This window comes from Roseateles sp. (genome assembly GCF_052436255.1).
Classification (GTDB): domain Bacteria; phylum Pseudomonadota; class Gammaproteobacteria; order Burkholderiales; family Burkholderiaceae_C; genus Pelomonas.
The window spans coordinates 1-47177 of sequence record NZ_JBQVNP010000027.1 but is presented as its reverse complement, the minus strand read 5'-3'; the positions used below and the strand labels follow the sequence as shown (position 1 = coordinate 47177).

Below are 47177 nucleotides of genomic sequence, written 5' to 3'. Positions count from 1 at the left end.
GCTGCGCGCCTTCCTCGCCACCACCAGCGGCTACACGCCCGGCGCCGCCTGGACGAGCCTGAAGAACAGCATCGAATCGGCCGTGCCCACGGTGGACTTCGACCCCATGATCGACACCGCGACCTTTGACGACGACGCCCTCGCCGCCGCACTCGACCAGGTGATCCTGAAGACCCGCGACGGCGCCGCCCAGGCCGCGCGCTCGCTGGCCTCGGCAATCGGCCGCGCGGAGGACTTCGTCTATGTCGAGACGCCGGCTCTCGACCCGCTGACCGCCGGCAGCGGCGATGGGCTCATCGACATCGTCTCGGCCCTGACGGCGCGCCTGGTCGAGCGCCCGGCACTGGCCGTCGTGCTGTGCGTGCCGCAGAAGTTCCTGCCCCACCCGCCACGCAAGCTGGAAGCCGTGCGCACCGCCGGCGTGCGTGCGGCGCTGAAGACCTTGCTCGACGCGGCACCCGCCAACGTCGTGCTGTTCACGCCCACGGGCGGCCCGTCACGGCCGTTGCACATGGCGGCGACGACCGTGGTGGTCGACGACGTGTGGCTGCTGACCGGCAGCACCCACCTGTGGCGCCGCGGCCTGAGCTTCGACAGCTCGCTGGCCGTCGCGCTGTTCGATGAGGCGACCACGCGTGGCCGGCCCGCCGCGCTGCGCCAGGCGCGCCGCCAGCTGATCGCCGACCGGCTCGGCGTGGACGTCTCGCTGATCGGCGACGACATGGCGCAGCTGCGCGCGACCATCAGCCGTCTCAACCTAGCCGGCGGGCTGCAGCGCGTGCAGCCCGATGCCTATCCGGCGGCGGCCGACGCCACCTCAGCGACCGACCTGCAGATCTGGAACCCCGACGGCCGGCCCGGCGGCACCAGTGACTGGCTGTTGCTGCTGGGCGGGCTGACGGGCACCGCGGCCGATGAGGTCAACAACGCCATCCGCTGAGGGCGGTCTTTCTCGCGGCTTAGGATGGCCGCCATGCCCCATCCTTCGCTGCAAAGCCGTCGGCAGGCGCTGTGCGCACTGGCCGCCATCGCCACCCTGCCACCGCTCGCGCGGGCGGCAGCGCCGCTGCTGACCCGGCCTGTGCCCGGCGGCGGCGAGGCGCTGCCGCTGGTGGGCCTGGGCAGCTGGATCACCTTCAATGTCGGGGCCGACCCGCAGGCGCTGGCCGCCTGTACCGAGGTGATGCGCGCCTTCTTCGCCGGCGGCGGCCGAATGATCGACTCGTCGCCGATGTACGGCTCGGCGCAGGCCACCATCGGCCATGGCCTGAAACAGTTGCGCGATGCGCCGGTGTTCTCGGCAGACAAGGTCTGGGTGTCGCCCGGCGCACGCGGGCCGGCGCAGGTCGAAGCCTCGCGCCGGCTGTGGGGCCTGCCGCGCTTTGACCTGCTGCAGGTGCACAACCTGCTGGCCTGGGAGGAGCACCTGCCCATGCTGCTGCAGATGAAGGCGGCTGGGGCGCTGCGCCATGTCGGCATCACTACGTCGGAGGGGCGGCGCCACGCGGACATCGAACGCATCATGCGCACGCAGCCCATCGACTTCGTGCAGCTCTCCTACAACCTGCTCGACCGCGAGGTGGAGCAGCGCCTGCTGCCGCTGGCGCAGGAGCGCCGCATCGGCGTCATCGTCAACCGGCCCTTCCGCCAGGGCGCGCTGCTGGATGCGCTGCAGCGCCACCGGCTGCCCGGCTGGGCGGCCGAGCTGGGCTGCGACGGCTGGGCCCAGGCGGCGCTGAAGTTCGTTGTCTCGCACCCGGCCGTCAGCTGCGCCATTCCGGCCACGACCCGCGTGGACCATGTGCTGCAGAACCTCGGCGCCGCGCGCGGCCCGCTGCCCGATGCGGCACTGCGCCAGCGCATGGCGGCCGATGTGAAGGCGCTCCTGCGATGAGCGAGTGGTGGACCTACCGCCCGTCTGACTTTTTGCTGTTCTCCGCGCGCACTTACTGGCGGCTGTTTGAGCTGCACAACGCGCAGTGGTGGCCGCTGCATGTGCTTGCGCTGGGGCTGGCGCTGGCGGCGCTGTGGTGGCGCTGGCGCAGTGGCTCGGCTCGGCCGCTGCTGCTGGTGACCGCGGCGGCCTGGGGCTTCGTGGCCTGGGCGTTTCACCTGCAGCGCTATGCCGGCATCAATTGGGCGGCCGGCTGGCTGGCTGCCGCCTTCGCGGCGCAGGCCCTGCTGTTGCTGGCACTGGCCGCCGCGCGGCCCCAGACCCACCGGCGCAACACCTCGCCACGCGCCGGCATTGCGTTGATGGCCGCGGCGCTGCTGATCTACCCTTTCGCCGGCCTGGCTTTTGGGCGCCCGCTCGCGCAGGCGGAGGTGTTCGGCCTCGCCCCCGACCCGACGGCGCTGGCGACGCTCGGCGCCCTGCTGCTCACACCCGCCGCGCCACGCCTGCCGTGGAGGCTGGCCTGGGTGGTGCCGATGCTTTGGCTGGCCCTCAGCGGCATGACGCTGTGGGTGATGCAGGCGCGCTGAGGTGAGACCCCTCGCCGAAGGAATACCATGGCCGGGTTATGCGGCAGGGCATGCTTGATGAACCAATAGTTGAACTAAACCGCTGACGCGGTGGTTTACTGGCTGGGAAGCCAGCAGAGTCGGAGCGGCGTACCTTGACCGATGCGGGCATGTGCCCGAGAGGATCAAGGAGAGCCGTCATGGCTGCCACCACCCCACCCAAGATCAGCCTCCTGCGCCAGCGCATGCTCGACGCGCTGCAACTGCGCGGCATGGCGCCGCGCACCCAAGAGACCTATGTCGACGCCGTCTCCCGCCTGGCGCGGCACTATGGGCGCAGCCCCGCGCTGCTCCGCGCCGAGGAGGTGCAGGCCTACTTGCTGTACCTCCTGCGCGAGCGCCACCTCGCCCGCGCCAGCCTCAACCTGTACGGCTGCGCGTTCCGCTTCTTCTACCGCACCGTGCTGGCGGTGGACGGCGAGGTCTTCCAGATCCCGCTGGGCCCGGCCCCGCAAGCCCTGCCCGAAGTGCTCGCCCGGGCCGAACTCACGCGGCTGTTCGAGTGCGCCTGTCACGCCAAGGCGCGCAGCTTCCTGCAACTAGCGTACGGCACGGGCCTGCGCGTCTCGGAGCTGTGCCACCTGCGCGTGGAACACATCGACAGCCATGCCGACCGCATGTGCATCCACGTCGTGCAGGGCAAGGGCGCCAAGGACCGCTTCGTGCCGCTGAGCCCCGACACCCTGGCCGTGGCGCGTGCCTGGTGGCAGGTGGCGCGGCCGCGCGGCTGGTTGTTCACCTCGCAACGCGACCCTGTGCTCGCGCTGGACATCTGCGTCGCCCAGCGCTGGTATCGCCGGGCCTGTGTGCACGCTGGCATCACCAAGCGCGGCGGCATCCACACCCTGCGCCACTGCTATGCCACCCACCTGTTGGAGGCCGGGGTGGACCTGCACAGCCTGCAGCAGTGGCTCGGCCACAGCCATATCAGCACCACGATGCGTTACCTGCACCTGGCGCGACCCGACGCGGCCGACCTCCATCGCCGCCAGCCCCTGCTGCTGCTGAGTTCGCTGCCCACGCTGCACTGATCGCAGCGCCCCTGACGAGCCGATCATGGCCACGACGCTGGCCGAGGTGCTGCACCACTTCGGGCCCGAGTACCTGAGTCACCACCTGCTGAGCAGCGCGCAAGCCCGCGCCTGGCGCGCCATCGTGGCCTGCCGCACGCCGGCCCTGGGCGGCGTGCGGCTGCGCTGCGAGGGCTGCCAACGTGAACACTGGCGCTGGCACAGCTGCCGCAACCGCCACTGCCCGCAGTGCCAGAGCCGCCAGCGCGACGCCTGGCGCGCCGCGCGCCTGGGCGAGCTGCTCACCGTGCCCTACTGCCACCTCGTCTTCACGCTGCCGCATGAACTCAACCCCCTGGCCGCAACGCATGCGCGCTGGGTCTACGACGCGCTCATGCACGAAGCCGCCGCGACGCTCACCGAGTTCGCCGCCAACCCGCGCTGGCTCGGTGGCGTGCCCGCCTTCACGCTGGTGCTGCACACCTGGACGCAGGACCTGCGATGCCATATTCATGTGCATGCGCTGATGGCCTGCGGGGCGCTCAAGCTCAGCACGACCCCTGACAGCAGTGCACCCAGCTGGGTGCGGCCCACCCGCAGCGAGCGCTTCCTGTTCCCGGTGCACGCACTCAGCCGCGTCTTCCGAGGCAAGTTCATGCAGGCGCTGCACAGGGCCGAAGCCGGTGGCGACCTGCCGCGCGACCCGGCCGACGCGAGCGCGCGCCGAGCCAGAACCCAGGCGCTGCGCCGGCACGACTGGGTGGTCTATGCCAAGACCCCGCTGGCCGGGCCGGCGGCGGTGCTGGACTACCTCAGCCGCTACACCCACCGCACGGCCATCGGCCACGAGCGGCTGGTCGGCATAGCGGGCGACGCGGTGCGGCTGCGCGTGCGCACCGATGAACACGGCGGCAAACGCACGATCTCGATGCCGGGCGAGCAGTTCATTGCCCGGTTGCTGCAGCACGTCCTGCCCGGCGGCTTCAAGCGCATCCGCCACTACGGGCTGCTGGCGCCGTGTGCCAAGACCGAGCGGCTGGCGCAAGCGCGGCAACTGCTGGCCATGCCGACGGCCAACCGGCAGGCGCAAGAGGACGCCCGGGCCTTCATGAAGCGGGTAGCCGGCATCGAGATCAACACCTGTGCCCACTGCAAAGGGACATGGCGTGTGGTGGAGCAGCGCGGGGCGGATGTGCTGAGGCTGCGAGGATTGCTGGCGCGACCGGACATCGCTTGCCGGGGGCCGCCATGACGGCACAGCGCAGCCACATCGGCGCGGGGCGGCGCGGGACAGGCCATGTCGCCGCGCTAGGCTGCGCGTGCCCAAACCGGCGCAGGCTGCGCGCCCTCGGCGGCGTCATGGCCGACTGCACGCGGCCTGCCCAAACGAGGTCACCGACCCGTAGCGGCACGCCCGGCGAGCCGACACCCCCAACAGGGTGAATCCGCACTGGTGCGGCAAGGGATTTGAAACTTACATTCCCCTTGTCGCCGCCGCTGCCGCCACCATCGGGCCGGCGGTTCAGTCCAACAGGTTTATCCGCCGCTGCTATGCCAAGACTTCTTCCAAGCTCGCCTGGGCGGCGGATAAACGCTATTCGTTAGCTTTCTCTCCCGATGATCGAGAAAACCGAAGCCATGCATTGCCTCGTTGAGGCGTGTCCGTCATTCGAGGATCAGTGGAAGGAGCACGTCGAAGCCTACGGGAACGACGTTTTGTACGCTGCTGCCGGTGCGTTCGCAGCGCACTTGCTTGAGCGCTTTCAAGCCGGAGAAGTCGAGACATTTAGTGCCGTTGGAACGGCCATCGAGAAACTGCACACCGAGGGAACGCCCTGGGTTCGAGAGTTCGCCACCATCGGCGTACTCGAAGGTATTCAGAATGTTTGGAGTCATTCGGCCACGAGCCCAGAAGCATTCTTCCCGTTCCTCGGCCCAGAGTCGCAGAGTTGGTGGAGAGGGCTCAATAAGTTCTGGTCAGCGGAGGCGCCTCATGTGGCGGCCGAAGGCTAACCCTTTGCTGCAGCGGACGGCTTCGCCGCCCGCTGAGCGCGAACGTTGATATGGCTTCTTCTTGTCAAGCGGCAAGACCCGGCCCTCTGCGGTGCAGATATTGAACTGAACCCGTTGCCGGACGGGGAACGCGACGGAGCCTGAGTTGCCACCCGATGTGGATGCGCGACGGTTGATCATGCTGATATGCGAGGGTTGGCTACCTCAAGACAAGTGTTCGTCGCAGGGCTGCCTTCGGTCTAGGGTCTGAGGTCGATCCGGCCGCTCGCGCGACGTTCACGCTCAATAACGTTGTCGAGGGTTCCCTTGATGGCCGCGACTGCGCCGCGTTCCCCGTCCGGCCTCTGGTGCAAATGCTGTTGCGTCACCTCCTCGATGCGGTGCTTTGACCAAGACGACCTGCGTTCATGCGGCCTGGGCCGCCGCCGGTGGCTGTGGCTTGAGCCCCGTCCAGCCCGAGAGCTGCACCTCGCGCCCAATCGCCCACACGAACCCGGCCAGCTCGCGCGCCACCGCCACCACGGCCTTGGTCTTCATGAGCCGGCGCGCGCTCAGGCGCTTGAACTTGTGGCACAGCCGCGTCTGCGCCTTCCACGCGATCTGGGTCACTTGCTCCGGCAGTCCGTCCTGGCGCGCCGCGATGATCGGGCTGACCCGAGGCTCCATCCGGTAGTGCCAGGCCACCTCGACCAGCATGCGTCGCGCCGCGCTGTTGCCCGCCTTGGTGATGGCGCCTTGCCGGCGCTTGGGGCCCGAGCTGTGCTCGGCGGGTACCAGCCCCAGGTAGGCCATCAACTGGCGCGGCGACTCGAAGCGCAGGAAGTCCTGCAGCTCCGCCACCAGCGTCATCGCCGCGATCAACTGCACGCCGCGCAGGGCTTGCAGCGCCTGCACCACGGGCATCAGGCCCCAGGCCGGCAGCGTGTCACGCAGCGCCTGCTCCAGCCGCGCGATGCGCTCGCCGGCTTGCGTGATCGCGTGCAGGTACTCCTGGAAGGCGATCTGCTGGGCCGTGTGGCCGAGCTTGACCGTGGCCAGCCAGCGCAGATGTGCCGCTGTCCACGAGGACTTGCCGGCATAGGGGACGCCGTTGCGCAGCAGCAGCGCCTTGAGCCGGTGGCGGCCATTGCGCTGCTCACGCACGGCATCCTCGCGGGCGCGCACCAGGTCGCGCACGGACTCGTCGACTGCGTCGGGCACGCGTACCACCGAGAGGTCCCCCGAGCGGGCGAGCCGGGCCAGCAGCATGGCGTCGCGCCGGTCGGTCTTGATGCGCTCGCCGGGAGGGCGGGCGATGCTGGACGGCGCCACCACGTCGCAGTGCAAGCCCTGGGCGCAGAGGTGGCGCTGGATGACGAAGCCGCAAGGCCCGGCTTCGTAGACGATGTGCAGCGGCTGGCCGCGACTGACGAGCTTGCGCAGAGCCTTGTCCAGCGAGGCGAGGTCGCCCTGGATGCTGCCGACATGGCGGATCTCGGCGTCACGCGGCGCATCCGCCACGGCGATGTCGATGCTGTCCTTATGAACGTCCAACCCGACGAACAGGGTGCTAGATTCCTTGCCCATGGCCCGACTCCTTGCTCACTTGCAACGCCCCGGCAGACCGCCTGCCGGGTGCCTTGGTGTAGCTCTGCAGGCCTTGCGCCTGCAACCTACGGCATCGCAGGGGGCGGGCCGCCCGACATCGCGAAGCCATCTTGTCTAGGCCGGAGAAAAACATGCGTCGCATCTTGCTAACCGTCCTTTCGCTTCTGCCAGCAGTTGCACTGGCAGGCTTTCCATTTGAGGCCACGCTGGAAGAGATGGCCACTGGCGCAGACCACGTCTTGATCGGCCGCGTGACGGGAGTAGACATGGTCGATGGCTCAGGCAGGCAGATCCGCGACCCCGAGGCGCGAACGGGCCCCGGGCTCAACAATCAGATCAGGCTGCGCATTGCGGTCGACGAGGTCGTTGTCACAAATGCCCCAAAGGTCCCAGCGGTCCTCCACGTGCCATTGGCATCTCACCTCCACTACAGCCTGGGCCAAATCCAAGCCGCCCACGCTCAAGACTCCGAGCAGCGGCTGATCCTTCTGAAAGGGCCGGATTTCCAAAGTATCAAGCCCGGGGTCTTTATGCGGCCGCTCAAGGACAAGGAAGAGGTGCTTCGCCTCCATGGCTCAGGGGCACCGCAGCTCCGGCCTAACAATTCGTCCAAGCCGACGCTGCTTCGCGGCGCGGCTTAACTCAGGTGTTGGGCAGCGCATTCGAAACATTCGTCCATCGCACAGAGTTAAATCATGTCCCGCCCATTCCTTGGTCGATCTGCCATCGTTGACATCATCAAGAGCCGCGAGCGCACAAACGCAATCCAGAAGCGAGAAGGCTTGGGGGAGCATCCGGTTCAGTTCACCGTGTGCGGCTGCCCTGATCCGAACTGCGGTGGCTGGCACACAATCAAAACAGACCGAAAGGTTCCGTCAGAAGGTGGGTGCGCGCAGATCATCAAGGCGGACAACGCGCAACGAAAGCGTGTGAGACGCAAGGACGCCAGCGGTGAATAGCGAATCAAAAAAGGCAAGGCTCGGGTCGGTGTTGCCCAACCCTTCGCTCCAGCGGACGGCTTGAACTACAAGGGCTTCCCCAATAGTCAAGCCAAACGAATCCCTAATGGCCCGCTTTGCGGACCATTTCTTCATCTGCTTTTCCTTCACGACGTACAGCCGTCGAGACTGCGCGCGCCGACATGAACAACGAGGTGCGGACTGGCCAAACTACAAACGGTCATTCGTGTGGCGCTCAAGGCCACGGACCCTGATGAAGGACGCCCGCGGGGGACCCATTCGTTAGCCGGTCAGGCTTTCGCCGCCCTTGAGCTCAGCGGTCACGCCCCGCGCAGGTCCAAACCTGTTGTCATCAACGCTTGCCGTCACGCGGCGGTAGAACTGGTTGCTTCGTTCGCTGGATTTGGATGGTGGTCTGTCGAGCTGGTCATGCCGGCAACGCAAACGCTTCGCCGCGCCTCAACACCGCCCAGGCCATTCGTGCGTTTTTGGCCGCGATGGCCACCACCGTGCGCCAGTAGCCTCGCCGTTCGGCCAGCGCAACGGCCCAGCGGCTGATGGGATCGGTCTTCTTCTTAACAGCCGCCAGCAGCGCCTTCGCACCCAGCACGAGCAGGCTGCGCAGATAGGCATCGCCCGCCTTGGTGATGCGCCCGAGCCGTGTCTTGCCGCCCGAGCTGTACTGCCCCGGCGCCAGGCCCAGCCAGGCGGCGAACTGGCGCCCGCAGTCGAACTCGTGCCCGTTGCCGATCATGGCCAGCAAACACGTGGCCGTCGTAGGCCCGACGCCTGCGAGTTGCATCAGTTGCCGGGCGCGCTCGTCATCGCGTGCCATGACCTGGATGTGGACGTCGTACTGCGCCACGCGCTCGGCCAGCCGCGTGACCTCGCTGAGCAGGTCGCCAATGACGGTGTTGGCGTATCCGGGCAGGTCTTCGAGGCACTCGCAGGCGCGCCGGCGAACGGTGGCGGCCTTGAGCGGCAGCACGATGCCGAACTCGCTGAGCAGGCCGCGGATGCGATTGATCGTGGTGGTGCGCTGCTCTACAAATCCCTGGCGAGCCCGGTGCACCATCAGGCGCGACTGCTGCTCAACGTCCTTGAGCGGCACGAAGCGCATGTGCGGGCGCTGGATGGCCTCGCAGATCGCGGCGGCGTCGGCCGCATCGTTCTTGCCGCGCTTGCCGGTCATGCGGTAGGGCGTGACGAACTTCGGGGCGATGAGCCGCACGGTGTGGCCGCTGGCCTGGAACAGGCGTGCCCAATGGTGCGCGCCGGAGCAGGCTTGCATGCCGATCACACAGGGCGGCAGCGCGGCGATGAGTTCGTGGAGCTTGTGGCGCGGCACAGCTGGGCGCACCAGCTCGGCACGACCGGCATCATTGACGCCGTGGACTGCGAAAACGTTCTTGGCGAGGTCAATACCTACGGTCAGAATCGTCATGGACTTCCCCTTCCGAAAGAGTTGATGAGAAACCGCACTTCCCATCCTGGCACTTTGTTGCCGGTCGCCGCAATGCGGCCGGTGCGGGACGGGGAAGTCCCTTTCATTCGTTAGGCGCTCCCTATCTCCTCGGATGAACGTGCCCATGACAGACCAACGAAGAGATCGCAAAGGTAAGGTCTTCCGCACATTAAAGGACGGCCTTCCGATCCTTTGGACGCTCGTTCCCGAGATGCCGCAAGAGGTCGTTCGATCTGCGCTGAACTGGCTAGTCGTCATTTCATGGAAATACGACGGCTCGGCAGACAACGGCATGCCTAAAGATGACGTGAATGCGGAGATGCTGAAATTCGAGCGCGCGTTGGTCACTCTTGAGGGGCCGAACTCTTGCTTCGAGGCATACCGTCGAATCGGAAACCATCTACGCGAGTTCGTCCTCTACATCGCTGACCGAGATGATTTCATGGCTGCCTTCAATGGCCGCCTTGCTGAGCATCCTCACTATCCGATTGACATCAAGTTTTATCAAGATGAGTCTTGGTCAGAACTTCAAGAACTCATTGATGACCTCTGCCCGTCGTCCGGAATCAAGGTGACTCACTAGGCCCGGAGCACCTCTTGTATTCCCACCAAGCGCCTAACCACTTGCTGCAGCGGACGGCTTCGCCGCCCGCTGAGCGGAAACGTTTGAACGGCCGCTTCAGGGCAAGTTGATCGCCGACACCAAGGAATGCAACGGGTCGGTAGCCGCCAATCGACCCGTGCCCAGCGGAGGCAGGGGTGGCGGATCGGGTTGAGCCTGCGCTGTCGAAGCCAAGTTAGCGTTCGCGCCCAATGGAACCTCCCCCGAGCCCGCGCAAAATCTGCTTGTCCGCCTGCCCGTTGCAGGGCCCTAGCCTGCGCCACCGCCCCATGCCCAAATCCACGAGTAAACCTTTTGTCATCGGTGTCGCAGGGGGCAGCGGCAGCGGCAAGTCCACGGTGACGCGCGAGGTGCTGGCCGCCATCGGGCCGGAGAAGGTGGCGGTGGTGATGCAGGACGACTACTACCGCGACCAGTCGGACATGCCCCCGGAGGACCGGCGCAAGCAGAACTACGACCATCCCGACGCCTTTGACTGGCCCCTGATGGCGCAGCACCTGGCGACGCTGCGCCGGGGCGAGGCGATCGAGATGCCGGTGTACGACTTCGCCGCCGACAACCGCTCCAGCGAAACCATCACCGTCAAGCCGGCACCGGTGATCGTGGTCGAGGGCCTGTTCGCCCTGTACGACGCCAAGCTGCGCAACATGATGTCGCTGAAGATCTATGTGGACACGGCCTCGGACGTGCGCTTCATCCGTCGGCTGCAGCGCGATATTTCGGAGCGGGGCCGCAGCACCGAGTCGGTCGTGCAGCAGTACCTGGACACCGTGCGCCCCATGCACAAGCAGTTCATCGAGCCGACCAAGCGCAATGCCGACGTGATCCTGCCGCACGGTGCCAACGGTGCGGCGGTGGACATCATCACCACCAAGGTGAAGAGCTTGTTGCACGACATCGAGCGCGGCTGAGCCCCGGGGCGCCCGCCGCTTCGGCGTCGTGAAGGCACCGCCCGGGAATCCGTCTTGACGGGCGGTCAGGCGGTCTCAGGCTTGATGGGCGGTGGACGAGCTGGCGCCTTGGCGGCCCCGCCTCACCAGAACTCCCACCGCCCCGTCGCGATGACCCAGATGCCGAGCAGCCCGTTGGTCACCGCATGCGAGATGACGGCCGCCCACAGCTTGCCGGTCTTGCGGTAGAGCAGCGCATAGGCCAGGCCGGCAACGATGGCGGCCAGCCACAGCGTGTGGGCCAGCATGAACACGAAGGTTGACAGGACGACGGCCTTGATCCCGACGGTCTGCGGGTCGACGCGCTCGAAGCCGGGGTGCTGCACCCACCGCATCAGGAAGCTGCGCCAGAACAGTTCCTCCATGACCGGCACGACCAGCGCCGCGCCGGCCAGGCGCAGCAGGATCAGCGGCCAGATCAGCTGGCCTTGGGCATCCAGCGGCACGAAGCTGGCGGTCGGGGTGCCGAGTTGCATCCACGGCGCATCCAGCTGCACCCAGACCGCGAACACGACGATGCCGACGACGACCGCCCAGCCGGTCTCGCGTGCGTCGGGCAGGTTCTGGCGCACCAGCTCGCCGTAGCTGCGCCAGTACCAGGCCAGCAGGCCAGCGACGATGAGCGTCTGGGCGCCGTAGATCCAGCGTGGGTCCAGCCCGGCATCGGCGGGCAGATAGCCGCGCAAGGCCAGCAACGCCATGAAAACAATGAAGGGAATGCAGCGGGCAAGGGCGGCAGGGCTGAGCGTGGGCGTCTCGGACGGCGTCTGGGCAGGCATGGCGGCCGCCAGCTTAGCCCGAGCCCGTGACCGTCTGGTGCGCCGCCGCCCCCAAGCCTTGCAGCAGGCCGTCTTCGAAGGCGACAAAGACGCCGTTGGTCCAGCCGAAACCGTCCTGGGTTTCGTACTCGCCGCCGCCGCCGGGGCGGTCTTCGGCCACGTCGTACTTCTCCAGCAGCCGGCCGGTGGCCAGGTAGACGCGGTGGACGCTGGCGCACCAACGTGAGGCGATGTCGCGGGCCAGCGCGGCATGGCCGTAGCGCGCCAGGCCCTGGGCGCCCATCCATTGCAGCGGCGCCCAGCCGTTGGGGGCGTCCCATTGCTGACCGGTGGCGAGGGCGGTCGTCAGCAGGCCGTTGGCGCCCAGCAGCACGCGCCGCACGTGCACGGCCATTGCGTCGGCCTGTGCCTGCGTGGCAATGCCCAGGTAGAGGGGCACGAGGGCGGCGGCCGTCAGCGGGCGCGGGTCGGCAGTGTGGCGCCAGTTCAGGTCGGCGAGGTGGCCAGTGTCGGCGCGCCAGAAGCGCGCTTGCAACAGCTGCCGGCGCGCGGCGCTGCGGGCCTCGAAGGCCCGGGCTGTGGCCAGGTCGCCGCTGCGCGCGGCCCCCAGCGCGATGGCCGTTTCCAGGCCGGCCAGCAGCGCGTTCAGGTCCACCGGCGCCAGGGCCGTGGTTTCGATGGTGGCGATATCGGCGGGGTCGGCGCACCAGCGGCCGGAGAAATCCCAGCCGCTTTCGGCTGCGGCGCGCAGGTCGCGCCAGACCTGCCCATGCGGCCTGCCGCTGGCCTCGGCCGTCTCGACGTCTTCGCGCCAGCTTTCTTCGCGTGGGGTGTCGCGGTCGTCCCAGTAGCGATTCAGCAGCGCGCCGTCCGCAGTACGCAGCACACGGCGATGGGCCCGGCCGGGCGCGAGCTCGGCCTCGCCGTCCATCCAGAAGGCATGCTCGGCCTTGAGTGCCGGCAGGTGTTGCGCAAAACCGCCCGCCGGGTCGTCGGCGTGCAGCAGCTCGACCATCTTGAAGAAGAAGGGCGGCTGCGAGCGGCTCAGCATGTAGCTGCGACTGCTGTTGGGAATGAAGCCGTAGGTGGCGATCAGGTGGGCGAAGTTGGCAAGCATGGCCTCGGCCAGGTCGCGCCGGCCATCGGCCACCAGGCCGAGCATCGTGAAGTAGCTGTCCCAGTAGTACAGCTCGCGAAAGCGCCCGCCCGGCACGACGTAGGGACGCGGCAGCGCCAGCAGGCTGTCGCCGGGGCCGGCGTCGCGGTGTTCGCGCACCAGCAGCGGCCATAGTGCGCGGATGTGATCGCGCACGGGCTCGCGGTTTTCCAAGCGCGGGCCGGCCGGCGCAGCGTGGCCGGGCAGCGCGAAGTGGGCGTGCACAAAATCGCGCAGCGAGAAGCCGGGCCGCGAGCGTTCGTCGTCGAAGTGGGTGCGGATGGCGGCGGGTGCGGAGCGCGGTAGCGCATCCACAAAGCTCTTGCCGTCGCCGCAGACGCCGCCCATCTGCACGGCGATGAAGAGCTCGCCGTAGAGCTCGTGGGGGGTCGGTTCAGACATGGTTCAGGTGGCGGCGCAGGCGCGTCAATGCGAGCGCGAGGGCGGCGGTGGGCATGAGGAGCAGAGCGAAGGCCGTTGCGCCGTCGAAGGCGACGAAGAGGCGGCCGGTGATGAAGCTGCCCAGGCTGCCGCCGAGGGCCGAGAAGACGACGATGAGGCCGGTCATGGCGGCGTGCTGGCGCTGCGGCAGGGCGGAGAGCATGGCCGAGTTGATAGCCGGGTAGATGGGCGCAAGCAGCAGGCCGGTCAGCGGCAGCAGATAGGCCGCTGGCGGCGCGTTGAGCCAGCCGGCGTCGCCCACGATCGGCGCGATATTGCGCGACAGCGGCAGCGTGACGAGGATGAGCACCGCGATGCCCACCAGGCAGGCCATGACGACGGCGTACCAGCCCAGCCGCCCGATGATGGCCGCGCTGGTCAGGCGGCCCAGTGCGGTCGTCGCCGGCATGATGACCGCCAGGCCCACGCTCATGGCGGTGGGCAGGCGCAGCACCTCGTTGTTGAAGCTGGGCAGCCAGGTCGAGATGCCCTGCTCGATCAGCACATAGAGGAAGGCCGACAGCAGGAAGACCACCACCAGGCCCATCCTGAGCAGGGGTGCCATGGCGACCAGGTCTTGCCTGACCGTGGTGCCGGGCGACTGGATGGGGCCTTCGTCGAGCGGGCTGACCAGCAGCAGCACGAAGGCCGCCGCGGCGATGCCCGCCAGCCAGGGATAGACGTCCAGCCAGCCGTTGCCGGGCGCATTTGCCGCGTGGCTGAACAGCAGGAAGCCACCCAGCACGCCGACCATGAAGAGGCCTTCGAGCAGGTTGGTGAAGCGAGCGTGGCCGGCCTTGTCATGCGTGACCAGGCCGATCATGGAGTAGGCCGACACCTTGACCAGCGCGAAGCCGGCGCCGAGGGTGCAGAACAGCAGCTTGATGGCCCAGAAGGCGGACAGCACCGGCATGGCGGCGCAGGCCGCGCCGACGGCGGCGACGGCCAGCAGCATGGATCTTTTGAGTCCCAATCTTGGAAGCAGGGAGGCGACCAGGAAGGACGTGATGGCAATCGGCAGGTCCTTCCACGCGTCCAGCAGGGCGGCGTCGGCGCGGGCGACGCCGAGGGTCTGCACGACCAGCAGGTTCACCGCGCCGACGCTGTTCAGCAGGGCGCCGAAGAGCATGTAGGTGAGGATGATGGCGAGCTGGATGCGCAGCGTGCCGGTGGTCGCGGCCGTGGGCGGGGACTGGAGCTTTGTGGTCATGGGGTGCCTTACGCGGCCGATTCTTGGGAGGCGCGTCCCGGCCACTGGGGTGTACCGGAACGCATCAAGCCACTCACGAACATCCACTCAGAACTGGAAGCCGACCGACAGTTCATAAGACCGCCCAAACAACGGCCGCGCCAGGAACACCCCATCCTGCCCAACCCCCTGACCGGGCACCCGGAAGTTGCCTTCCGTCAGCCCGATCTTGTTGGTCAGGTTGGTGCCTGTCAGCCGCACCTCCAGCCCGTTGTCCATCGAGAACACCGCGCCTGCATCGACCGTCCGGTAAGCCGGCAGCGTCAGCGTGTTGGTCTGGTCCGCAAAGCGGTCGCCCACATGGCTGAGGGTCGCGAAGGCGCGCAGCTGGCCGAGGCCGGTCTGCGTCTGCCAGCTCGGCGTCAGGCGCGCCTGGAACTTCGGCGCGCGCTCGACGCGCTTGCCGGTGAATTGCTGGAAGTCCTTGTACTTGGCGTTCTGGAAGTTACCCGTCGCCGCGATCTCGAAGCCATAGCCGGGCCGGAGCGCCAGCTCGAACTCGACACCCTTGGCTTCGCTGTTGGGCCGCAGCACTACGTTGCCCGCATTCGTGAACTGCTGCGTCTGCGAGTTGGTCAGTTTGTTGGCATAGGCCGTCAGGAAGGCGCTGTAGAGCTTGGTCGCGGTCTTCAGTCCGATCTCGAGCTGCGTGATGTCCTCGACAGGGTCCTTGGCCTCGTTGGCGCCGCGGCCGCGCAGCACGTCGAAGTCGGGCATGCGGTGGCCCTTGTTCGCACGCACGAAGGCGCTGAACTCGCGGCTGAAGGCGTAGTTGGCGCCCGCGGTGAAGGAGGTCCGGCTGAGCTTGCTGTCGATCAGCGTGTGGGTGCCGTTGAGGTAGGACAGGTTGTTGTTGTGCAGAGTCAGCGGGTCGGCATCGAGGTCGCCGTTGCCGACGTTGGCAATGGTGCCGGTGATGCGCTGCGTCTCGCGGCGCGCGCCGAGGTCGATGCGCAGCTGCGGGTTGATCTGCCATTCGTCGGCGATGAAGAAGGCGCGTGTGTTGCCGCTGTAGTTGGCGTCGAGGTTGAACGAGAACGGCGGCGGCACAAAGCCGTTGCGCGACACGCGCACGCCGTTGTCCAGCTGCACGTCGACAAGGCGCGCATGCGACTGCACCGTCATCAGCTGCGCCTGGCCCAGCGCCCAGACGTCGTGCGAGCTGTAGCCGGCGAGGTACAGACCGACGGTGAGGTTGTTGCCCGGCCCGATCTCGCGCGACAGCCGTGTCTCGTTGCTGGTCGAGCGCAGCGCCTTGTCCACCGCCCACATGCCGTTGACGATGACGGGCGTGCCGGCCGCCACGGCACCGCCGCCATTCGTGAACGTGGCCGTGCCGGTGGTAGCCACGCGGCCGGCGGCTGCGACGACGGCGGCATCGCCATTGGCCGCAGTGACCTGTGACGCGATATAGCTGCCCAGCGTCTGCGGGTTGGCGCCGGAGAACAGCGCATAGGTCGGCGTGTCGCCGCTGGTGTGGCTGAGCTTGTTGGTCAGCGTCCAGTCGCCCAGCTTGGTGTCGAGGTTGGCGCCGAAGGTCTGCACATCGGCGCCGCGGCCGTCGGCCAGGTCCTTGGTGAGGGTGCTGCGCTGGATCTCGGGCCGACCGTTGGGCAGGGTGCGGCCCGTGGCGCGGCCGGTTTCCAGCACGACGGCGCGCAGCTCGTTGCCGTAGAAGTAGTCCTTCAGCGCATTGAAGCCGGGGTAGCTCGACACGCTCTTGCCATCCGCGCCGCCGACGACCGGGATGGCCGTGAAGAAGGCATTGCGGTCCCGCAGCGCGCGGGCATAGAGCTGCAGGCTGCCGGCGTCGAGCTTGCGGCTGAGCACCAGGCTGGCCTGGCCGCCCTCGTCGGCGGGGAACTGGGTGTCGCGCACGCCCTGGCTCTGGCGCCAGAAGCCGCCGACCATGAGGTTCCAGTCGGTCGACAGCTTGCCGGCATAGACACCGTCGACGCGCTTGAGGCTGCCGGTGCCGGTCGTGATGCGCAGGCCGGCCTCGGGGCTGCGGCCGTCCTTCTGGATGAAGTTGACCGTCACGCCCGGCTGGCCGCTGCCGAAGATGGGGCTGGGGCCGCCGCGCAGCACTTCCATGCGCTCGATGGTGTCGTCCAGCCGGAAGAGCTGCGAGTGCTCGAAGAAGCTCAGCGTAGGCAGGTGATACAGCGGCGCGCCGTTGAGCTGGAAGGTCGAATAGGGCCCGTCGCCGGGCGTGGGGAAGCCGCGCACGCGGATGTTGGCGCCGGCCTGGCCGCCGGAGGTTTCGACAAAGATGCCCGGCACCGTCTTGAGGATGTCGGCGGTGCTGGCGGGCGCGGCCTGCTTGATCTGCTCCTCGGTGGCGGTCGTGATCGAGAAGCCGGCTTCCAGCTTGCGCACGCCTTCGCGGCGCGCCGTGCCGGTGACGACGACGGCTTCGAGTTCCTTCACTTCGGCAGCTTCGGCCGCCGGCTTGGCCACGGCTTGGGCGGCCTGCTGGGCCAAGGCGGCGCCGCAGAGTGCGGACGCGGCCAGGGCGATCAGCTGCGGGCGCAAGCTGCGCGGGAACGGGGCGCCGCGGCGCGGCGTGGCATGGGGCTTGGGCATGGTGTCTCCGATGGTTGTTGTCGTGGGAGCGCTGAATGGGTCTGTTGCGTGTGGCGCATCCCCGCTGGGGCGGCGCGCCGCATGGTGATGACTCGTTCGGCACTTCCGATCCCGAAAGCCAGCGCGGCCGTCGCCACTTTCGATGGACTGAACTTTGATCGCAAATGTTATCGATGTCATTTGGGTTAACACCAATGTGGCAAAGGTGTGACATCGATGGCATCCAGCTGAGGTTTCGCAGGAGGCGCCCGAACGGCGCCCCGGGCCGTAAAAGCCGCTTGGCGAGCGCAGCAAACCCCGACAATCCCGGCCCATGAGCACTCAAGACCTCACTGACGCCGAGTTCGCCGAACTCGACGAACTCCTGGCCGCCACGCCCGAGCCGCTGCAGCCGCTGGACGCGTCCATGCTGGATGGCTATTTGTGCGGCGTCATCGTGCAACCCCGCCTGATCGAGGCGGACGAGTGGCTGCCCAACATCTTTGACTACGACGGCGGCTTGCTGCCGGAGACGGTGGACGCCGGCTGGCTGGACAAGCTGACCCAGCTCGTCGAGCGCCGCCACGCCGCGCTGAACCGCAGCCTGGCCGAGGACGGCTGGTTCGACCCCGTCATCCTTGAGATCGAGGAAGACCAGGAAGCCGACCCGCTGCCCGAGGACGCCAGCGACGAAGAGCGCTCGGCCCGCGCCAGCTACGACGAGCTCGGGCTGATCTCGCGTTCACTGATGCCCTGGGTGGCCGGCTTCCAGCATGCGGCCCTGTGCTTCCCGGAGTTGGCCGACATGCCCAACGACGATGTCGCCGCGGCGCTGGCTCGCCTGTACCGCCACCTGCCGGCCGAGACAGCCGAGGAGAAGGAAGTCGTCGCGACGTTGGACCGCGAACATCCACTCAAGGATCTGGACGACGCCATCGAGGAACTGGTCGCCACGGTGGCCGACTTGTCGGACCTCACCGAGGCCGAGCGCTACCGCGTCGAGACCATCAAGCGCGACGCGCCCAAGGTGGGCCGCAACGACCCCTGCCCCTGCGGGTCGGGGCGCAAGTACAAGGTCTGCCACGGCAGCAACTAACGACGGTTCCCGACGGACTTGAAACTACAGCTGCTCTCGGACCTCCACCTGGAAACCGAGTCCTACCAGCCGGTGCCCGCACCCGGCGCTGAAGCGCTGATCCTGGCCGGCGACATCGACACCACCTGGCGCAGCTTCGAGCTCTTCCGTGGCTGGCCGGTGCCGGTGCTGTTCGTGCCGGGCAACCATGAGTTCGACGGCCGCGACGTCGACGAGGCACGCGAGGCCCTGCGCGCCCACGTCACGCCGTTGGGCCTGCGGATGTTGGACGACGAATCAGCCGTCGTGTCCGACGCCCAGGGCCGCCGCGTGCGCTTCATTGGCTGCACGCGCTGGTGCGATTTCGACGCCTTCGGTCCGGCCGGCCGCGAGCGCGCGATGCGCGCCGGTGGCTACTTCCAGAAGGTCATGCAGGCCACGCGCCACGGCGAGGTCTTCGGCGTCGATGCGGTGCGCGCGCTGGCGCTGCAGAGCCGCGCCTGGCTGGCCGGCGAGCTGGCGCGCGAAGGTGACTGGGACGCCACCGTGGCCGTCACCCATTTCGCACCCAGCCTGAAGAGCGCCGACCCCCGCTACGGCCGGCAGCCCGGCACGGCCAGCTTCTGCAACGACGACGAGGCGCTGCTGCCCGGCGCCCAGCTCTGGGTCCACGGCCACCTGCACTGCCGGCAGGACTACCGCATCGGCGACACGCGCATCGTCAGCAACGCGCGCGGCCATGTGCGCAAGGGCGAGGCGGACGGCTTCGACGGCGAGCGGGTGTTCGAGGTGTTTGCCAGCTGACCGTGGCTCAGGCGCCGTGCGCCACCGTCTTGATGCGCAGCGCCGACACCACCCCGGCCACCAGCAGGGCGATGCCCGCCAGCGTCGCCACGGGCGGCATCTGCTGCCGCCACGCAAAGGCATAGCCCAGCGCCGCCAGTGTCTCGAAGACGATGAGCTGACCCGACAGCGAGGTCGGCAGGCGCTGGCTGGCCTCGTTCCAGCACAGCGTGCCCAGCCACGACGAGAACAGGCCGATGGCCAGCATCAGGCCGATGTAGTTCAGCGGCTGCGGGCCGAGCGGCCAGTCAAAGCCCGGCGGCATCAACAGCCCCGGCCACAACGCCTGCACGGCCGCCACGGCCGTCAGGCCGGCCAGCGCCATCGGCAACGTGACCAGACCCTGCGCCGTGGCCCATGCGCGAGGACTGCGGTCGGCATGCTCGCGCAGCCAGTCGGCATTGCGAATCGGATACCAGGTCCAGCAGGCCACTGCGATGACGGCCAGCAAGCCGCCTTCCACATAACGGCGCATCGCATCGGGGCCCGCGTCGGCCGCCCGCAGCGCCGCCAGCTCGCTGCGGTTGACCAGCAGCAGGCCGGCCGCGATCAGCAGCAACCCCGGCAGCAGCCGCGCCCACGGCAGCTTGCCGTCGCGCACGCGGTTGCGGTGGTTGGCGCTGATCGCGATGACCACGGGCAGCGTGCCGATCAGCATCGTCGGCAGCGGCGCGCCGGCGCGCTGGATGGCCGCCGCCAGAGTCAGGTAATACAGGAAGTTGCCGACGGCGCTCAAGCGCACCGCCTCCCACCAGTCTGCCGCGCGCAGGTCGCGCAGGCTGGCGCGGTCCATCAGCGCCAGCGGCAGGGCGAGCAGGCCAAAGGCGAGGTAGCGGCCCGTTGTCAGCAGGGCTGGCGGGTAGTCGGGCAGCATCAAGGGCGCGACGAACACCAGCCCCCACATCAACCCCGCCGTGAGGGCAAAAAGTACACCTGCAAGCATGGGGCGGCATCATGCCCCAGGCCCCGCGCTCGTTCAGGCGCGGCTGCGCAACCAGGCGCCGACGGCTTCGCGTTGCCCGGGCGTGTAGTGCAGGCCGAGCTTGCTGCGCCGCCACAGCACGTCCTCGGCGCAGGTGGCCCATTCCTGTTCGACGAGATGGCGCAGCTCGGCCTCGAACAGGCCCGGCGCAACCTCGCTGCCCTGCGGCGCCGCCAGCAGCGGCTTGGCCAGGCCGCCATAGGCGCGCGCCAGCCGCTCGACCAGCGCAGGCGGCCGGTCTGCATGGCGGGCCTGCAGCGCGGCGATGAAGCCGCCGATGTCGACTCCCAGCGGGCCCAGGTCGCCACCGGGCAGCCTGGCATCGCGCGTCCAGGGCCGACGTGCTTCGCCCAGCAACTGGCCGACCTGGCTTGCGCCGTCCTCGGCCAGCTTGCGGTAGGTCGTCAGCTTGCCGCCCCAGACGTTGAGCAAGGGCGCGCCGCCGCTCACACCGGCTTCCAGCAGGTAGTCCCGCGTCACCGCGGAGGCCGAGCCGCCTTCGTCCAGCAGCGGGCGCACGCCGGCATAGCTCCAGACCACATCGGCGGGCCGCACGGCTGAAGCCAGATAGCGGCTCGCCTGCTCGCACAGATAGGCGACCTCATCGGCACCAATCTCGGCGCGGTCCGGTGGCGCGGAGTCCTCGGGCAGGTCGACATCCGTCGTGCCGATCAGCGTGAACCGGCCCTCGTAGGGGATGGCGAAGATGATGCGACCGTCGGCGTTCTGGAAGATATAGGCGTGGTCGTGCGCGAAGCGCTGCCGCACAACGATGTGACTCCCCTTGACGAGGCGCAGACCGCGAGCGGGCAACTGCTGACCGCGCAGGAAGCTCTCGGCCCAGGGCCCGGCCGCGTTGGCGAGGGCGCGGCTGCGCACGCTTCGGCCATTCGCCAGCGTCACCTGCCAGCCCTCGGCGCCAGGTCTTGCCTCGGTCACCGCGCAGCGCGTCAGCACCTCGGCACCCCGGTCGCGCGCGTCCATCGCGTTCAGCACCACGCAGCGGGCGTCGTCCACCCAGGCGTCGGAATAGACGAAGCCCTGGGTGAACTGCGGCTGCAGCGGCGCGCCGTAGACCGAGCCGGCCAGCTTGATGCCGTGCGAGCCCGGCAGCAGTTCACGCCGGGCCAGGTGGTCGTACAGGAAGAGCCCGATGCGGATCATCCAGGCCGGGCGCAGATGCGGCGCATGCGGCAGCACGAAGCGCAGCGGCCGGATGATGTGAGGGGCGCTGCGCAGCAGCACCTCGCGCTCCTGCAGCGCCTTGGCCACCAGCCCGAAGTCGTAGGTCTCCAGATAGCGCAGGCCGCCGTGGATCAGCTTGGTGGAGCTTGACGAGGTGTGCTGCGCCAGGTCATCGCGCTCGGCCAGCAGCACCCGCCAGCCACGCCCGGCCAGGTCGCGCGCCAGGCCGGTGCCGTTGATGCCGCCCCCTACCACCACGACGTCAAAATGGTCCATGCACTCACTCTAAGGGACAAGCATGGACGCCCTGTTGGCGCTTGACCAAGGCACTTCCAGTTCGCGCGCGCTGGTGTTCGGCCGTGACGGCCGGCTGCTCGCATCGGCCCAGCGAGAGCTGACGCAGCACTTCCCGCAACCGGGCTGGGTGGAGCACGACGCCGAGGAGATCTGGGCCGGCCAGATCGCCTGCGCCCGCGAGGCGCTGGGCAAGGCGGCCGTGAAGGTCGCCGCCATCGGCATCACCAATCAGCGTGAGACCACGGTGCTGTGGGACCGCCGGACCGGCCAGCCGCTGCACCGGGCTCTGGTCTGGCAGGACCGGCGCACCGCGGCGCTGTGCGAGCAGATGCGCAGGCAAGACCTGGAGCCGATGATCCGCGCGCGCACCGGCCTGCTGCTGGACCCGTACTTCTCGGCTACCAAGCTGCGCTGGCTGCTCGACACCATCCCCGGCGCCCGCGAGCGCGCCGTGCGGGGCGAACTGGCCTTCGGCACCGTGGACAGCTGGCTGCTCTGGAAGCTGACGGACGACGGCCAAGGGGGCGCCGTGCACGCCACCGACGTCAGCAACGCCTCGCGCACGCTGCTGTTCGACATCCACCGCGGCGACTGGAGCGACGAGTTGCTGCACGCCTTCGACATCCCGCGCAGCCTGCTGCCCGAGGTGCGTCCGTCGGCGGGCGTGTTCGGCCAGGCCGTCGAGTTCGGCGTCGCCGTGGCCGGCATCGCGGGTGACCAGCAGGCTGCGCTGTTCGGCCAGGCGGCGCTTCAACCCGGCCAGGCCAAGAACACCTACGGTACCGGCTGCTTCCTGCTGATGCACACCGGTGCGCAGGCGCGCACCTCCACGCAAGGGCTGATCACCACCCGCGCCGCCCAGGTCGGCACGCAGGCGCAGTACGCGCTGGAAGGCAGCGTCTTCGTCGGCGGCGCCGTCGTGCAATGGCTGCGTGACGGCCTGCGTTCCATCGGCGGCAGCGGCGAGGTGCAGGCGCTCGCCGAGAGCGTGCCCGACGCCGGCGGCGTCGTGTTCGTGCCCGCCTTCGCGGGCCTCGGCGCGCCTTACTGGCGGCCCGACGCGCGCGGCGCCCTGCTCGGCCTGACGCGCGGCACCACGCAGGCGCACATCGCGCGGGCCGCACTGGAGAGCATCGCCTTCCAGAGCGCCGCGGTGCTGGCTGCGATGAATGCCGACGTGGGCGAGGGCGAGCACCTGACCGAGCTGCGCGTGGACGGCGGCGCCTCCGCCAACGACTTGCTGATGCAGTTCCAGGCCGACCTGCTCGGCATCCCGGTGCTGCGCCCCAGGGTCATCGAGACGACGGCGTTAGGGGCGGCGCTGTTGGCGGGGCTGGGCGCTGGCGTCTATGCGTCTACTGATGAGATCGGTGCCATCTGGCAGCTCGACCGCGCCTTCGAGCCGCGCATGTCGCGGGATGAGGCCGGTGCGAGGCTGGCCCAGTGGGACCATGCGATGCGCCAGGTGCTAGCCGGCTAGCACCAGCGTCGCCACCCCCAACACCGCAAAGATCGCTGCCGCCACGCGGTGCACCAGCTTGACCGGCAGCCGCTGCGCCAGCTTGCCGCCCACCAGCACCGCCGGCACGTTGGCCGCCATCATGCCGGCGGTCGTGCCGGCCACCACGCCGATGAAATCCGCCGGGAAGCGCGCCGCCAGCGCCACGGTCGCGATCTGCGTCTTGTCGCCCATCTCCGCGAGGAAGAAGGCGATCAGGGTCGTCACGAAGACGCCGTGGCCGGACTTGGGCGCGTCGTTCGCGTCGAGCTTGTCGGGGATCAGCATCCAGCCCGCCATCGCGATGAAGGACAGCCCCAGGCCCCAGCGCAGCGCCGTCGGGCTGATGAGGCTGGTGAGCCATGCCCCAAGAGCGCCCGCGACGGCGTGGTTCAACACGGTCGCGACGAAGATGCCCGCCACGATGGGCCAGGGCCGCTGGAAGCGGGCCGCGAGCATGAAGGCGAGGAGCTGGGTCTTGTCGCCGATCTCGGCGAGGGCCACCAGGCCGGTGGCGATCAGGAGGGCTTGCATTGCCGGCCATTGTCCCGGGCGCTGCTGACATGCGCTGACAGCCAGCCTGGCGCAGCATGCAGGCACTCAAACCCAAGGAGCTCCGCATGAACTTCGCCTACACCCTGATCTACGTCGCCGACGTGGCCGCGTCCCTCAACTTCTTCGACAAGGCCTTCGGCCTGAAGCCGCGCTTCCTGCACGAGAGCGGCGCCTACGGTGAGGTTGACACCGGCACCGGCGACGTGAAGCTGGCCTTTGTCGACCACGCCACCGCCCGCGAAAGCGTTCAGCATGACTACGTGGCCGCCGACGCCAGCCCGCAACCGCTGGGCATGGAGATCGGCTTTACCGTGACCGATGTGCAGGCCGCCTATGACCAGGCCGTTGCCGCCGGCGCCCGCGCACTGGCCGCGCCCCTCACCAAGCCCTGGGGCCAGACGGTGGCCTATGTGCGCTGCCCGGATGGCACGCTGGTGGAGCTGTGCACGGCGATGGGTTGAGGCTGCCCTTTTCCAGGGCAGCGCTGCCCTGTCGCTGCGCGGGCGGTGAAGAGCTGATCGTGAGCCAGCGATGCCAGCGGGGCGCTGATGGCGCCCAGCGTGGCCAGTTCGGCGCCGCGGGTGCCGCGGGCCTGGAAGGAGGCGTAGATGGCCATGAAGGTGCTCGACTTCGTTGTCGTGGACAGCGGTGTTTCGCAAGGGCCATGCCCGCTGTCACACAATGCCGCCCCATGCGCCGTGCCGACCGCCTTTTCCAGATCGTCCAGCTCATCCGTGGCCGCCGCCTCACGACGGCCGACTACCTCGCGCAGCGGCTCGAGGTGTCGATGCGCACCGTCTACCGCGACATCGCCGCGCTGGCCCAGCAGGGCGTGCCCATCGAAGGCGAGGCGGGTGTCGGCTATCGCATGCGGGCCGGCTTCGACCTGCCGCCGCTGATGTTCAGCAAGCAAGAAGCGCAGGCCCTGGTCGCTACCGTGCGCCTGGCCGAGTCGCGCCTGGACGCGGTGCTGGCCCGCCAGGCCGAGAACGCGCTGTCCAAGATCCTGGCCGTGTTGCCGCTGGATGCGCGCGCCGCCGCCGAGAGCCTGGCCCTGTACGCGCCACTGCCGGCGCTGGACCCGCAGACCAGCGCCCACCTGACGACCATGCGCGAGGCCACCGAGGCACGCCGCAAGCTCAAGGTCGGCTACCTGGACCTGGGCGGCGTGCGCAGCGAGCGCATCGTGCGCCCGCTGGCCTGCCTGTTCTGGGGGCCGGTGTGGACGCTGTCGGCCTGGTGCGAGCTGCGCGAGGACTTTCGCAGCTTCCGCGTCGACCGTGTCGAGACGCTGGAGGTGCTGGACGGCTTCCGTGACGAGCCGGGCAAGACGCTGGCGGACATGAATCGCCAGCGCGAGGACTGTTGACCCGGCCCCAGTCTCGCCGCGCTGAACGCGGACAAGTCTCGCCCTGACGCCGGCCGGCTTGGGGCGGCCCGGCGCTCGGCCGGCAACGGCCGCTTAGACGGTCGCCATGCGGCGGCAGGCCTCAGCGCAGCGCGCGCAGGCCGCCGCGCAGGCCTGGCAATGCTCATGCGCGTGCTTGGCGCACTCTTCCCCGCAGGCTTCGCAGAGCAGCACGCAGAGGTTGCAGATGCGCTTGGCGAACTCGCTGCCGCGCGCCATGCTGCCAGCCGCCAGCCGGCACAGGGCCGCGCAGTCGATGTCCAGCGCGATGCAGCGCGCCATCGGCTTGACGTCGGGCTCCTGCAGGCAGGCGGTGGCGCAGTGGTCGCAGGCATCGGCGCAGGCATTGCAGGCGTCGATGCAGTCTTGATCGGTGGTGTGAGCCATGGTGGTCTCCGGCTGGTGAAGGGGACCATCGAGGCGGCAAGCCGCATACCTGCCACGTCGTTCAGCCCCCCCGGGAAGGGGCTGCGCGGCGGTCTCAACGGCGCCCCAGCACCCGTATGACCTCGTCCTCCGCCACCGGCTTGCCGATGAAGCCGTTCATGCCGGCGGCCAGCGCGGCCTGGCGCTCCTGGTCGAGCACGGCGGCGGTGAAGGCGTGGATGGGCAGCGCGGCTGTGGCCGGGTCGGCGCGCAGCAGGGCCGTCGCCTCCAGGCCGTCGACCTTGGGCATGTGCAGGTCCATCAGCACGCCGTCCAGGCGCCCGGCCTGCTCGCGCGCCAGGCGCACCGCCTCTTCGCCGTCCTCGGCCTCGACGACCTCGGCGCCCAGGCGCTGCAGCAGGGCCGTGATGATGAGGCGGTTGACCGGGTTGTCTTCGGCCACCAGCAGGCGCTGGCCGGCCAGCGGCTCGCGCGGCCGCAGCGGGATGCGCTTGCGCGTGGCGGTGTCATCGATGGTGAGCGCCGTCGGCAGCGCCAGCTCGGCCCAGAAGTTGGAGCCGCTGTGGCCATCGCTCTGCACGCCGACGCGGCCGTCCATCCGCATGGCCAGTTCGCGGCAGATGGACAGGCCCAGGCCGGTGCCGCCAAAGCGCCGCGTCGTCGAGTCGTCGGCCTGGGCGAAGGGGCGGAAGAGCCGCTCCTGCAGCGCGGCCGACACGCCGATGCCGGTGTCGGCCACGACGATGCGCACGCGGTCGTGCTCAGCCACCGCCAGCTTCAGCCGGATGTGTCCGCGCTCGGTGAACTTCAGCGCGTTGACGAGGAAGTTGGCCATGATCTGGCGCACCCGCAGCGGGTCGCCGATGACCAGGCGGGGCAGGCCGGGGGCCAGCTCGATCTGCATATCCAACCCGCGCTCGCGGCCGAGCGCCGCGCAGCCCTCGAAGCTGGCCTGCGCCAGCGCATGCAGGTCGAACTCGATCTTTTCCAGCTCGAGGTGACCGGCCTCGATCTTGGACAGGTCCAGCACGTTGGAGACGATCTCGTTGAGCGACTCGGCCGCGCTGACGAGGTGGGCCAGGTATTGCGGCCGGCGCTCGTCGGGCCCGGCTTGCTGCAGCAGCCGCGCCAGCCCCAGCACGCCGTTGAGCGGCGTGCGGATCTCGTGGCTCATGGTGGCGAGGAAGGCGCTCTTGGCATGGCTCGCGCCTTCGGCCTGCTGCTTGGCGGCCTGCAGTTCGTGTTCCTGGCGGCGCCGCTCGGTGACGTCCTCGGCCACCCACAGCGTGGCGCGCTCGGCGTTGCTGCGACCCGCCAGCGTGGCCGGCAGGTCGCGGGCGTTCAACTGCACGGTGATGCTCCGGCCGTCCGGGCGGATGAAATCACGCTCGACCGACGTGGCCCCGCCGGCCGTGGCCAGCATCGAGGGCAGGCTCGCCGGGCCTTCCGCCAGCCGTGGCTCGTTGGCGCCGAAGATGTCCTGCCAATGCTGGTTGACGCGCTCGAAGCGCTCGCCGCGCGTCAACGCGATGCCGACGCTGGCATGGTCGAGGATGGCCTCGGCCTCGATGCGGGCGCGCTCGCGCTCGGTGATGTCGCGGGCGATCAGCATGGTCGCGGCCTCGCCGTCCCAGTCCAGCGACGTGGCCGACACCAGCAGGTCGCGCCATTCGCCATTGACGAGAATGGCCGAGCGGAAATCGCGCACCATGCCGGTCTCGGCCAGTTCGGCGGCCAGGCGCTTGGGCTCGCGGCTGTCCGGCCACAGGCCGACCTCGCGGCCCGAGTGCCCCATCAGCGCCTCACGGCTCATGCCCACCAGCGTGCAGAAGCCCGAGTTCGCAAAGCGAATGCGACCATCGTCGATGTGGGCCACGCAGATCGCATCGGGGCTGGCGCGCAGCACGCGGTCCAGCATGTTGGCAGTGCGCTGATGCTGCTGCAGCGCCAGGCGCTCGCCGGTGATGTTGTGGCTGACGCCGCGCCAACCGGTGTGAAGGCCCTGGGCATCGAACATCGGCTCGCCCGAGCTCAGCGTCCACAGCAGCCGGCCGTCGGGCGCGCGGAAGCCGTTGATGCGGTCACGGTAGGCGCGCTTGGCGCGGATGTCCTCCAGCAGGGGCTGGTAGTCTGCGTCGCGCACGAGGACGGCGCCACCCGGTTCGCCCATGCGCAGGAAGTCCTCGCGCCGGTGGCCGGACAGCGCCTCGAACTCGTCCGACAGCGAGGTCACGCGGAACTTGGCATCGGCCTCCCAGGCCCAGTTGTGCGCCGCTTGCACGAGGTGCGCCAGGCGGGCCTCTTCGTTGATGGCGCGTGCTAGCGCCGCGCCGAGGATGCGGTTGAGCAGCAGCGCCGAGGCCAGGCCACCGACGGCGATCAGCACATGGGCGACAACGCGGTCCGTCAGCTTGGGGTGGTTCCCCGTCTGCAGGCCGGGCAGATGGCCGGTCGCCTCCATCGCAGCAAGGCCGCCGATGGCCGCCAGGTAGAGCGCGGCGAGCGCCAGGGCGGCCGCATTGCCGGCCACGCCGCCGGCCAGTGCGATCAGCAGCGCACCAGCGGCGAGGATCAGCGTGTGCACGCCCAGCCCGATGTGGACAGCGTGGGCGATCAGCGCCACCAGCGTGCCGCCCAGCACCAGCGTCATCGCCAGCGTCGCGCGGCCGGCGCGGTAGAGCAGCGTGGCCAAGCCGCCGACGCCGAGCAGTGCCAGGCCGACGTTCAGGCGCTGGCTGGCCCACAGCCCGCGCAGGCCCGTCCAGGTCTCGATGGCGCCGATGACCGCAGCCAGGCCACCGACGATCACGACGATCCAAATCAGCGTGCGCGCTGCCAACTGCTGCAGCGACGCGCGGGTGCTGGTGGGGTCAGCCGGTGCCGAGGGCATCGCGTGCGTGGATACCTGTGCCGCAAGGCGCCGCCCGGCGCGCTTGGACGAGAGCGGGCGGTGGTCTGTCTTGGCGCGGCAACGGTGCCGGGGTCAGGATCGTCATGAGGGCGCGTACTCGGGCTCAGAGGCTGTGAATGACATTAGCACGCTGCCGGGGCTGGCTGCCCTGTGGTTTTCTGGGCTTTCATGCCGGACGCCGGCGGGGCAGCCAGGCCAGCGGGTCCCGGTGCGCCACGTGTGCTGCGGTGCGGGCGAGCATCACGACCTGGGCGGCCACCGCCTTCAGAGCGTCGATGTGCGGCAGGCGGGAAGGCGTGAACAGGAGGAAGCAAAAAGGAACGGGCCTGCGCAGTGCAGGCCCGTGGGGTCAGACGCGGGAGTGTAGCGGCGCCCCCCGGCGCGACCGGCTGCCGTCAGGCAGCGGCCAGCCCACGAGGCAGGCCTGACAGGCCGCGCCAGCGGCGCTCCAGCCACCATATCGTCGGCAGGTAGGCGGCGACGATGACCAGTGGCACGAGGACCATGCGCTGGGCCGGGAAGGCCACCCAGACAGCGAGGATGGCGACCGTGCGCACGACGGTGTGGGCGGCCGGCACCCAGCTGCCGATGATCCAGCCGAAGGGCAGCCACATCAGCCCCGTCAGGATGCCTACCGTCAGCGGCAGGGAGCTGCGGTCCAGGCCGTAGAAGGGCAGCGCGATGGCATAGACCAGCAAGGCCTGGGCCACGCCCGCCATGAACAGGCCGTCGAAACGATTCTTGGGGCGGGATTTGTCCATGAAGTTCTCGCCCGTCAGCCTCGACAGCGCCATGCCGAGGTAGACGATGCAGCCGGTGCAGATGAACAGCGCGATGCATGCGGCCTGCAGGGGCAGCAGCATGCCGGCGGCGGCGACTGCGCTCCAGGCAAGGGTGCCGGCCAGGGGCATGGCCAGGAAACGGCGTTGACGGAACAGGGCGAGTTCTTGGTCCAGCGTGCTCATCGGTGTCTCCTGGGATGCGATGGACGAAGTCTGGCCCGCGCCGTGCGTCCGGTCAGCCGTGGCATGACGAATCAACAGCCGAGGCGGCGGACGGCGAGCGCGCCGGATGAGCTGGCGGCATGAAACGAAGCTGCCCGCCAGGCGGACCTGGCGGGCAGCGCGACCTGGGAGGGCAGGTTTACTTGGGCGTGACGGTCAGCTTGTTGTCGACCGACTTCACGCCTTCCGTCGCCTTGGCGATCGTCTCGGCGCGGTCCTTCTCGGCCTGCGAGGCGACCTTGCCGGTCAGTTGCACCCAGCCGTTGGCGTCGGTGTCGACATTCACAGTGGACAGCGTGGACATCTTGTCGGCGGCCAGCTGGGCCTTGATCTTGGTGGTTACGACGGAGTCCTTGACCCAGGTGCGGGTGCTGCCTTCGGGCTTGTTGTCGGCAGCAAAGCTGGCCAGCGGCGTGACCAGGGCACCGACGATGACGAGGGATGCGAGTTTGGAAATCTTCATGGCAGTTCCTTCTTGATCTGAAGTGGTAGCGCCGGTTGCGCACCGCGAAACCGAAATCTATGCAGCGCTGGCCGTCGCACCCGGCAGACGATGTCTCGCCGGCATGTAGGACGGCTTCCGCTGCGCTTGCTTACAACCGCGGCGGAAGGGTGGGCTGGCGGCTGGCGTTGTCGGGTCGAAGGGGTCGGGTCTGCCGGCCTCGCGGAACCGACCCATGAACCTGCTCAAGCCCACTCTCACCGCCGCCGCACTGCTGGCCACCATTGCCGCCCAGGCCGGCGGCGCCGCGCCGAATGCCGACAAGCGCGCGCTCAACCTCGCCGTGCAGCGCGACGCCCGGCACAACCATAGTGCCGCCGCCACGGTCAGCCTGCCGGTGGGCCAGCGCGCCTGGGTGCAGGTGGGTGCCGGCCAGTCAAGCAGCCGCGACCCGATCAGTGGCAACCGCGACAAGCCCGGCCAGTTGTCGGTCGGTGGCGGCGTGGCGGGCAAGGCCTGGCAGGCCAGCGCGACCGCGAGCCAGCGCCGCGATGGCGATCGCCTGCGCCAGACCGACTGGGCGGCTGCGATGGACTGGCGGCCGACGGACGGCGTCAGCATCGGCGTGGATGCGGTCATGCGCCATGCCCGGACGCGCGGCACGCTGGCGACTGAGGGCGGCGCGCCAACACCGGTCGAACAGCGCGTCAGGGGCCATGGCGTTGGCCTGCATGCCGCTGTAGCGGTGACGCCGCGCGCCAGCATCTACGGCGCCGCCATGCGCAACCGCTACAAGACGAGCACGCAGCAGGCCACGGGCGGTTCGGGCGGCTTGCTGGCCGGCGTGCCGCTGCTGGGCCAGCGCGTCACGGCCATCAACCGCGACGAGGCGGCGTTCGACCGCAGCGAGCAGCTCGGCGCGACCTGGCGGTTCGGCGAGCGTGTGGCGTTGAACGGCGAGCTCATGCAGGACCGCTTGCACGATGGCGGCAGCCTGCGCAGCGTGCAGCTGAAGGCGGCAATAGCCGCCGGCGCCGGCTGGACGCTGACACCCGGCATCGGTCGCAGCCGCGGGGCTGCCGGCGAGGGCACGAACTACGGGTTGCTTGGGGCGAGCTACGCGTGGTGAGTGGGTGGCGGCGTCCTGTGCGTCAAGGACCCTCTCCCTGCATGCAGCGTTAGCATCATCTGACACAGCCGGATGGTTGGCGTTCGGCTACCGGCAGCCGACGAAAGGATGGCGCATGAAGGCCGATGACGTGCTGGTGTTCTGGTTCGAGGAAATCCGGCCCGCCCAGTGGTGGAAGGTTGAGCCGGCCTTCGACGACCTGGTGCGCAGCCGCTTTGGGGCGTTGCATGAACAGGCCAGGTGCTGCGAGCTTTTCAACTGGCGGGCGACGCCCGAGGGGCGGCTCGCCGAGGTCATCGTGCTGGACCAGTTCGCCCGCAACATCCATCGCGGCAGGCCAGCGGCCTTCGCGGCTGACCCGCTGGCTCTGGCCCTGGCTCAGGAAGCGGTGGCCTCCGGCGCCGACCTGACCCTGGCCGTCGAGCAGCGCGCCTTCCTCTACATGCCCTACATGCACAGTGAATCCGCCGCCATTCATGCGGCGGGCGAGCCGTTGATGAAGGCGCGCGCGCCGCAGGGCACGCACGAGTTCGAGCTCAAGCACAAGGCCATCGTCGACCGCTTCGGACGCTACCCGCACCGCAACGTCATCCTGGGTCGCCTGTCGACGCCCGAGGAGGTGGAGTTCCTCAGGCAGCCGGGGTCGAGCTTCTAGGGTCTTCGCGACCCAGTGCCGCCCGGTTTGCAGTCGCTAGACGTCGAGTTGGTAGACCATGGCCTCGGCGCGCTCTTGGGCGCTGTGGCCGGCCAGCGCCTTGTCCCATTCGGCGCCCGTGGCGCCCGACGATGCCGCCGCGTTGCGCGTCATGACGGCGACTTCCTCGGTGCTGGCATCGAACTCGCCGACCTGCTCACGGGTCTCGACGAAGAGCTTGGCGACCTGGCCGCCACTCGATGCGATGACGATCAGGTAGCGGGAGACCGGGCGGTGCTCCTGCTGGTTGTGCCGGGACGGCAGTTCATGACCGAAGCCTTGGCTCATCGGGCCCTCCTCGCCTGATTCAGGCTGCTCAAGTCGGGCCATTGTGCCCGCCGCTGCCGCGATAACCCTGAATCACCCACACCGCCGGTCATGCTCAAATAGCGAAAATGGAACCGATTCCAGTAGACCGCAACCGGATGCCACGGCGAGGACGAGACATGCAATCCAAGACAGGGCCCCGCCGCGTTGGCGGCGTGGCAGCGCGTGTGATGGCGAGTGGCGCGCTCGCCGCCGGGTTGGCGGCATCGGCCAGCGCCGCCGAGGCGCCGGACTTTGGCCCCAACGTCCATATCTTCGATCCCGCGACGCCGGGGATGCAGCAGCGCATCGACGAGATCTATGCCGCGCAGCAACCCAACCACTTCGGCCCGCGGCGCGACGCCATCCTGCTCAAGCCTGGCACCTACCGGGACCTGCGCATCCCGGTCGGCTTCTACACCCATGTGCTCGGCCTGGGCTCGCACCCCGACGATGTGCACGTCATCGGCGACCTGCGCTCCACGCCCTTCCTCGACAACGACAACGCGACGCAGAACTTCTGGCGCGGCGCCGAGAACTTCTCGGTGACGCCCACGCTGGGCATCGGCGACAACACCATGCAGTGGGCGGTTTCGCAGGCCATCCCGTTCCGGCGCATGCATGTGCGCGGCAATATCCGGCTCAACAAGGACAAGGGCTGGGCCAGCGGCGGCTGGTTCTCCGACGTGCTCATAGACGGTCAGGTCAACTCGGCCACGCAGCAGCAATGGCTATCGCGCAACAGCCAGTGGGCAAGCTGGACGGGTTCGAACTGGAACATGGTCTTCGTCGGCGTGCGGGGTGCGCCGGCCGGCGAGTTCCCGACGCCGGGCCAGCGCTTCACCAAGATTGACAAGACCCCGCTGGTGCGGGAGAAGCCCTATCTCTTCATCGACGCCCAGATTGGCTACGCCGTGCGCGTGCCCGCCCTGCGGCGCGACAGCGTGGGCATCTCGTGGGCCAACGGCGCCCTGACGCCCGGCAAGACCGTGCCGATCAACGAGTTCTTCATCGCCAGGCCGGGCGATACGGCGGCGGCGATGAACGCGCAGCTGGCAGCCGGCAAGCATCTGCTGCTGACGCCGGGCGAGTACCTGCTGACCGAGACCTTGCAGGTCGGCCGCGCTGGCACGGTGGTGCTGGGCATCGGCTTCCCGACGCTGCGCTCGGACAGCGGCCAGCCGCTGGTGAAGACGGCGGACGTGGATGGGCTGACGATCTCGGGCCTGTTCCTGGATGCGGGTCGGCAGGACTCGGGCGTGCTGATGGAGGTGGCGCCCGCGGGCGCGAAGAAGCGCCACAAGGCCAATCCCATCGTGCTGCACGACCTGTTCTTCCGTGTCGGCGGCGCTGCGGCCGGCCAGGTGGAGACGGCGCTGCGCATCAACGCGCACGACACGCTCGTCGATCACACATGGCTGTGGCGCGCCGACCATGGCGAGGGCGTCAGTTGGACCAGCAACCCGTCCGCCCACGGTCTGTGGGTCAACGGCGAGGACGTGACCATCTACGGCCTTTTCGCCGAGCACTTCCAGAAGGAGCAGGTCGTCTGGCAGGCCAATGGCGGGCGCGTCTACTTCTATCAGTCCGAGATTCCCTACGACCCGCCCACTCAAACCCAGTGGACCCATGCAGCCGGCGGGCGCGGCTACGCTGCCTACAAGGTCGCGGACAAGGTGACACGGCACGAAGCCTGGGGCTTGGGCATCTACAGCGTCTTCCTGCAGCCCGACGTGGTGCTGGACCGCGCCATCGAAGCGCCCCAGGCGCCCGGCGTGCGTTTCCATCACATGATCACGGTCTGCCTGGTCGACAAGGGCGGCATCGAGCGCGTCATCAACGACGCTGGCAACCCGGCGCGCTGCAAGGGCGGCAGCAATACGGCGACGTTGAAGTCCTATCCGTGAAACGACTCGCAATCGGCCTTGTCTGACAGACGACCGCGCCCTCGGACACCGTTTGTCACAGGCCGTCACCCTTAGGCTGAGCGCTCCTCAAACACGGAGAGCGCCATGGGTGCCACCAAGATCATTGCCATCGTGCTGCTCGTCGCTGGCGCTGCCAGCTTGGCATTCGGCGGCTTCAGCTACACCAAGGACACCACGGTCGTGAAGCTCGGCCCGCTGGAGGTCTCCGCCCTGGAGAAGGAGCAGGTCAACATCCCGATGTGGTTGGGCGTGGGCGCCATCGCCGTAGGCGGCCTGCTGCTCGTCTTCGGCAGCCGCCGCTGAGCGAAAAAAACGGGCGCCCGCGGGCGCCCGTTGAAGCGCGGATTCACCGTCAGGTGATGAGCATCAGTCGGCCGCTTTCGCCAGCCGCGCTTCGATGCGCGCCTTGACGGCCGGCAGCTCGGCCGGCAGGTGGAAGTCCAACTGGGTGAAGAGCTCGTCGTGCAGTTTCAATTCGGCCCGCCATTCGGCGGCGTCGATGCGGGTAACGGTGTCGAACTGCTGCGCGGAGAAGTCCAGCCCGTCCCAGGTCAGGTCGGCATAGCCGGGCGTCACCCCGAACACGTTCTCGGTGCCGCCGCCCTGGCCGTCCAGGCGGTCCAGCATCCACTTGAGCACGCGCATGTTCTCGCCGTAACCGGGCCAGACGAACTTGCCGTCGGCGCCCTTGCGGAACCAGTTGACGCAGTAGATGGCGGGCAGCTTGGCACCCGACGCCTGGAGCTTGGCGCCCAGGTCCAGCCAGTGCTGGAAGTAGTCGGCCATGCTGTAGCCTATGAAAGGCAGCATCGCGAACGGGTCGCGGCGCACCACACCCTGCTGGCCGGCGGCGGCCGCCGTGGTCTCGCTGCCCATGGTGGCGGCCATGTTGACGCCCTCGGTCCAGTCGCGCGCCTCCGTCACCAGCGGCACGGTGGTGGAGCGGCGGCCGCCGAAGATGAAGGCGTCGATGGGTACGCCGGCGGGGTTGTCCCAGCTGTCGTCCAGCGCCGGGTTGTTGGTGGCGGCGACCGTGAAGCGGGCGTTCGGGTGGGCCGCCTTGGCGCCGGTGGCCTTGGCGATCGCCGGTGTCCAGTCCTTGCCCTGCCAGTCGATGCAGTGCGCCGGCGGCGTGTCTGTCATGCCTTCCCACCAGACGTCGCCGTCGTCGGTGAGCGCGACGTTCGTGAAGATCACGTCGCGCTGCAGGCTGGCCATGCAGTTGGGATTGGTGTGGGCGTTGGTGCCGGGGGCGACGCCGAAGTAGCCGGCCTCGGGGTTGATCGCGTACAGGCGGCCATCGGCGCCCGGCTTGATCCAGGCGATGTCGTCGCCGATGGTGGTGATCTTCCAGCCATTGAACGCGGCGGGCGGGATCAGCATGGCGAAGTTGGTCTTGCCGCAGGCGCTGGGGAAGGCGGCGGCGATGTGGGACTTCTTGCCCGACGGGCTTTGCACGCCCAGCACCAGCATGTGCTCGGCCAGCCAGCCCTGGGCGCGGCCCATCGTGGAGGCGATACGCAGCGCAAAGCACTTCTTACCCAGCAGCGCGTTGCCGCCGTAGCCCGAGCCGTACGACCAGATCTCGCGCGTTTGCGGGAAATGGACGATGTACTTGGTCGTGTTGCAGGGCCAGGAGACATCGGCCTGGCCTTCTTGCAGCGGCGCGCCGACGCTGTGCACGCAGGGCACGAAATCGCCCTCGGTACCCAGCAACTCGATGACAGCACGGCCCATCCGCGTCATCGTGCGCATGTTGACTGCGACATAGGGGCTGTCGCTCAGCTCCACGCCGATGTGGGCGATGGGGCTGCCCAGCGGGCCCATGCTGAACGGCACGACGTACAGCGTGCGGCCACGCATGCAGCCCTTGAAAAGGGCCTGGTCACCGATCTGCAGCAGCTGGCGCATCTCGTCCGGTGCCATCCAGTTGTTGGTCGGGCCGGCGTCTTCCTTGCTGGCCGAGCAGATGAAGGTGCGGTTCTCCACGCGGGCAACGTCGCTGGGGTCGGAATTGGCCAGATAGCTGCCGGGGCGCAGCGTGGGATTGAGTTTCTTGAAGGTGCCGGCGGCGACGAGCTGGTCGCACAGCCGCTGGTATTCATCGGCGCTGCCGTCGCACCAGTAGACGTCGGCGGCTTCTGTCAGGGCCGCGATCTCGGCCACCCAGGCGATCAGCCGGGCGTTCTTCACATAGGCAGGCAGGTTCAGCCGCAGCCCCTGCATGGCGGGTTGGTTCATGGCGAAAGCTCCAATCATGGGAATGTGTTTAGGGCAGCCTGCAAGCTGGCCCAAGCACACCGCGCCCGGGAAGCGGATTGTCGAATCCAATGTAATCACGCCGTAACCACCGGGATCGGTGGGGCCATGCAAAACAAGAATAACGCCATGCTGGCGCGGCCGTGAGGCTCACGGCTGTCGCGAGGTGGGGCTAGGGTTTGCGCGAGGGCGGCGTGTAATCCGACGCAACCGCTGTCGAAGTTCATTGATTTCTGAACTTTGTTCTTTCAATGCTGAACTTCAGCACGGCAATCACAGGAAGGGGCATCACGTGAAGTGAGTGAGGTCTGGCTGCATTCCTCCGCCTTGGGCAGGCATGTCGTTCTCGGCCACTCCACCGGGAATCACTTCGACCGTGGCCTGGTTCCCCAGCACGTGGTTCGGTGAAGGTAGAACTCTTGCTTCGTCTACCAACCAGCCCGGCGGCCTCTCGAAGGCGCCTAGTACATCCGCCGCCAAGCTACACATGCGGCAGCGCAAAAGCAGGCAAAGTTGATAATCAAATTCATCATTTGATCAATATTAGGTGCGTTCACGCCTCCATAAGGATTGATCGACGTCACAGACACTCATATGATGACTTTTCATATCAAACGCTCTTCTGGGGCATCGTGTGATTCGTTTCAAGCTCGCTGAGCAGATCGAGAAGAAGCAGTTCAAAGAGTCCCGCCGCATCACCATTCAGGAGGTAGCGGAGGCTTCTGGGGTGAACCGCATGACGCTGTCCAAGATCCTCAATCACCGTGGCTACAGCACGGGAACGGACATCGTCGACAGGCTCTGCACCTATTTCGACTGCGCCGTTTCTGATTTGCTCGAACACGTAGCGGACCGCGGCTGAATCGCACGGCACCGCTACCAAGCCCCACTTGCACCCAATAGAACTACGCTTCATGCCCTACGCCAAGCTCACCCTCTCGCGCCTTGAAAGCCTGCTGCTGACAGCTTGCGACGACCTGCGCGGGAACATGGACGCTAGTGAGTACAAGGAGTACATCTTCGGCATGCTGTTCCTCAAGCGGGCCAGTGACCTGTTCGATCAGCGTCGCGACGAGATCCGAGTCCAGGGTGCAGCCGCCGGCATGTCGAGCGAGGACATTGCCACGCTGTTGGAGGACCGTGACCAGTACTCAGGCAAGTACTTCTTCGTGCCGCCCCGTGCACGCTGGAGCGAGCCCTGGACGGAATGGGTGGACGGCCAACCCAGGTTGCGCCGTGCTCTCAAGCACGTCAAGGAGAATGTTGGCTCAGCGCTGAACAAGGCACTGGCTGCGCTGGAAGAAGCGAACCCCGACGCGCTGGAAGACGTGCTGAAGGAGACCATCAATTTCAACCGCAAGATCGGGCAGAACACGCTGGACGACGACACGCTGGTCGACTTCATCCAGAACTTCGAGAAGATCCCGCTGCACGACGACGACTTCGAGTTCCCGGACCTGCTGGGCGCGGCGTATGAGTGGCTGATCAAGCACTTCGCCGACTCGGCCGGCAAGAAGGCCGGTGAGTTCTACACACCCGCTGAAGTGGTGCGGGTGTGCGTGGAGATCTGCGACCCGACCGACAACATGCGGGTGTATGACCCGACGGTCGGCTCCGGGGGCATGCTGATCCAGGCGCGTGACTACGTGCGCGAGTGCGGCGGCGACTCACAGAACCTGTCTCTGTTCGGCCAGGAGAAGATGGGCACTGTGTGGTCCATCTGCAAGATGAACATGCTGCTGCATGGCATCTCGCACGCCGATATCCGCAATTCCGACACGCTGGCCGACCCCAAGCACCTGGACCCGGCCACCGGCGAGTTGATGCGCTTTGACCGCGTGCTGGCCAACCCACCCTTCAGCCAGAACTACGCCAAGACCAAGTCCAAGGACGATGGCAGCGGCGCCAAGAAGAAGGAACCCATTGCCTTCCCTGGGCGCTTCCACGTGTGGATGCCGGAGAAGGGCAAGAAGGCGGACCTGATGTTCGTGCAGCACATGCTGGCTGTGCTGAAGAGTGATGGCCGGATGGCCACGGTGATGCCGCACGGCGTGCTGTTCCGCGGCGGAGAGGAGCGCGAGGCCCGCCAGTACATCATCGACAAGGGCTACCTGGAGGCAGTGATCGGCCTGCCAGCCAACCTGTTCTATGGCACAGGTATCCCCGCCTGTATCCTGGTGCTGAACAAGGGAGGCGCCCAGGATCGGAAGCACGTGCTCTTCATCAATGCCGACCGGGAGTACCGCGAAGGCAAGGCCCAGAACCACCTGCGCCCGGAAGACGTGGACAAGATCGTCAACGCCTATCGCACGGGCCAGCGCATCGAGCGCTACGCGGAACTGGTGCCTGTCGAGCAGATTCGGGCCGAGGACTACAACTGCAACATCCGCCGCTATGTGGACAACGCACCACCGCCCGAGCCGCATGATGTGCGAGCGCACCTGCACGGCGGCGTGCCCATGCCCGAGGTGGACGCACTGGCCCACTACTGGAACAACTACAGCGGCCTGCGCGACGCCTGCTTCACGCCTCGTTCAGCACCTGAGCACGGCACCTTGTACGCTGACTTCACAGCCGCAATCGCCCAAGACAAACGCGCCATCGCTGAACTGGTGAAGCAGCACCCCGGCGTGCAGCAACGCCACGCCCAGTTCATGGGCGACCTGGACACCTGGTGGCAGCAGCATCTGCCACTGGTGGAAGCTCTTGCTCCCGATGCGGACAACCAGCATGCCCGGCCGCACAACGTGTACGAGCTGCGCGCCAAGCTGCTGGAGAGCATCGAGCGCACCGTCGCCCAGCAGCATCTGCTAAACCGCTTCCAAGTTCGTGGCGCGTTTGCCAACTTTTACAAGCTGCTGGCCTCGGATCTGAAGTCCATCTTCGCCAGCGGCTGGGGCCCAGAGCTGATCCCGGACGACGACATCCTGCAGAGCCAGTTTCCGCAGGTGCTGGCTGAGCTGGAGCAACAGCATGCTCGTCTTGCCGAATTGCAGGCGTTGTTCGCCGCAGCCAGCGAAGAAGGCTACGAAGACACCGACGACACGGGCGTCCTGCCGGTGGAAGAGGTGAAGGCGCTCAAGGACGAGCTGAAGGAAGCCACCACCGAATGGAAGGCGCAGCTTAGGACCCTCAAGGGTGCGGTGACTGATCTGTTCACCGAGATAAAGGCGGCTGGCTTGCTGCCCAAAGGCACAGACAAGGCCCACCACTGCACCGAGGGCTTCACGGTCAAGGATGCACAGTTCGCCAACGGGCAGCGGGTGCTGGGTCTGGCGCAAGCTGTGGGTCAGGTGTCGAATACCGCCGCCGTCATCGAAGCTGCCATCGCCGTGGGCCAAACCGCCAAGGCGACGGCAGCGCGGCTGGAAGCCAAGCTGGCAGCCCACAAGACGCTAGAAGACGAGGCCAAGACGTTGAAGGCGACCATCAAGTCCACGCAGGCGAAGAAGGACGAATTGGTGGAACAGGCGCGGCTGAAGATCAGTGCGGATGAAGCGCGGCAGATCATCGTCGCGCGGCAGGGCCAAGTGCTCGTGCACAGCTACCAGCACTACCTGCGCGACGACCAACGGGCCAGCGTGGCCGCCCTCGAAAACCTTTGGGATAAGTACGCGGCGACGGCGCGCCACATTGAGGCCGAGCGCGATGCGGCAGAAGCGGAGCTGCAGCGGTTCTTGGGGGAGTTGGGCTATGCCTGATGAGATCAAGCTCCAACCCTTGCGAAGTTTGATTGAAGCGTGCTGGCCGGGTGAATGGGGAACGGACCCGGCAGGTGATCAGGGCAATTGTGTTGTCTATCGTGCGACCGACATCGACGACGACGGGCACTTGCGGCTTGAAGGCGGCGCTGAGAGAAGGGTCTTGGCTTCAAAGCTGGCTGCAAAGTCGCTTCGCCCTAACGACATATTGCTAGAAGCATCAGGCGGAGCGCCAGATAGGCCAGTTGGACGTGTTGCGCTTGTGAGCAAGCCTCCGCGGAAAACTGCGCTGACTTCAAATTTCTTCCGCTTGATTCGACCCAAGAACACAGTAGATGCGCGCTTCTTGACGCTGCAGTTGGTCGCGCTCAATCGAAGCTCAGCCATCTGGCGATACCAGCAGCAAACAACCGGATTGATCAATCTGAAGGTTGGAGACTACTTAGGTCATGCCCTTTGGACGCCAGCGCTTAATACGCAGCGAAAGATCGCAGGCTTATTCGACTGCATCGACACCTCCATCGAAAGAACAAAAGCCCTGATTGCCAAGCACCAGCAGATCAAGGCCGGTCTGATGCGAGACTTGTTTACCCGTGGACTGCTGTCCGATGGCCAACTTCGCCCGCCTCGCGACGAGGCCCCGGAGCTATATCAGGAAACGGCGGTCGGCTGGATTCCGGCAGACTGGCAGGTCACGGGCTTGCAGGCAAAGAGCCGTGCCGGTACCAACTGGATTCGTACTGGACCGTTTGGTTCGGCCCTCAAAGGCGAGCATTGGCGTACGCATGGGCATCCCGTCATCACCATCGGCGCGTTGGGAGAAGGTGAATTCCTCGATGACGAACTGCTGTACGTTGATGGAAAGGACGAGGCCAGACTCCGAGACTTCCAGCTGAGCGCCGGAGACGTCGTGTTTTCCAGAGTTGCCGATGTGGGCCGCTCGGTGGTCATCCGCGAAGAACATGCGGGTTGGATCATGTCGTCCAACCTGATGCGCATCGCTCTGGACCCAAACCAGGTTCGACCGGACTACCTCCAGATGCAGCTGGCTGGCGATTCGCGGGTCAAGGCTCAGATGCGGGCGCAGGTCAACAGCGGCGGGCGTGACGTCGCCAACAGTGCTGTGCTCAGCCGATTGCGCTTCGCGTGGCCGGACCCGAATGAGCAGGACCGAATCATCAACTGCGTGTTGGTCCATGAGCGCGCTGCGAAGGCCGAAAGACGTAAAGCAGAGAAGCTTCGGAAGCAGAAGCTTGGTCTGATGCACGACCTCCTGACGGGCCGTGTCTCGGTCGACCATCTCGTTTCGGAAGTGGCAAATGCCTAACCACTACGCCGAGCTCAACCCCGAGAAGGCGTTGATCTTTCGCATCATCCACCGCAACAACTTGCCGTGGGTGTTGGACAACGGCCTGCACTGTGGCAACGACGCCGTACGCGCCCCCAACTGGGTGAGCATCGGCAACCCGGAGTTGATCAGCAAACGTGCCACCCACCCGGTGCAGCCGCCACCGGGCGGTCGGCTGAACGACTACGTCCCGTTCTATTTCACGCCCTTCTCGCCGATGCTGTTGAACATCAAGTCAGGCCGCGGCGGCATTCCGCAGCGCAGCAATGACGAGATCGTGATCCTCGTCTCCAGCCTGCGCCGCGTGGCGGCGGATGCCAACCTGCGCTGGCTGTTCACCGACAGCCATGCCTACTACCAGTGGGCCAACTACTACACCGACCTGCAGCACCTGGACAAGATCGACTGGCCCATCTTGCAGGCCCGGGACTTCAAGCGCGATCCGGATGACCCCGCCAAGTTCGAGCGCTACCAAGCCGAGGCGCTCGTCCATCAGCACATGCCCGTCAGCGCTCTGCTGGGCCTCGTGTGCTACACCCCTGCTTTGAAGCAGAACATCGAACAACAAGTGGCGGCGCGTGGGCTGAAGCTCGCGGTGCACGCCCGACCCGGCTGGTACTTCTGATGCCGAGGACCGCACCATGATCAAGTTCACCGAAGGCAATCTGCTGGAGTCCGGCGCTGAGGCGCTGGTCAACACCGTCAACACCGTGGGGGTGATGGGCAAAGGCATCGCGCTGATGTTCAAGGAGCGCTTTGACGACAACTACCGCCAGTACGCCGCCGCTTGCAAGGCCAAGCAGGTGCAGGTGGGCAAGATGTTCGTCACGCCAGTCCATGAGCTGGGCGGACCGCGCTGGATCGTCAACTTCCCCACCAAGCAGCATTGGCGCAGCCCCTCCCGCATGGAGTGGGTGGTGGAAGGCCTGCAAGACCTCCGTCGCTTCCTGGTTCAAGAGCAGGTGAAGTCCATTGCCGTCCCGCCGCTGGGCGCGGGCAATGGTGGGCTGGACTGGGCCCAGGTGCGGCCGCAGATTGAGGCTGCGCTGGGCGACCTGGACGTCGAGATCTTGGTGTACGAGCCGACGCGCCAATACCAGAACGTGGCCAAGCGCGCCGGTGTTGAGAAGCTGACGCCTGCCCGAGCGTTGATCGCTGAACTGGTGCGCCGCTATTGGGTGCTGGGCATGGAATGCAGCCTGCTGGAGATCCAGAAGCTGGCCTGGTTTCTGGAACGCTCCATCGAACGCTTGAGCCCCGAGCACAACCCGCTGGAGCTGAAGTTCGTGGCTCACAAGTACGGGCCGTATGCCAACCGACTGGACCACCTGCTGAACAACCTGGACGGCAGCTATCTGCACAGCGAAAAACGCATCAGTGACGCCGATCCGTTCGACGTGATCTGGTTCGACGACAACCGCAAGACGTTGGTTCAGGCCTTCCTGAAGAGTGAGGCCAAGGACTACCTGCCTGCCCTCGAAGCTACGGCGAGCCTGATCGACGGGTTTGAGTCGCCCTTCGGGATGGAGTTGCTGGCCACGGTGGACTGGCTGCTCGCGCGTGACGGCGTGGAACCCACGGTGCCTGCATTGCGTGAAGGGTTGCGGCACTGGCGCGGCGGTGCGGGTGCGGCTGCGCGCAAGGACAAGCTGTTTGATGACAAGGCGCTGGGCATCGCGTTGGCACGATTGACCCAGTCTCCTGCGGCCGTGCAGTGAAGGTCTGGCGCGGTGAGCGAATACACCGAGGTTGAGCGACCGTTCCTTGATCAGCTGGCTCAGCTAGGCTGGACGGTGGTCGACCAAGGCAGTGGCGTTCCGCAACAAGCAAGCCCCAGCTTGCGGAACTACTTCCGCGAGTGGTTGCTGCCCGGGGTGTTTGACGAAGCGGTGCGAAGCCTCAATCGCACTAACGATGGGCAGACCTGGTTGACCGACGCTCAACTGGACGACTTGCGCTACGAGCTGACGCGGCACTCCAACCGGTCGCTGCTGGAAGCCAACGAGGCCGTGCAGTCGCTCTTGTTCAAGGCGCAGGTGGGCAGGAACGAACTGACCGGCGAATCAGACCCGGTGGTGCGGCTCATCGACTTCCACCGCCCCGAGAACAACCGCTTTCACGCCATCAACCAGTTCAGGGTGGACACGCCGGGATGCGTGAAGGCCTTCATCATTCCCGACATCGTGCTGTTCGTGAACGGCATCCCCCTGGTGGTGGTGGAGTGCAAGAAGGGGTCTGAGGTCTGCGCCAACCCGATGCAGGAGGCCTTCGTCCAGCTACAGCGCTACATGCGGCGCCGCGCGCAGACAGAACTCGATGGACTCAAGGAGGGCGAGCCGCGCCTGTTCCACACCAATCTGTTCATGGTGCGCAGCTGTGGCTTGGAGGCCGACTACGGCACCATCACGTCGGGTGAAGAGCACTTCTACGCCTGGAAGACCCTGTTTCCTCAGGATGACGGAGCACTGATAGGCCTGAGCACCCAGCAGCAGTTGATTGGCGGCATGTTGACTCGCCCCAATTTGCTGCAGATCCTGCGCACCAGCTCGGTTTTCATGGACACCGATGGTGGCCCGCGCGTCAAGGTGATCTGCCGCTACCAGCAGTATCGCGCGGCCGGCCGCATCATGACCCGCCTGCGCGAGGGCCAGACGGCTGCCCAGCGCAGCGGTGTGGTCTGGCACACCCAGGGGTCAGGCAAGTCGTTGACCATGGTTTTCCTGGCGCGAATGATGCGTGCCAGCCGTGATCTGAGCGACTACAAGATCGTCCTGGTCAATGACCGGCAGGACCTGGAAGAACAACTGGGTGACACGGCCACCCTGATTGGCGGCCGCGTCAACGTTATCGAGAGCCGTGCAGGGCTGCGCAGCCACCTCGCCACCGACAGCTCCGATGTCAGCATGGTGATGGTGCACAAGTTCCAGGATCGGAAGGAAACGCTCAGCAATGCGGTAGCGGAAGCACTGGGCACCTATCGCGCCATCCCGGCCGGCAAGACCTTTGGGGTCGTCAACACCTCCGATCGCATCATCCTGATGATCGACGAGGCACATCGGACCCAGAGTTCAGACCTGGGCGACAACCTCTTCGAGGCATTCCCCAACGCAGCACGCATTGCGTTCACCGGAACGCCCTTGATCACCGAGCGCCACGGCGAGAAGAAGACCCACAAACGTTTCGGCGAGTACATCGACACCTACCGCCTGATGGATGCGGTGAATGATGGCGCGACGCTGCAGATCCTCTACGAAGGCAAGACAGCCGACAGTGCGCTGAACGAGAAACATGCGTTCGACACGGCGTTCGAGGATCTGTTCCGAGACCGGTCTGACGAGGAACTGCTGGCGATCAAGAAGAAGTACGGCGCCACCGGCGACATCCTGGAGGCGGAACAGCGCATCAACGCCATCGCGCGCGACCTGGTCGCGCACTACGTGGACAACATCCTGCCCAACGGCTTCAAGGCTCAGGTGGTATGCCACAGCAAGCTGGCCTGCGTGCGCTATCAGGCAGGCATTGAGGCCGCGCTGGCCGAGCGTGTCGCCAAGGAGGAGGCGCGCAGCATGCCCGATGCGGAGTTGATCAAGCGGCTGCGCTTTCTCAAGACTGCCGTGGTGATCTCCAGCGACGGGACGAACGAACCGGCCTATGTGACGCATGCGCGCAAGCAAGCCCAGCGCATGAATGCGGTGGACAACTTCTGCCGCAGCTTCGACCTAGCGGATCCCGACAAGGCCTACTCCGGCATTGCCTTCCTGATCGTGTGCGACATGCTGCTCACGGGCTTTGACGCGCCCATCGAGCAGGTGATGTACATCGACAAGAAGCTGCGCGAGCACACCCTGCTCCAAGCGATTGCGCGGACGAACCGGGTGAAGAAGGGCAAGAAGCGCGGTTACGTGGTGGACTACATCGGCTTGGCCAATCACCTGACCGAGGCCCTCACGGTCTACGCCGCCACTGAGGAACAGCAGGAGCTGACGGACGGCCTGAAGAACATCACGTCTGAGTTGCCCGTGCTCGAAGAGCGCTACCAGCGGCTTCTGCAGCATTTCACAGCCACGGGCGTGAAAGACATCGAGGCCTTTGCAACCGGTCGGACATCGACCCAGGAGACTGGTGCCGCGGTAGTCCACCAGGCGGTGACTGCACTGAAGGACGAACGACAGCGCGCCGACTTCGAGGTGTACCTGAAGAAGTTTCTCTCCAGTTTGGACATCATCCTGCCCGGTGCTCAAGCGCACCCCTACCGCGTGCCAGCACGGCGCTTCGGTTACATCCTGCAAGTGGCCAAGGAACGCTACAAAGACGAAAGCCTGAACCTGGGTGATGCCGGCGAGAAGGTGAAGGAGCTCATCAACGAGCACTTGGTCAGCCTGGGCGTCAACCCCAAGGTGCCGCCGGTGGAACTGCTGTCTGCGGACTTCATGGAGCAGCTGAGTGCTCACGCTGGCGGCAGTGCAGAGGCCAAGGCAAGCGAGATGGAACATGCCATTCGCAAGCACTGCACCGTTCATCACGACGAGGATCCAGCGTTCTACAAGAGCCTGTCTGAGAAGGTGGACGCGTTGATTGAGCGGCACAAGGACGAGTGGGACATACTGGTGGAAAAGCTTGGAGAGCTCCGGCATGAAGCCGTAGCCGGACGCCGACATGGCCAAGACGGGATGAGCAGGGAGGCCACGGCGTTCTTCGAGCACCTAGTGCAGGTGAGCTTCGCCAGCGGTGAGCTACCTGATACCGACCGCCCGGCCTTCAAGGCCTTCATGGAGGCCGTGGTGGAGCTGTTGCAGGACACAATTGGCAGCATCGACTTCTGGCAAAACCCAGACAAGCAAAAACGCGTGCGAGCACTGATCAAGACCGAGATTGCCAAGACATCCATCGAGGAAATGAAGCAGAACCGCGAGCGGGTGGCCGTCGAAATCATGAAGCTGGCCAAGAACCGGCACAGCGAGCTGACCAAGGCGTCCCGGCCAGTCGCCAGCCAGGAGACCTGAATGCAAGTTCGCCAGGTCCACGACATCGAATACCACCTGCTGCCAGGCACTGCCCGGATGACGACCGACATCGTCATCGAGCGCGATGGCGTGGTGACGGTACGTGCTCCTGCCCGAATGACGCCTGAGCAGATCGACCAGACCGTGCTGTCCAAGCGCATGTGGATCTACCGCAGCCTGGCGGAATGGCGCGAGCTGAACGGTAGCCGCATCAACCGTGAATGGGTGAGCGGCGAGTCATTCATGTACTTGGGTAGCAGCTACCGGCTGGAGCTCGTGCCCGAGCAAGACGAGCCGTTGAAGCTCAAGGACGGCCGCTTCTGCCTCTTGAAGAGCGTCGTCACGGAACTCGGATCAGACGGCGCCAGTAAGGCCTTCGCAGCCTTTTATGGCGACAAGGGACAGGAGCGTCTGGCACGCCGGGTTGCCTACTTCGCCCCCAAGGTTGGCGTCGCGGCCGGCAGAGTTGAGGTCAAAGATCTGGGATATCGCTGGGCCTCATGCCTGAAGGACGGCGATCTGCACTTCCACTGGAAGTGCCTCATGGCCCCCCTGACCATCATCGACTACATCGTCGTTCATGAGCTATGTCATCTGCGCCACCGCGATCACTCCAGCGCGTTCTGGAACGAGGTCGACAAGGTGCTGCCGGACTACCAGCGTCGGAAGGAATGGCTCAAGGTGCGCGGGGTTGAGCTAGATGTAGTTTCTCAGGACGTTGTTCACCTCAAACCCCAGCCGTGAGGCGGGAGGTTTGTGGCCGGTGGCAGAGTGAGGGCGATGGAAGTTGTAGTGCTGCATCCAGGGCGCAAGCTCAGCGGCGCGGACGTCGGAGCTGGGATAGCGGTAGGCGTAGGCCCACTCCCGCAGCAAGGTCTGGATGAAGCGCTCCGCCTTGCCGTT

At 67.0% G+C, this 47177-nt stretch carries 42 protein-coding genes; 25 read left to right on the top strand and 17 right to left on the bottom strand.

Going from position 1 to position 47177, the window contains the following annotated elements:
* From ACT6S0_RS09000 to ACT6S0_RS08975, 6 genes are all read left to right on the top strand, one after another.
* Positions 1-940: hypothetical protein (locus ACT6S0_RS09000; protein WP_444763562.1), on the top strand; the 940-nt coding region annotated here is incomplete at its 5' end.
* Between the two features lie 33 nt (positions 941-973).
* Positions 974-1894, top strand: a complete 921-nt coding sequence (locus ACT6S0_RS08995) for an aldo/keto reductase (RefSeq protein ID WP_444763561.1) — start codon at positions 974-976, stop codon at positions 1892-1894.
* Positions 1891-2484, top strand: coding sequence for a DUF6064 family protein (locus ACT6S0_RS08990; RefSeq protein ID WP_444763560.1), 594 nt, complete (start codon positions 1891-1893; stop codon positions 2482-2484). Before ACT6S0_RS08995 ends, ACT6S0_RS08990 begins: the two co-directional genes overlap by 4 nt.
* A 179-nt stretch (positions 2485-2663) precedes the next feature.
* Positions 2664-3554 (top strand): tyrosine-type recombinase/integrase, encoded by an 891-nt coding sequence (locus tag ACT6S0_RS08985; RefSeq protein ID WP_444763559.1) that lies wholly within the window; start codon positions 2664-2666, stop codon positions 3552-3554.
* A gap of 25 nt (positions 3555-3579) precedes the next feature.
* Positions 3580-4785 (top strand): IS91 family transposase, encoded by a 1206-nt coding sequence (locus tag ACT6S0_RS08980; protein WP_444763558.1) that lies wholly within the window; start codon positions 3580-3582, stop codon positions 4783-4785.
* Positions 4786-5150: 365 nt separating this feature from the next.
* Positions 5151-5546: a DUF7674 family protein gene (locus ACT6S0_RS08975; RefSeq protein WP_444763557.1), complete on the top strand. Its 396-nt coding sequence runs from the start codon at positions 5151-5153 to the stop codon at positions 5544-5546.
* A 405-nt stretch (positions 5547-5951) separates the two neighbouring features.
* Here the strand turns inward: ACT6S0_RS08975 and ACT6S0_RS08970 are convergent, their stop codons facing one another.
* Entirely contained in the window at positions 5952-7112 is a 1161-nt protein-coding gene (locus ACT6S0_RS08970; protein WP_444763556.1) for an IS110 family transposase, read from the bottom strand.
* A 152-nt stretch (positions 7113-7264) separates the two neighbouring features.
* Here ACT6S0_RS08970 and ACT6S0_RS08965 point away from each other — a divergent pair, with 152 nt between their 5' ends.
* A complete protein-coding gene (locus tag ACT6S0_RS08965; protein ID WP_444763555.1) occupies positions 7265-7774 on the top strand; it encodes a hypothetical protein in 510 nt (169 codons plus the stop codon).
* A gap of 234 nt (positions 7775-8008) precedes the next feature.
* Here the strand turns inward: ACT6S0_RS08965 and ACT6S0_RS08960 are convergent, their stop codons facing one another.
* On the bottom strand, positions 8009-8227 hold the full coding sequence (locus ACT6S0_RS08960) for a hypothetical protein (RefSeq protein ID WP_444763554.1): 219 nt from the start codon (positions 8225-8227) through the stop codon (positions 8009-8011).
* A gap of 292 nt (positions 8228-8519) precedes the next feature.
* A complete protein-coding gene (locus tag ACT6S0_RS08955; RefSeq protein WP_444763553.1) occupies positions 8520-9536 on the bottom strand; it encodes an IS110 family transposase in 1017 nt (338 codons plus the stop codon).
* A 145-nt stretch (positions 9537-9681) separates the two neighbouring features.
* Here ACT6S0_RS08955 and ACT6S0_RS08950 point away from each other — a divergent pair, with 145 nt between their 5' ends.
* Both ACT6S0_RS08950 and udk read left to right on the top strand, forming a co-directional pair.
* Entirely contained in the window at positions 9682-10140 is a 459-nt protein-coding gene (locus tag ACT6S0_RS08950; RefSeq protein ID WP_444763552.1) for a DUF695 domain-containing protein, read from the top strand.
* Positions 10141-10448: 308 nt separating this feature from the next.
* Positions 10449-11090: a uridine kinase gene (gene udk / locus ACT6S0_RS08945; RefSeq protein ID WP_444763551.1), complete on the top strand. Its 642-nt coding sequence runs from the start codon at positions 10449-10451 to the stop codon at positions 11088-11090.
* A gap of 122 nt (positions 11091-11212) precedes the next feature.
* On the opposite strand, the gene ACT6S0_RS08940 is transcribed toward udk, so the two are convergent.
* The 4 genes from ACT6S0_RS08940 to ACT6S0_RS08925 all read right to left on the bottom strand — a co-directional run bounded on the left by ACT6S0_RS08940 (position 11213) and on the right by ACT6S0_RS08925 (position 17340).
* Complete coding sequence (locus ACT6S0_RS08940; protein WP_444763550.1) at positions 11213-11908, bottom strand: CAAX prenyl protease-related protein; 696 nt, start codon at positions 11906-11908, stop codon at positions 11213-11215.
* 13 nt (positions 11909-11921) lie between these two features.
* Positions 11922-13466, bottom strand: coding sequence for an alpha,alpha-trehalase TreF (gene treF / locus ACT6S0_RS08935; protein ID WP_444763549.1), 1545 nt, complete (start codon positions 13464-13466; stop codon positions 11922-11924).
* Positions 13459-14715 carry an MFS transporter gene (locus tag ACT6S0_RS08930; RefSeq protein ID WP_444763548.1) on the bottom strand — a complete coding sequence of 419 codons (1257 nt, stop codon included), beginning with the start codon at positions 14713-14715 and terminating at the stop codon, positions 13459-13461. The genes treF and ACT6S0_RS08930 overlap by 8 nt, the downstream gene beginning before the upstream one ends.
* A gap of 87 nt (positions 14716-14802) precedes the next feature.
* The gene (locus ACT6S0_RS08925) at positions 14803-17340 is read right to left on the bottom strand and encodes a TonB-dependent receptor (RefSeq protein ID WP_444763547.1); all 2538 of its coding nucleotides are present in this window, start codon (positions 17338-17340) and stop codon (positions 14803-14805) included.
* Between the two features lie 313 nt (positions 17341-17653).
* Here ACT6S0_RS08925 and ACT6S0_RS08920 point away from each other — a divergent pair, with 313 nt between their 5' ends.
* Both ACT6S0_RS08920 and ACT6S0_RS08915 read left to right on the top strand, forming a co-directional pair.
* Positions 17654-18415, top strand: coding sequence for a UPF0149 family protein (locus ACT6S0_RS08920; RefSeq protein WP_444763546.1), 762 nt, complete (start codon positions 17654-17656; stop codon positions 18413-18415).
* Between the two features lie 18 nt (positions 18416-18433).
* On the top strand, positions 18434-19198 hold the full coding sequence (locus ACT6S0_RS08915) for a metallophosphoesterase (protein ID WP_444763545.1): 765 nt from the start codon (positions 18434-18436) through the stop codon (positions 19196-19198).
* A gap of 7 nt (positions 19199-19205) precedes the next feature.
* Here the strand turns inward: ACT6S0_RS08915 and ACT6S0_RS08910 are convergent, their stop codons facing one another.
* Together ACT6S0_RS08910 and glpD are read right to left on the bottom strand one after the other, a co-directional pair.
* On the bottom strand, positions 19206-20180 hold the full coding sequence (locus ACT6S0_RS08910; RefSeq protein WP_444763544.1) for a DMT family transporter: 975 nt from the start codon (positions 20178-20180) through the stop codon (positions 19206-19208).
* A 33-nt stretch (positions 20181-20213) separates the two neighbouring features.
* Positions 20214-21680: a glycerol-3-phosphate dehydrogenase gene (glpD, locus tag ACT6S0_RS08905; protein ID WP_444763543.1), complete on the bottom strand. Its 1467-nt coding sequence runs from the start codon at positions 21678-21680 to the stop codon at positions 20214-20216.
* A gap of 22 nt (positions 21681-21702) precedes the next feature.
* On the opposite strand from glpD, the gene glpK reads away from it, so the two are divergent.
* On the top strand, positions 21703-23181 hold the full coding sequence (gene glpK / locus ACT6S0_RS08900; RefSeq protein WP_444763542.1) for a glycerol kinase GlpK: 1479 nt from the start codon (positions 21703-21705) through the stop codon (positions 23179-23181).
* Here the strand turns inward: glpK and ACT6S0_RS08895 are convergent.
* Positions 23170-23733, bottom strand: a complete 564-nt coding sequence (locus ACT6S0_RS08895; RefSeq protein ID WP_444763541.1) for a TMEM165/GDT1 family protein — start codon at positions 23731-23733, stop codon at positions 23170-23172. The two genes, glpK and ACT6S0_RS08895, sit on opposite strands and share 12 nt — an antisense overlap.
* An 86-nt stretch (positions 23734-23819) precedes the next feature.
* Here ACT6S0_RS08895 and ACT6S0_RS08890 point away from each other — a divergent pair, with 86 nt between their 5' ends.
* Positions 23820-24215, top strand: coding sequence for a VOC family protein (locus tag ACT6S0_RS08890; RefSeq protein WP_444763540.1), 396 nt, complete (start codon positions 23820-23822; stop codon positions 24213-24215).
* A 230-nt stretch (positions 24216-24445) separates the two neighbouring features.
* Complete coding sequence (locus ACT6S0_RS08885; RefSeq protein WP_444763539.1) at positions 24446-25123, top strand: helix-turn-helix transcriptional regulator; 678 nt, start codon at positions 24446-24448, stop codon at positions 25121-25123.
* Between the two features lie 93 nt (positions 25124-25216).
* Here the strand turns inward: ACT6S0_RS08885 and ACT6S0_RS08880 are convergent, their stop codons facing one another.
* From ACT6S0_RS08880 to ACT6S0_RS08865, 4 genes are all read right to left on the bottom strand, one after another.
* Positions 25217-25549 (bottom strand): four-helix bundle copper-binding protein, encoded by a 333-nt coding sequence (locus tag ACT6S0_RS08880; protein ID WP_444763538.1) that lies wholly within the window; start codon positions 25547-25549, stop codon positions 25217-25219.
* 94 nt (positions 25550-25643) lie between these two features.
* Positions 25644-28439 carry a PAS domain S-box protein gene (locus ACT6S0_RS08875; protein ID WP_444763537.1) on the bottom strand — a complete coding sequence of 932 codons (2796 nt, stop codon included), beginning with the start codon at positions 28437-28439 and terminating at the stop codon, positions 25644-25646.
* Between the two features lie 416 nt (positions 28440-28855).
* Entirely contained in the window at positions 28856-29425 is a 570-nt protein-coding gene (locus ACT6S0_RS08870) for a DUF7010 family protein (protein WP_444763536.1), read from the bottom strand.
* A gap of 178 nt (positions 29426-29603) precedes the next feature.
* A complete protein-coding gene (locus ACT6S0_RS08865) occupies positions 29604-29927 on the bottom strand; it encodes a BON domain-containing protein (protein ID WP_444763535.1) in 324 nt (107 codons plus the stop codon).
* Positions 29928-30141: 214 nt separating this feature from the next.
* Between ACT6S0_RS08865 and ACT6S0_RS08860 the strand changes: the two genes are divergently transcribed.
* Both ACT6S0_RS08860 and ACT6S0_RS08855 read left to right on the top strand, forming a co-directional pair.
* Positions 30142-31035 (top strand): hypothetical protein, encoded by an 894-nt coding sequence (locus ACT6S0_RS08860; RefSeq protein WP_444763534.1) that lies wholly within the window; start codon positions 30142-30144, stop codon positions 31033-31035.
* A 115-nt stretch (positions 31036-31150) separates the two neighbouring features.
* Positions 31151-31690, top strand: a complete 540-nt coding sequence (locus ACT6S0_RS08855; protein WP_444763533.1) for a DUF924 family protein — start codon at positions 31151-31153, stop codon at positions 31688-31690.
* Between the two features lie 36 nt (positions 31691-31726).
* On the opposite strand, the gene ACT6S0_RS08850 is transcribed toward ACT6S0_RS08855, so the two are convergent.
* The gene (locus ACT6S0_RS08850) at positions 31727-32017 is read right to left on the bottom strand and encodes a hypothetical protein (RefSeq protein ID WP_444763532.1); all 291 of its coding nucleotides are present in this window, start codon (positions 32015-32017) and stop codon (positions 31727-31729) included.
* Positions 32018-32175: 158 nt separating this feature from the next.
* Between ACT6S0_RS08850 and ACT6S0_RS08845 the strand changes: the two genes are divergently transcribed.
* On the top strand, positions 32176-33942 hold the full coding sequence (locus ACT6S0_RS08845) for a hypothetical protein (protein ID WP_444763531.1): 1767 nt from the start codon (positions 32176-32178) through the stop codon (positions 33940-33942).
* Between the two features lie 105 nt (positions 33943-34047).
* Complete coding sequence (locus ACT6S0_RS08840) at positions 34048-34266, top strand: hypothetical protein (RefSeq protein ID WP_444763530.1); 219 nt, start codon at positions 34048-34050, stop codon at positions 34264-34266.
* Between the two features lie 63 nt (positions 34267-34329).
* Here ACT6S0_RS08840 and ACT6S0_RS08835 read toward each other — a convergent pair whose 3' ends face one another.
* A complete protein-coding gene (locus ACT6S0_RS08835; RefSeq protein ID WP_444763529.1) occupies positions 34330-36204 on the bottom strand; it encodes a phosphoenolpyruvate carboxykinase (GTP) in 1875 nt (624 codons plus the stop codon).
* A 652-nt stretch (positions 36205-36856) separates the two neighbouring features.
* Between ACT6S0_RS08835 and ACT6S0_RS08830 the strand changes: the two genes are divergently transcribed.
* The 7 genes from ACT6S0_RS08830 to ACT6S0_RS08800 are packed head-to-tail and all read left to right on the top strand — an operon-like array spanning position 36857 to position 47018.
* Entirely contained in the window at positions 36857-37084 is a 228-nt protein-coding gene (locus ACT6S0_RS08830) for a helix-turn-helix domain-containing protein (protein ID WP_444763528.1), read from the top strand.
* 52 nt (positions 37085-37136) lie between these two features.
* Positions 37137-39923 (top strand): type I restriction-modification system subunit M, encoded by a 2787-nt coding sequence (locus ACT6S0_RS08825; RefSeq protein ID WP_444763527.1) that lies wholly within the window; start codon positions 37137-37139, stop codon positions 39921-39923.
* A complete protein-coding gene (locus ACT6S0_RS08820) occupies positions 39916-41250 on the top strand; it encodes a hypothetical protein (RefSeq protein ID WP_444763526.1) in 1335 nt (444 codons plus the stop codon). Before ACT6S0_RS08825 ends, ACT6S0_RS08820 begins: the two co-directional genes overlap by 8 nt.
* Positions 41243-41896, top strand: coding sequence for a type II toxin-antitoxin system toxin DNA ADP-ribosyl transferase DarT (gene darT, locus ACT6S0_RS08815; protein ID WP_444763525.1), 654 nt, complete (start codon positions 41243-41245; stop codon positions 41894-41896). The genes ACT6S0_RS08820 and darT overlap by 8 nt, the downstream gene beginning before the upstream one ends.
* 16 nt (positions 41897-41912) lie before the next feature.
* Positions 41913-42989: a type II toxin-antitoxin system antitoxin DNA ADP-ribosyl glycohydrolase DarG gene (darG, locus tag ACT6S0_RS08810; RefSeq protein WP_444763524.1), complete on the top strand. Its 1077-nt coding sequence runs from the start codon at positions 41913-41915 to the stop codon at positions 42987-42989.
* 12 nt (positions 42990-43001) lie between these two features.
* A complete protein-coding gene (locus ACT6S0_RS08805) occupies positions 43002-46274 on the top strand; it encodes a type I restriction endonuclease subunit R (RefSeq protein ID WP_444763523.1) in 3273 nt (1090 codons plus the stop codon).
* A complete protein-coding gene (locus tag ACT6S0_RS08800) occupies positions 46275-47018 on the top strand; it encodes a M48 family metallopeptidase (protein ID WP_444763522.1) in 744 nt (247 codons plus the stop codon).
* Here the strand turns inward: ACT6S0_RS08800 and ACT6S0_RS08795 are convergent.
* On the bottom strand, positions 46971-47177 hold a 207-nt coding region (locus tag ACT6S0_RS08795), incomplete at its 5' end, for an integrase core domain-containing protein (RefSeq protein WP_444763521.1). The genes ACT6S0_RS08800 and ACT6S0_RS08795 overlap by 48 nt on opposite strands.

Coding starts and splice junctions, on each gene's coding strand:
- ACT6S0_RS08965 (WP_444763555.1), top strand. CDS start 7,265: ATGCGTCGCATCTTGCTAACCGTCCTTTCGCTTCTGCCAGCAGTTGCA.
- ACT6S0_RS08985 (WP_444763559.1), top strand. CDS start 2,664: ATGGCTGCCACCACCCCACCCAAGATCAGCCTCCTGCGCCAGCGCATG.
- ACT6S0_RS08820 (WP_444763526.1), top strand. CDS start 39,916: ATGCCTGATGAGATCAAGCTCCAACCCTTGCGAAGTTTGATTGAAGCG.
- ACT6S0_RS08885 (WP_444763539.1), top strand. CDS start 24,446: ATGCGCCGTGCCGACCGCCTTTTCCAGATCGTCCAGCTCATCCGTGGC.
- darT (WP_444763525.1), top strand. CDS start 41,243: ATGCCTAACCACTACGCCGAGCTCAACCCCGAGAAGGCGTTGATCTTT.
- glpD (WP_444763543.1), bottom strand. CDS start 21,680: ATGGACCATTTTGACGTCGTGGTGGTAGGGGGCGGCATCAACGGCACC.
- ACT6S0_RS08925 (WP_444763547.1), bottom strand. CDS start 17,340: ATGCCCAAGCCCCATGCCACGCCGCGCCGCGGCGCCCCGTTCCCGCGC.
- ACT6S0_RS08875 (WP_444763537.1), bottom strand. CDS start 28,439: ATGCCCTCGGCACCGGCTGACCCCACCAGCACCCGCGCGTCGCTGCAG.
- ACT6S0_RS08970 (WP_444763556.1), bottom strand. CDS start 7,112: ATGGGCAAGGAATCTAGCACCCTGTTCGTCGGGTTGGACGTTCATAAG.
- ACT6S0_RS08895 (WP_444763541.1), bottom strand. CDS start 23,733: ATGCAAGCCCTCCTGATCGCCACCGGCCTGGTGGCCCTCGCCGAGATC.
- ACT6S0_RS08930 (WP_444763548.1), bottom strand. CDS start 14,715: ATGACCACAAAGCTCCAGTCCCCGCCCACGGCCGCGACCACCGGCACG.
- ACT6S0_RS08825 (WP_444763527.1), top strand. CDS start 37,137: ATGCCCTACGCCAAGCTCACCCTCTCGCGCCTTGAAAGCCTGCTGCTG.
- ACT6S0_RS08835 (WP_444763529.1), bottom strand. CDS start 36,204: ATGAACCAACCCGCCATGCAGGGGCTGCGGCTGAACCTGCCTGCCTAT.
- ACT6S0_RS08880 (WP_444763538.1), bottom strand. CDS start 25,549: ATGGCTCACACCACCGATCAAGACTGCATCGACGCCTGCAATGCCTGC.
- udk (WP_444763551.1), top strand. CDS start 10,449: ATGCCCAAATCCACGAGTAAACCTTTTGTCATCGGTGTCGCAGGGGGC.
- ACT6S0_RS08950 (WP_444763552.1), top strand. CDS start 9,682: ATGACAGACCAACGAAGAGATCGCAAAGGTAAGGTCTTCCGCACATTA.
- ACT6S0_RS08845 (WP_444763531.1), top strand. CDS start 32,176: ATGCAATCCAAGACAGGGCCCCGCCGCGTTGGCGGCGTGGCAGCGCGT.
- ACT6S0_RS08800 (WP_444763522.1), top strand. CDS start 46,275: ATGCAAGTTCGCCAGGTCCACGACATCGAATACCACCTGCTGCCAGGC.
- ACT6S0_RS08955 (WP_444763553.1), bottom strand. CDS start 9,536: ATGACGATTCTGACCGTAGGTATTGACCTCGCCAAGAACGTTTTCGCA.
- ACT6S0_RS08960 (WP_444763554.1), bottom strand. CDS start 8,227: ATGAAGAAATGGTCCGCAAAGCGGGCCATTAGGGATTCGTTTGGCTTG.
- ACT6S0_RS08850 (WP_444763532.1), bottom strand. CDS start 32,017: ATGAGCCAAGGCTTCGGTCATGAACTGCCGTCCCGGCACAACCAGCAG.
- ACT6S0_RS08980 (WP_444763558.1), top strand. CDS start 3,580: ATGGCCACGACGCTGGCCGAGGTGCTGCACCACTTCGGGCCCGAGTAC.
- darG (WP_444763524.1), top strand. CDS start 41,913: ATGATCAAGTTCACCGAAGGCAATCTGCTGGAGTCCGGCGCTGAGGCG.
- ACT6S0_RS08840 (WP_444763530.1), top strand. CDS start 34,048: ATGGGTGCCACCAAGATCATTGCCATCGTGCTGCTCGTCGCTGGCGCT.
- treF (WP_444763549.1), bottom strand. CDS start 13,466: ATGTCTGAACCGACCCCCCACGAGCTCTACGGCGAGCTCTTCATCGCC.
- ACT6S0_RS08855 (WP_444763533.1), top strand. CDS start 31,151: ATGAAGGCCGATGACGTGCTGGTGTTCTGGTTCGAGGAAATCCGGCCC.
- ACT6S0_RS08990 (WP_444763560.1), top strand. CDS start 1,891: ATGAGCGAGTGGTGGACCTACCGCCCGTCTGACTTTTTGCTGTTCTCC.
- ACT6S0_RS08995 (WP_444763561.1), top strand. CDS start 974: ATGCCCCATCCTTCGCTGCAAAGCCGTCGGCAGGCGCTGTGCGCACTG.
- ACT6S0_RS08910 (WP_444763544.1), bottom strand. CDS start 20,180: ATGCTTGCAGGTGTACTTTTTGCCCTCACGGCGGGGTTGATGTGGGGG.
- ACT6S0_RS08865 (WP_444763535.1), bottom strand. CDS start 29,927: ATGAAGATTTCCAAACTCGCATCCCTCGTCATCGTCGGTGCCCTGGTC.
- glpK (WP_444763542.1), top strand. CDS start 21,703: ATGGACGCCCTGTTGGCGCTTGACCAAGGCACTTCCAGTTCGCGCGCG.
- ACT6S0_RS08870 (WP_444763536.1), bottom strand. CDS start 29,425: ATGAGCACGCTGGACCAAGAACTCGCCCTGTTCCGTCAACGCCGTTTC.
- ACT6S0_RS08975 (WP_444763557.1), top strand. CDS start 5,151: ATGATCGAGAAAACCGAAGCCATGCATTGCCTCGTTGAGGCGTGTCCG.
- ACT6S0_RS08890 (WP_444763540.1), top strand. CDS start 23,820: ATGAACTTCGCCTACACCCTGATCTACGTCGCCGACGTGGCCGCGTCC.
- ACT6S0_RS08940 (WP_444763550.1), bottom strand. CDS start 11,908: ATGCCTGCCCAGACGCCGTCCGAGACGCCCACGCTCAGCCCTGCCGCC.
- ACT6S0_RS08860 (WP_444763534.1), top strand. CDS start 30,142: ATGAACCTGCTCAAGCCCACTCTCACCGCCGCCGCACTGCTGGCCACC.
- ACT6S0_RS08920 (WP_444763546.1), top strand. CDS start 17,654: ATGAGCACTCAAGACCTCACTGACGCCGAGTTCGCCGAACTCGACGAA.